The 57,671-nt window shown below is 65.6% G+C and carries 52 protein-coding genes (1 of these 52 running past the window's edge); 45 read left to right on the forward strand and 7 right to left on the reverse strand.

The window, feature by feature from the left end:
* Positions 1–905: 905 nt before the first annotated feature.
* The 35 genes from SNE34_RS11485 to SNE34_RS11655 all read left to right on the forward strand — a co-directional run bounded on the left by SNE34_RS11485 (position 906) and on the right by SNE34_RS11655 (position 43,170).
* Complete coding sequence (locus tag SNE34_RS11485; protein WP_332617336.1) at positions 906–2,717, forward strand: hypothetical protein; 1,812 nt, start codon at positions 906–908, stop codon at positions 2,715–2,717.
* Between the two features lie 7 nt (positions 2,718–2,724).
* Positions 2,725–3,222 (forward strand): hypothetical protein, encoded by a 498-nt coding sequence (locus tag SNE34_RS11490; RefSeq protein ID WP_332617339.1) that lies wholly within the window; start codon positions 2,725–2,727, stop codon positions 3,220–3,222.
* Positions 3,223–3,290: 68 nt separating this feature from the next.
* Positions 3,291–4,127, forward strand: coding sequence for a putative Ig domain-containing protein (locus SNE34_RS11495; protein WP_332617340.1), 837 nt, complete (start codon positions 3,291–3,293; stop codon positions 4,125–4,127).
* A gap of 92 nt (positions 4,128–4,219) precedes the next feature.
* Positions 4,220–5,734: a hypothetical protein gene (locus tag SNE34_RS11500; RefSeq protein ID WP_332617342.1), complete on the forward strand. Its 1,515-nt coding sequence runs from the start codon at positions 4,220–4,222 to the stop codon at positions 5,732–5,734.
* A gap of 11 nt (positions 5,735–5,745) precedes the next feature.
* Complete coding sequence (locus SNE34_RS11505) at positions 5,746–6,273, forward strand: hypothetical protein (protein WP_332617344.1); 528 nt, start codon at positions 5,746–5,748, stop codon at positions 6,271–6,273.
* 535 nt (positions 6,274–6,808) lie between these two features.
* Positions 6,809–21,151 carry a putative Ig domain-containing protein gene (locus SNE34_RS11510; protein WP_332617346.1) on the forward strand — a complete coding sequence of 4,781 codons (14,343 nt, stop codon included), beginning with the start codon at positions 6,809–6,811 and terminating at the stop codon, positions 21,149–21,151.
* Positions 21,141–21,743, forward strand: coding sequence for a hypothetical protein (locus SNE34_RS11515; RefSeq protein ID WP_332617348.1), 603 nt, complete (start codon positions 21,141–21,143; stop codon positions 21,741–21,743). Before SNE34_RS11510 ends, SNE34_RS11515 begins: the two co-directional genes overlap by 11 nt.
* A gap of 520 nt (positions 21,744–22,263) precedes the next feature.
* Positions 22,264–22,809, forward strand: a complete 546-nt coding sequence (locus SNE34_RS11520) for a hypothetical protein (RefSeq protein WP_332617350.1) — start codon at positions 22,264–22,266, stop codon at positions 22,807–22,809.
* A gap of 5 nt (positions 22,810–22,814) precedes the next feature.
* The gene (locus tag SNE34_RS11525) at positions 22,815–23,195 is read left to right on the forward strand and encodes a hypothetical protein (protein ID WP_332617352.1); all 381 of its coding nucleotides are present in this window, start codon (positions 22,815–22,817) and stop codon (positions 23,193–23,195) included.
* 85 nt (positions 23,196–23,280) lie between these two features.
* Positions 23,281–24,513 (forward strand): tetratricopeptide repeat protein, encoded by a 1,233-nt coding sequence (locus SNE34_RS11530; RefSeq protein ID WP_332617354.1) that lies wholly within the window; start codon positions 23,281–23,283, stop codon positions 24,511–24,513.
* Between the two features lie 12 nt (positions 24,514–24,525).
* Positions 24,526–24,789, forward strand: a complete 264-nt coding sequence (locus SNE34_RS11535) for a flagellar biosynthetic protein FliQ (RefSeq protein WP_332617355.1) — start codon at positions 24,526–24,528, stop codon at positions 24,787–24,789.
* 2 nt (positions 24,790–24,791) lie between these two features.
* A complete protein-coding gene (locus SNE34_RS11540) occupies positions 24,792–25,553 on the forward strand; it encodes a flagellar biosynthetic protein FliR (protein ID WP_332617358.1) in 762 nt (253 codons plus the stop codon).
* Between the two features lies 1 nt (position 25,554).
* Positions 25,555–26,625 carry an EscU/YscU/HrcU family type III secretion system export apparatus switch protein gene (locus tag SNE34_RS11545; protein ID WP_332617360.1) on the forward strand — a complete coding sequence of 357 codons (1,071 nt, stop codon included), beginning with the start codon at positions 25,555–25,557 and terminating at the stop codon, positions 26,623–26,625.
* Entirely contained in the window at positions 26,622–28,670 is a 2,049-nt protein-coding gene (locus SNE34_RS11550; protein WP_332617362.1) for a flagellar biosynthesis protein FlhA, read from the forward strand. The genes SNE34_RS11545 and SNE34_RS11550 overlap by 4 nt, the downstream gene beginning before the upstream one ends.
* Positions 28,671–28,683: 13 nt before the next feature.
* Complete coding sequence (locus tag SNE34_RS11555; RefSeq protein ID WP_332617364.1) at positions 28,684–29,355, forward strand: flagellar hook-basal body protein; 672 nt, start codon at positions 28,684–28,686, stop codon at positions 29,353–29,355.
* A 31-nt stretch (positions 29,356–29,386) separates the two neighbouring features.
* The gene (locus SNE34_RS11560; RefSeq protein WP_332617367.1) at positions 29,387–30,154 is read left to right on the forward strand and encodes a flagellar hook-basal body protein; all 768 of its coding nucleotides are present in this window, start codon (positions 29,387–29,389) and stop codon (positions 30,152–30,154) included.
* 66 nt (positions 30,155–30,220) lie between these two features.
* Positions 30,221–30,856 carry a flagellar basal body P-ring formation chaperone FlgA gene (flgA, locus tag SNE34_RS11565; protein ID WP_332617369.1) on the forward strand — a complete coding sequence of 212 codons (636 nt, stop codon included), beginning with the start codon at positions 30,221–30,223 and terminating at the stop codon, positions 30,854–30,856.
* Complete coding sequence (locus SNE34_RS11570; protein ID WP_332617372.1) at positions 30,849–31,439, forward strand: flagellar basal body L-ring protein FlgH; 591 nt, start codon at positions 30,849–30,851, stop codon at positions 31,437–31,439. Before flgA ends, SNE34_RS11570 begins: the two co-directional genes overlap by 8 nt.
* Positions 31,440–31,441: 2 nt before the next feature.
* A complete protein-coding gene (locus tag SNE34_RS11575; RefSeq protein ID WP_332617375.1) occupies positions 31,442–32,560 on the forward strand; it encodes a flagellar basal body P-ring protein FlgI in 1,119 nt (372 codons plus the stop codon).
* A 19-nt stretch (positions 32,561–32,579) separates the two neighbouring features.
* On the forward strand, positions 32,580–32,951 hold the full coding sequence (locus tag SNE34_RS11580) for a flagellar basal body rod protein FlgB (RefSeq protein WP_332617377.1): 372 nt from the start codon (positions 32,580–32,582) through the stop codon (positions 32,949–32,951).
* A 20-nt stretch (positions 32,952–32,971) separates the two neighbouring features.
* A complete protein-coding gene (locus SNE34_RS11585; protein ID WP_332617379.1) occupies positions 32,972–33,349 on the forward strand; it encodes a flagellar basal body rod protein FlgC in 378 nt (125 codons plus the stop codon).
* Complete coding sequence (gene fliE, locus SNE34_RS11590; protein WP_332617382.1) at positions 33,346–33,642, forward strand: flagellar hook-basal body complex protein FliE; 297 nt, start codon at positions 33,346–33,348, stop codon at positions 33,640–33,642. Before SNE34_RS11585 ends, fliE begins: the two co-directional genes overlap by 4 nt.
* A 15-nt stretch (positions 33,643–33,657) precedes the next feature.
* The gene (gene fliF / locus SNE34_RS11595; RefSeq protein ID WP_332617384.1) at positions 33,658–35,046 is read left to right on the forward strand and encodes a flagellar basal-body MS-ring/collar protein FliF; all 1,389 of its coding nucleotides are present in this window, start codon (positions 33,658–33,660) and stop codon (positions 35,044–35,046) included.
* Positions 35,043–35,495, forward strand: a complete 453-nt coding sequence (locus SNE34_RS11600; protein WP_332617386.1) for a hypothetical protein — start codon at positions 35,043–35,045, stop codon at positions 35,493–35,495. Before fliF ends, SNE34_RS11600 begins: the two co-directional genes overlap by 4 nt.
* Positions 35,495–36,169: a FliH/SctL family protein gene (locus SNE34_RS11605; protein WP_332617388.1), complete on the forward strand. Its 675-nt coding sequence runs from the start codon at positions 35,495–35,497 to the stop codon at positions 36,167–36,169. The genes SNE34_RS11600 and SNE34_RS11605 overlap by 1 nt, the downstream gene beginning before the upstream one ends.
* Entirely contained in the window at positions 36,166–37,494 is a 1,329-nt protein-coding gene (locus SNE34_RS11610) for a FliI/YscN family ATPase (RefSeq protein WP_332617390.1), read from the forward strand. Before SNE34_RS11605 ends, SNE34_RS11610 begins: the two co-directional genes overlap by 4 nt.
* A complete protein-coding gene (locus SNE34_RS11615) occupies positions 37,491–37,937 on the forward strand; it encodes a hypothetical protein (protein ID WP_332617392.1) in 447 nt (148 codons plus the stop codon). Before SNE34_RS11610 ends, SNE34_RS11615 begins: the two co-directional genes overlap by 4 nt.
* On the forward strand, positions 37,934–38,695 hold the full coding sequence (locus tag SNE34_RS11620) for a hypothetical protein (protein WP_332617393.1): 762 nt from the start codon (positions 37,934–37,936) through the stop codon (positions 38,693–38,695). Before SNE34_RS11615 ends, SNE34_RS11620 begins: the two co-directional genes overlap by 4 nt.
* Complete coding sequence (locus tag SNE34_RS11625; protein ID WP_332617395.1) at positions 38,686–39,102, forward strand: flagellar hook assembly protein FlgD; 417 nt, start codon at positions 38,686–38,688, stop codon at positions 39,100–39,102. Before SNE34_RS11620 ends, SNE34_RS11625 begins: the two co-directional genes overlap by 10 nt.
* A gap of 29 nt (positions 39,103–39,131) precedes the next feature.
* Positions 39,132–40,277, forward strand: coding sequence for a flagellar basal-body rod protein FlgF (flgF, locus tag SNE34_RS11630; RefSeq protein ID WP_332617397.1), 1,146 nt, complete (start codon positions 39,132–39,134; stop codon positions 40,275–40,277).
* Between the two features lie 260 nt (positions 40,278–40,537).
* Positions 40,538–41,032, forward strand: coding sequence for a FliM/FliN family flagellar motor C-terminal domain-containing protein (locus tag SNE34_RS11635; RefSeq protein ID WP_332617399.1), 495 nt, complete (start codon positions 40,538–40,540; stop codon positions 41,030–41,032).
* A 13-nt stretch (positions 41,033–41,045) separates the two neighbouring features.
* Positions 41,046–41,342 carry a FliM/FliN family flagellar motor switch protein gene (locus SNE34_RS11640; protein WP_332617401.1) on the forward strand — a complete coding sequence of 99 codons (297 nt, stop codon included), beginning with the start codon at positions 41,046–41,048 and terminating at the stop codon, positions 41,340–41,342.
* 44 nt (positions 41,343–41,386) lie between these two features.
* Positions 41,387–41,722, forward strand: coding sequence for a hypothetical protein (locus SNE34_RS11645; protein ID WP_332617403.1), 336 nt, complete (start codon positions 41,387–41,389; stop codon positions 41,720–41,722).
* Positions 41,715–42,470 carry a flagellar type III secretion system pore protein FliP gene (fliP, locus tag SNE34_RS11650; protein WP_332617405.1) on the forward strand — a complete coding sequence of 252 codons (756 nt, stop codon included), beginning with the start codon at positions 41,715–41,717 and terminating at the stop codon, positions 42,468–42,470. The genes SNE34_RS11645 and fliP overlap by 8 nt, the downstream gene beginning before the upstream one ends.
* Positions 42,471–42,474: 4 nt before the next feature.
* Positions 42,475–43,170, forward strand: coding sequence for a sigma-70 family RNA polymerase sigma factor (locus SNE34_RS11655; RefSeq protein WP_332617407.1), 696 nt, complete (start codon positions 42,475–42,477; stop codon positions 43,168–43,170).
* 221 nt (positions 43,171–43,391) lie between these two features.
* Here SNE34_RS11655 and SNE34_RS14835 read toward each other — a convergent pair whose 3' ends face one another.
* Entirely contained in the window at positions 43,392–43,724 is a 333-nt protein-coding gene (locus SNE34_RS14835; protein ID WP_425604523.1) for a tyrosine-type recombinase/integrase, read from the reverse strand.
* 333 nt (positions 43,725–44,057) lie between these two features.
* Between SNE34_RS14835 and SNE34_RS11660 the strand changes: the two genes are divergently transcribed.
* From SNE34_RS11660 to SNE34_RS11675, 4 genes are all read left to right on the forward strand, one after another.
* Positions 44,058–44,237 (forward strand): hypothetical protein, encoded by a 180-nt coding sequence (locus SNE34_RS11660; protein WP_332617409.1) that lies wholly within the window; start codon positions 44,058–44,060, stop codon positions 44,235–44,237.
* Between the two features lie 373 nt (positions 44,238–44,610).
* A complete protein-coding gene (locus tag SNE34_RS11665) occupies positions 44,611–45,090 on the forward strand; it encodes a hypothetical protein (RefSeq protein ID WP_332617412.1) in 480 nt (159 codons plus the stop codon).
* Entirely contained in the window at positions 45,087–45,485 is a 399-nt protein-coding gene (locus SNE34_RS11670) for a sensory rhodopsin transducer (protein WP_332617413.1), read from the forward strand. Before SNE34_RS11665 ends, SNE34_RS11670 begins: the two co-directional genes overlap by 4 nt.
* Complete coding sequence (locus SNE34_RS11675) at positions 45,475–45,843, forward strand: hypothetical protein (RefSeq protein WP_332617415.1); 369 nt, start codon at positions 45,475–45,477, stop codon at positions 45,841–45,843. The genes SNE34_RS11670 and SNE34_RS11675 overlap by 11 nt, the downstream gene beginning before the upstream one ends.
* 58 nt (positions 45,844–45,901) lie before the next feature.
* Here the strand turns inward: SNE34_RS11675 and SNE34_RS11680 are convergent, their stop codons facing one another.
* Both SNE34_RS11680 and SNE34_RS11685 read right to left on the reverse strand, forming a co-directional pair.
* A complete protein-coding gene (locus SNE34_RS11680) occupies positions 45,902–46,900 on the reverse strand; it encodes a BON domain-containing protein (RefSeq protein WP_332617417.1) in 999 nt (332 codons plus the stop codon).
* Positions 46,901–47,085: 185 nt separating this feature from the next.
* Positions 47,086–48,249 carry a zinc-dependent alcohol dehydrogenase gene (locus tag SNE34_RS11685; RefSeq protein WP_332617420.1) on the reverse strand — a complete coding sequence of 388 codons (1,164 nt, stop codon included), beginning with the start codon at positions 48,247–48,249 and terminating at the stop codon, positions 47,086–47,088.
* Positions 48,250–48,418: 169 nt separating this feature from the next.
* Between SNE34_RS11685 and SNE34_RS11690 the strand changes: the two genes are divergently transcribed.
* Complete coding sequence (locus SNE34_RS11690; protein WP_332617422.1) at positions 48,419–48,802, forward strand: hypothetical protein; 384 nt, start codon at positions 48,419–48,421, stop codon at positions 48,800–48,802.
* A gap of 47 nt (positions 48,803–48,849) precedes the next feature.
* On the opposite strand, the gene SNE34_RS11695 is transcribed toward SNE34_RS11690, so the two are convergent.
* On the reverse strand, positions 48,850–49,176 hold the full coding sequence (locus tag SNE34_RS11695; RefSeq protein WP_332617424.1) for a hypothetical protein: 327 nt from the start codon (positions 49,174–49,176) through the stop codon (positions 48,850–48,852).
* On the opposite strand from SNE34_RS11695, the gene SNE34_RS11700 reads away from it, so the two are divergent.
* Together SNE34_RS11700 and SNE34_RS11705 are read left to right on the forward strand one after the other, a co-directional pair.
* Positions 49,154–49,684 carry a cysteine hydrolase family protein gene (locus SNE34_RS11700; RefSeq protein WP_332617426.1) on the forward strand — a complete coding sequence of 177 codons (531 nt, stop codon included), beginning with the start codon at positions 49,154–49,156 and terminating at the stop codon, positions 49,682–49,684. The genes SNE34_RS11695 and SNE34_RS11700 overlap by 23 nt on opposite strands.
* 62 nt (positions 49,685–49,746) lie before the next feature.
* The gene (locus SNE34_RS11705) at positions 49,747–51,288 is read left to right on the forward strand and encodes an FAD-dependent oxidoreductase (RefSeq protein WP_332617428.1); all 1,542 of its coding nucleotides are present in this window, start codon (positions 49,747–49,749) and stop codon (positions 51,286–51,288) included.
* On the opposite strand, the gene SNE34_RS11710 is transcribed toward SNE34_RS11705, so the two are convergent.
* Positions 51,272–51,823, reverse strand: coding sequence for a hypothetical protein (locus SNE34_RS11710; protein WP_332617429.1), 552 nt, complete (start codon positions 51,821–51,823; stop codon positions 51,272–51,274). The two genes, SNE34_RS11705 and SNE34_RS11710, sit on opposite strands and share 17 nt — an antisense overlap.
* Between SNE34_RS11710 and SNE34_RS11715 the strand changes: the two genes are divergently transcribed.
* Positions 51,779–53,047, forward strand: a complete 1,269-nt coding sequence (locus SNE34_RS11715) for an SDR family oxidoreductase (RefSeq protein WP_332617431.1) — start codon at positions 51,779–51,781, stop codon at positions 53,045–53,047. The genes SNE34_RS11710 and SNE34_RS11715 overlap by 45 nt on opposite strands.
* Positions 53,044–53,523: a DUF2269 family protein gene (locus tag SNE34_RS11720; protein ID WP_332617433.1), complete on the forward strand. Its 480-nt coding sequence runs from the start codon at positions 53,044–53,046 to the stop codon at positions 53,521–53,523. Before SNE34_RS11715 ends, SNE34_RS11720 begins: the two co-directional genes overlap by 4 nt.
* Before the next feature lie 10 nt (positions 53,524–53,533).
* Here SNE34_RS11720 and SNE34_RS11725 read toward each other — a convergent pair whose 3' ends face one another.
* Together SNE34_RS11725 and SNE34_RS11730 are read right to left on the reverse strand one after the other, a co-directional pair.
* Positions 53,534–54,607, reverse strand: a complete 1,074-nt coding sequence (locus SNE34_RS11725; RefSeq protein WP_332617434.1) for a DNA topoisomerase IB — start codon at positions 54,605–54,607, stop codon at positions 53,534–53,536.
* 39 nt (positions 54,608–54,646) lie between these two features.
* A complete protein-coding gene (locus SNE34_RS11730) occupies positions 54,647–55,219 on the reverse strand; it encodes a COG4315 family predicted lipoprotein (RefSeq protein ID WP_332617436.1) in 573 nt (190 codons plus the stop codon).
* Positions 55,220–55,368: 149 nt separating this feature from the next.
* On the opposite strand from SNE34_RS11730, the gene SNE34_RS11735 reads away from it, so the two are divergent.
* Positions 55,369–57,671, forward strand: the 5' portion of a protein-coding gene (locus tag SNE34_RS11735) for a DEAD/DEAH box helicase (protein ID WP_332617439.1). The gene runs 2,107 nt beyond the window's last position; 2,303 of the gene's 4,410 nt are visible here — the first part of the coding sequence; the start codon lies at positions 55,369–55,371; its stop codon lies beyond the right edge, outside the window.

Below are 57,671 nucleotides of genomic sequence, written 5' to 3' on the forward strand. Positions count from 1 at the left end.
CGCTACTACGCCTACACCGGCGACGGCACGGTGCAGCTGCGCCGCGGCGGCACCATCACCGACGCCGACGGGTTCAAGCAGAACCCGGACGGCACGGGGGTCCGTGACAACACGCTGTTCGTGCACGCCGGCGGCCAGCAGCAGGCGCAATTGCGCGAAGGCGGGCCCGTCCGCTTGGCCAGCGGCTACGCCTACGACAGCCCGCGGCTGCAATCGCTCAACGGCGCGGGGCGCTACCAGGCCGGCGGCGGCAAGATCGCCGTGCAAAGCGGCGATACCCTGCAGAGCCTGGCGCAGCGGGTCTACGGCAACGCCAACCTGTGGTACGTGCTGGCCGACGCCAACGGCCTGAGCAGCCCGGACGACCCGCTGACCGCCGGCACCCAGCTCAATGCCCCGAGCGTGGACGTCAACAGGAACGACGCCGGCACGTTCAAGCCGTACAACCCGAACGAGGCGATCGGCAGCACCACGCCAAGCCTGCCGTATATCCCGCCGCCGCCGAAGGAAAGCTGCAACGCGGTTGCGGTGGTGTNCACCCTGCAGAGCCTGGCGCAGCGGGTCTACGGCAACGCCAACCTGTGGTACGTGCTGGCGGACGCCAACGGCCTGAGCGACCCGGAGCAGGCGCTGACCGCCGGCACCCAGCTCAATGCCCCGAGCGTGGACGTCAGCAAGAACGACGCCGGCACGTTCAAACCGTACAACCCGAACGAGGCGATTGGCAGCACCACGCCGAGCCTGCCGTACATCCCGCCGCCGCCGAAGGAAAGCTGCAACGCGGTTGCGGTGGTGTTAATGGTGGTCATCGCAGTGGTGGTGACGTACTTCACTGCGGGCGCAGCCACGAGCTGGGCGGTTGGCGCACTGGGTCAAACTGCAGGGACAGCGGTTGCTTGGNTGTGGTGACCTATTTCACCGCCGGTGCGGCTGCGAACTATTTCGGTCCGATGTTCAGCAGCATGGCTACTGCGGGCACAATCAGTGTGACGACAGCAGGTGTGGCAACTGCGGCAACCGCTGGCTTTGTTGGTGGTGTCGCGGGCAGTGTTGCCAGTCAAGCGGTGGGCAGTGCAATGGGCGTCACCAGCTTCAGCTGGCGACAAGTTGCAGCCGACGGCATCACCAACGCGATCACCGCTGGTGCGGGCCAAGCTTTGGCGGGCACCAGTGCTTTTGGCAAGGCTGCCGCAGATGGCACCCGCGCGTTGAACACGGCGGGAGGTGTCGCCCAAGGCGTGGCGAGCTATGGCGGCAGCGTGGTGAGCAATGCCATCGTCGGGCGCGACACCAACTTCAGCTGGAATGCGGTGGCGGCATCGGCGGTGGGCTCGTTCCTGTCAGCCAACACCGGTGGGCGGCTTCCCTTGAGTCAAGGGGGAAGCAGCACGGGCAACTTCTTCGGTGACTTCGCCGGTGGATTTGTCAATGGTGCGGCGAACGCCACAGCACGTCGCATGTTCGGCTTTGGCAAGCAAGACTGGGGGCAGATTGCGGTCGATGCGTTCGGCAATGCATTGGGGAATGCGGCAGTTGCCGGCGTTCGAACTTGGCAGATCAACCACGCCGCCGAACGTGCTGCGGTCCAAAGCGGGATGCCGACCATGTTCGATCCGGGTTACAAGCCAGAGTGGTTGTATGCCGATAAGGCAGGATTGCCGGCGATGGGTGGTGTGGACTCGACTTCGTCGGTGACGAGTGGGCTGATTACCGGCTTTGCGAATGGCGATGTGCGGCGGGGCAATACGATTGATCCTGAGCTGTTGCAACGTGGAGCGGCGGCACTTGGTCTAACTCGTGAACAACGCATTGCGCGGCTCAATGCGCAGTATGAAAGCGGCACGCCATTTGACAACAGCATCAGCGATCAAGACCTGGCGAGCTTGGAAGCGGCGTTTGATGGCCATGACATCGCCGATGCTCCAACGCTGGCGACAGTCGAAGTGATTGGCTATGGCGATGCATCCCAGAGCCTTGCCAGCGCAATCAGAGGGAGCATCTACAACTCGGACCCATTTGGCTTGTATCGCTACATTGATCAGCCGCGGAGTGCTTCCGGCAATGGGAGTGGCGCCAGTGGAAAGAATGCGTACGAGAAGTATGTATCGCTGCCATTGATGCCCTCTGCATACGGGCGCTACGATGAGTTGACCGCTGCCCAAATGGCTCAGATGGAAGGGGAGTATCAGGCCATGCGCCCTTATCTAAATGAAGTTCGAGGGAATTCGGTTCGATCAGTTGCCGATAAGTTTGCCAAAATGGGCTTGCCCTTTACTCGAAGGTGGGGGTATGAAATCGGGGCCAACATCGTTCCAAGTTTAGTGGGCGGCTTTGAAATTACCGACGTTACGCTGGGCCACTCTTATGTTGATATAGATGGAAATCCCCAAGCTGGCGTAAACATTCCGCTGAACAAATATTCGGTAGCAGACGTTCACTTTCATCCGATTGACGTGTTTCCGCTGGAAGAGAGTGTATTTAGCGGTGCGGCGATATATGATATAAGCGAGGGCGGCTTAAAGGGTTATACGGGCGACCTGTGGAACAACTATGATCAAAACATAGACGGCTATGTCTATCGCGCTGGAGAAAATGAAGTGATGAGCGGTGCGTGGCGCTTTGATCAAGCCCGCTTTCGCAGCGACTTAAAGACAGCCGAGATCAGTGGGGCTTATCTTGATTCCCGGTCTGAAGAATATGTAATTCCCTTGGATTGAAATTGACATGATAAAATATTTGCTGCTTGCCTCTTCTTTTCTTGTTGTCTCGTGCTCTAGCCCCGAAGGCCCTTCGGCTGAGATCGATTGTGGAAGCGCGCATGTATGCGAAGTTCCGTTTCAATTGATCTATTCGGGGAAAGACGAGTTAATCGGTAAGACAGTTAAACTAAGTGGATATCTGGTCGTCGGTAGTGAACCTGAGTCTGGCGGAAGAGGGCAGGTGGCATTGCTTTTTTCCTCGAGAGCGCAGGCCAAACTCTGCGTAGCCAAAGAAGCGGTGAAGTTAAAGTCTCGGTCAAAAGCTGTGGCGGAAGCGCTTCAAAAAGCGGCTGGTGATCTGGTGTCGGTGAACGGGCGAATTCTGAAGGGAAGCGCAAGAACAGGAGATGATCGTTTTTGGTTGACAATGGAACTGACTGACGAACCGACGCTGATTGCCAATGAGGCGGAAGGCATAGTTTCCTGCTTCCAGCAGCCGCCGCCATTGCAAGAGACTAGGTGACCTGTCTCCCTATTGAGCCGTAACGATCGGGTGTCGCCAAGGACCCCAGCGGCGCCGCGGTCGAGGGTGTGTTCTCCTGCGCGATCAACACCCCGCCGACCCCGCCGACGATCCATACCCAGTACGTCAAGGAAGAACTGAGCTTCACCAAGACCCTGCCGGCCTTCGGCGATATCAACGGCCACGCGCTCAGCTACAGCCTGTCGGGCCTGCCCGGTGGGGTGGTGTTCACCGCCTCCACCCGCGTGATCAGCGGCAACCCGACGGTGCCGGGAAACTTCACCCTGACCTATACCGCCAACGACGGCTACGGCGGCGTGACCGCCAAGACGTTCACCCTGGTGGTGCAGGCCAACACCCGCCCGACCGCACCGGCCATTCCGAACCACTCCATCACCAACGGCCAGGCCTGGAGCTACTACGTCCCGGCTTTCAGTGACCCCAACAACGACCCGCTGACCTACACCGCCACCGGCCTGCCGCCCGGGCTGGGCTTCACCGCCAGCAACCGGCGCATCAGCGGCACCCCGAGCCAGACCGGCACCTGGACGGTGACGGTCACCGCCAACGACGGTCGCGGCGGCGTGACCTCCAAGGGCTTCACGATCACGGTCAAGGCCGCGCCCATCCCCAACCGGGCCCCGGTGCTCAGCTACCCGCTGCCCGACCGGGCGGTCAACGGCGGCAACCTGCTCGATTACACGTTCAGCATCAACAGCTTCACCGACCCGGACGGCAATGCGCTGACGTACACGGCCAAACTGTCCAACGGCGCGGCCTTGCCGTCGTGGTTGAGCTTCAATGCCAGCCAGCGGCGATTCACCGGTGTCCCCCCGAACCCCTCTGTCGACTACGCGATCGACATCCGCGTGACGGCCACCGACCCCAAGGGGCTGNGGTGGTGACGTACTTCACTGCGGGCGCAGCCACGAGCTGGGCGGTTGGCGCACTGGGTCAAACTGCAGGGACAGCGGTTGCTTGGGGAATCGGAGGAGCGGTGGGAAGCGTCGCCAGTCAGGCGGTGGGCAGCGCCATGGGTGCGACCAGCTTCAGCTGGCGCCAAGTTGCGGTCGACGGAATTACCAGCGCCGTTACTGCGGGCTTCGGGCAGTGGGCGAAGGGAACCAAAGCGTTGTCGAATGGCGCAGGCGCACTGAACACCGCGGGCCGCGTAGCGCAGGGCGTCGTGAGCTATGGCGGTAGTGTTGTGAGCAACGCCGCGGTCGGACGCGATACGAACTTTAACTGGAATGCCGTGGCGGCATCGGCGGTGGGCGCGTTCGTGTCCGCCAAGGTCGGCGGCCGACTGCCAGTGACACAAGGCGGCACTAGTACGGGTGATTTCTTCAATGACTTCACCGGTAACTTCGTCAACGGAGCAGCGAATGCCACCGCTCGTCGTGTGTTCGGACTCGGCAAGCAGGACTGGGGGCAGATTGCGGCGGACGCTTTTGGCAATGCGTTGGGGAATGCGGCGGTCGGTGGCATCCAGGCGTGGCGGGACCGGGCGCGCATGAATCAGCAGGCGCACGACACCGTGTGGGCGGATGGCAATCCGTTTAATGACGGCGTGCCGGCAAATGAGATACAGGCGATGGGCGGTGTAGACTCGACTTCGTCGGTGACGAGCGGGCTGATTACTGCGCGTGCGAATGGTGATGTGCGGCGAAGTGATGCGATTGATCCTGAGCTGTTGCAGCGCGGTGCGGCAGTAGTTGGCCTAACTCGAGAGCAGCGAATTGAACGGCTCAATGCGCAATACGACAGCGGCACGCCGATCGACAGCAGCATCAGCGACCAGGATCTCGCCACCCTGGAAGCGGCATTCGATAACTCCTACAGTACCGATGCGACAACGCTAGCGACTATGAGTGTGGTTGGCACCCGCCTTCCCGACCCGATCGAAAACCTGTCGCGCGGTATCGGATGGGGTGTTTACAACAGCCAGATTATTGCTAACGGGGGTGTGACGCATGCATCTTCGAACTCAAGCGACGTAGACAGGATTGCGCAAACTGCGCTAGCGGGAGCGGGACTGTATTTGCAGACTATTGAGCATATAGCCAAAAGCGCCGCTGCTGATCTGAGTGGCTATGACTTCCGGCTTTCCGACGACATCATGACGGTGGGCAGTTGGAAAGGATTGGCTGCTGGCGCGAAGGCTTCCGGTTTCGGCTTGGGTGTCATCGGACTGTGGTTCGAATCTGCAACCATGGACACGTCGAGTGCGGCAGATCAAGGACATTTAGCGGTAAACTTTCTTATGACTGGAGCCGGGATTTTTAGTAGATATAGCCCCGTCGGCATAGCATGGACTGTCGCAGATACGGGGATCGGTTTCATTGACTACACTCCAATTTACGGCTCCGGCGCTGGTGAGCAAGTATCAGGCTGGACCGCCATCTGGAGGTCGACTCTCGACCATAGTGAATCCGAGACTCGCGTACTAATGGACAAATACGATATGACACGTGAAGAGGCGCAGCTGTATAAAATGAAGACATTTAAATAAGCGGAGTGAGCATGCGTCACCCAATTTTTTCGCTGGGCCTTCAGTACTTGGCTTACAGGGTTTTTCTGGACAATAAGCATGAAGGAGTGCTGTACGCTAGAATTGTATCAACCATCTATTTCATCGCGGTTGTTGGATTTTATCTGCAAGCTGCTTTGTTCGCTTCTGTTTCGTTCGGAATTGATTTTCAGTTGTATTTTTCATCGATATGGAATCATCTGGAGTTGCCGGTCGGGAGACGGGTCAATCGAAGTTCGGCATTCGTGCTTTTGTTTGTTGCACCGACATCCATTTTTTTGGGGTGGTGGTGCTGGGGTAGATCGAAGGCGTTCGGTCAAAAGCAGGCTCTATTTGTTGATTGCACCGAAAATAAGTCCCCAATTTCGAGCCTAGCTCTATTTTGCGCAGCAGGAGGCTCAGTTTTTGCCGCTCGGGTTCAACCGATTGTCGGAATGGCAGTAGTGTTCCTGGCTATAGCCGCGTCATCGTTATTCGCTTTTTATGTGACAAAAAAAAATCCGAAGAGGCGGTCTGATTAGCTGTCGCACCCAACGAAATCACAGCTAGAGACGCCGGAGTGAAGTGAATACCGCTTCGCTGTATGCGCGTAGCGCGCTAGGTCGGCCATGGTGTTCGATGGCGGTCAGCAGTACCCGCACAGCGTGATGGACGACTTGTCGCGCAGGGCTTCGAAGGACAGCAAAACGCGTCTGCCATGGTCAAGCAAGCCGACATCGGTTGCGGTTTGGCCGGGTCGAGTCGATGTTCGGTGATGTCCAGCGCCCAGACGGCACGGATCGGGCAGGTAGCGCTGACGTCCGGCCAATGCGCCAACGCGACCACATCGCGCGATAGCGATGCTGCTTCAGCCTATCGGCGACGTAGGTCTTGCCGACCTCGATGCCGTGTTCCGCGTACTGACGATCGGACGCAGCCGTCAACGTGCGGCAGGCGTTTGGCGGAGTGGAAAGTGATCGCCATCACGATCCCTAAACCTTTCGCCCCGCGGCTGGATAGAGCAATGAGAGGGGGCCATCAGGCCGATGTCATCTGCACTGTTCAGGGGAAGTACGCATGGTTGCGGTATTCACGGGCAATGGTCTGGGGTTGTTCCACACGTCACTGTCGCAAATCGGCTTGGGGCTGGGCGGGCGATCCGCGCTGGGACAGAGTCGCGAGTCCCAGTACGTCAACGTGGCCACCGGCAACCTGCTGCTGCAGGGGCAGGACGAGCAACTGTTCGGGCAGGGCTTCGGTACCGGGCTGGCGCGTACCTACAACAGCCTCGGGCAGGTTGGCGGCCAGATCGGCAATGATGTCTGGCTGACTGGATTCGAGCGCCGGGTCAACCTGACTCGCGGCAACCTGGGCAAATCCGGCAGCGAGATGACCCTGTGGACCGGCGACGGCGACATCGTCACTTTCCACTTCACCGGACGCGTCGACGGCCAGCTCCAGTACCAGAGCACGGACGGCAGCGGCGCCCACGATGTCCTGCGCTGGGACGATCGCAGCAACACCTGGACCCACATCGAGGGCAGCACCCGGCGCGAGCAGGTGTTTGCCGATCACGCGTCCAAGGCCCATCTCAACGGTCGTCTGGAGGTAATTCGTGACGGCCGCACCGGCGCCGAGTTCACCGTCCACTACCAAGGCAAGGGCACCAAGGCCCAGGTCGCCGAGGTCCGCGCCGCCAATGGCGATGCGATGGTGTTCGGCTATGACGACAAGGGCCGGCTGACCGAGGTCGCGACCCGCGAGAACGGGGTGTTGCTGGGTCAAGTCAGCTACGCCTACGACGAGACCGGCCGGCTGTCGCGGGTCACCACCGACCTGACCCCGGAGGACGGCAGCGACGCGGCGGTGTTCTGGACCCAGTACAGCTATGTCGACGATTCGCGCATGCGCATCGCCAAGGTTGAGCAGAGCGACGGCCTGGTCACCAGCTACACCTGGTACGACGACGGCCGCATCCATACGGCGACCTTGGGCGATACCAACACCGACGATACCGACGACGCCGGGCAGACCCAGACGTTCGTTTACGGGGTCGGCTCGACCGACGTAACCGACAGCGCCGGGAGGACCTGGACCTATGAGTTCGACGGCGAAGGCCAGGTGACCCGCGTGTTGTCGCCAGCGGTCAGCGGCCAGCGCCTGGTCAGCAGCTACGGCTACGACACCGACGGCAACCTGAGCTGGAGTCGCGATGCCGACGGCCGCCTGACCTCGATGACCTACGACGAGCACGGCAACCTGCTGCGGCAGGTCAATAATGCCGGCGACGTCGTGACCCGCACCTACAGCGACAGCAACCAGGTGCTGACGGAGGCCACCTATCCAGCCGGCACCGAATCGGCGCTGGTAACCCGCCGCGCGTACGACAGTGACGATCGACTGCGCTACACGGTGAATGCGCTGGGCGAGGTCACCGAGCATGTGTACGCGCCGACTGCTACTGGCGAGATGCAGCTGAGCCATTCGCGCGCCTACCTCGATGCGCGGTTTGACCTGTCGGACCTCGACGCGGAGCAGGGGCTGAGTGCGCAGGTGCTCGACCAGTGGGCCTCCGCGCAGGATCCGGCCCGTACCAGCCGGGTGGACTTCACCTACGACCTGCGCGGGCAGTTGTCCGAGCGCCGCAGTTGGGCCAGTGTCGATGCCCAGGGCCATGGCGTCCTGGATGCGGCCGCCGAAGTTATCCGCTACAGCTACGACGCCCAGGGCCTGCTGCGACAGCAGATCGTCCTGCGCGGCGCGCAGCGCGACCAGGGTGATCTGACCTCATGGACCTACGACGGCATGGGCCGCCTGCTGGGTTCGACCGATGCGCTGGGTCACGCGACGACGCGCGTGTACGACGACGCCGGCCAACGGCTCGTGGTCACCATGGCCAACGGACTGGTCCAGACCCAGGTCCGCGATCGCGCCGGGCAAACCGTCGCGGTCACCGAATCCGCCATCGGCGTGGCGCAATCGCGGACCTCGCAGTTCTTCTATGACGCCCAAGGCCGACTGCGCGCTTCGCAGGATGCCTCGGGTGCCCGCAACTACCGGTTCTATGACGATGCCGGCCGTCTGGTCGGCGAGGTCGACGCGACCGGGGCAGTGACCGCCTACACGCACAACGGTGCGGGTCAGGTGACCGGTGGCACCGCCTACGCCACGCTGGTCGACACCACCGCGTGGCTGGTCGACGGTGCCGTCGTCCCGCAGCAACTGGCCGCGATTGTTCCGGCCGCCCACGCCGACGATCGCAGCACCCAGATCCACTTTGACGATGCCGGCCGCCTGTCGGCCGAAATCGACGCCGCCGGCACCACGACCAGCTACCACTACGACGGCGCCTCGCGCCTGCTGCGGATCGAGGTGCGCGGGGCCGACGGCACCGACGCGCCGCGGATCACCCGCCACCTTTACGACGATGCCGGCCGCCGTGTCGCCACCCTCGATGCCGAGGGCTATCTGACTGAACTGGAATACGATTCCGCCGGCCGCCCGACCGATTCGATCCGCTACGCCACCGCAACCCCGGTCGCCCAGCGTGCCGACGGTAGCCTGGCCGATCTGCGGCCCGCCGCGTCCGCAGCCGACATCCGCACCCGCAACTTCTACAACGGTCGCGGCCAGGCGGTGGCGACCGTCGATGCCGAAGGCTACCTGACCGAAACCATCTTCGACGAGGCCGGGCATGCCCGCGCCGAACGTCGGTACGCCGACAAGGTCGTGGTGCAGGCCGGCGACCGCCTGGATGATCTGCGCAGCCGCGCCGGTGTGGCTCGCGAGACCCGCACCAGCTTCGATGCCCGCGGCCAGGCCGTGTTGCAGGTCAACGCCGAGGGCACCGTCACCCGGTTCACCCATGACGCGATGGGCCGCCTGGTGGCGACCGAGACCGCCGCCGGCACCAGCGAGGTGCGTGAGAACAACGCGCGCTTTGACGTGTTCGGCAACCTCATCGGCGAGCTCGGCGGTGAAGGCTCCATCCACCTGATGGATGGCATGAGCGAGGCCGAGCTGGATGCGATCTACGCGCAGTACGGCGTGCGCCACAGCTACGACGCGCTCGGCCGGCGCACCGAGTCGGTGGACGCCGACGGCAACCGCAGCTGGTACTTCTACGACAGCGCTGGGCGCCTGACCCAGACCGTGCGCGGCGTGGCCGACACCTCGGGGGCGCGCAACGCCGCCGGCGAGGTCACCGAGACCCGCTACAACACCTTTGGCCAGGCCAGCGAGACCATCGCCTACACCGGCCGCATCGCGATTGCCGCGCCGTTCGAGCGTGCCCAGGTGGCCGATGCGATCCGCGTCCTGCAATTCGTGGCCGGCCAGGACAGCAGCACGGTCACCAGCTTCGATCGCCGCGGCCTGGTGGCCGCGCGCACCGACGCCGAAGGCTACCTGACCCGCTACGCCTACAACGCGTTCGGCGAACTGAGCAGCGATAGCCGCGGCATCGATGCGAACAACGACGTCGTCACCACCTACGCCTACGACCGCCTCGGTCGCCTGCAGCGGACCACGCAGGACGCCGATGGCATCGCGCGCGAGCTCAGCCAGCGTTGGGATGCCTTTGGCCGGCTCGTCAGCTCGACCGACGGCCGCGGTGCGGTCACCTCGTACGACTACGACCGCCTCGGTCGCCAGGTTTCGCAGCGCCAGACGGTGTCGGGCCGGATCGAGCAGGTGCAGACCCGTTACGACGCCTGGAGCCGGATCACCGCCCAGACCGATGCACTGGGCCACACCACCACCTACAGTTTTGATGACGCCGCCCGCAGCGTTACCGTGACCACCCCGGAACAGGTGGTCATGCGCACCTGGCACAACCGCCACGGCGAGTCGGTGCTGGTGCGCGACGGGCTCGGCCACGAGACCGCCTACGAGTACGACCACGACGGTCGGCTGCTGCGCAGCATCGCCCCCGATGGCGCGGTGTCGGAGCGCGAGTACGACACCCGCGGCCTGCTCACCCGCACCGCCGATGCCAGCGGCCGCGCGGTCGAATACCGCTTCGACGCCGCCGGCCGCACCCTGGCCCGGATCACTGATCCCGACGGCCTGGCCCTGACCACTGCCTATGCCTACGACGGGCAGGGCCGCCAGGTCAGCGTCACCGATCCCGCCGGCGCGGTCACGCGCATGGAGTACGACAGCAACGGCCGTCTCGAAGCCACTGTTCGCGATGCCGACGGCCTGGCGCTGCGTACCGAGTACGTCTGGGACGGGCTGGGTCGCCAGCTGTCGGTCACCGAAGGCGCCGGCACCACCGCGGCGCGCACCACCGCCTACGCCTATGACGATCTGGGCCGCCGCACCAGCGAAACCGTCGACCCGGCCGGGCTCGCCCTGGTCACCCGCTACACCTATGACGGCAACGACAACGTGGTGCGCCGCGTCGACGGCGCCGGCCGCGTCACCCGCTTCGTGTACGACCAGGCCAACCGCCTGACGCTGTCGCTCGATGGCGCCGGCGGCGTGACCCGCATGCATTACGACGCCACCGGCCGGCTGGTCGCGACGCGCCGCTACGCGGATGCAATCGCCACCACCGGCCTGCCGGAGGTGGTCTCGGCCGCGCAGATCGAGTCGCGCCTGGCCGCCGACAACGCCCACGATGTGCAGGATTACCGCGTCTTCGATGCCGACGGTCGCTTGCGCTTCACAATCGACGGCGCCGGTGCTGTGGTCCGGATGGACCATGACGACGGCAACCGCCTGACCCAGACCCGTCGCTATGCCACCGCCATCGCGCTCGGTGCCGGTCTGCGCAACCAGATCACCGCCGGCACCCTGACCGCGGATGCGCTGGCCGCACGCGTGTCGGCCGATGCCGCGCACGACCAAGTCCAGTCGCAGGTCTTCGACGCGGCCGGACGCCTGCGCTTCAGCGTCGACGCCCGTGGCGCGGTGGCTGAAAGCCGCTTCGACGCCAGCGGCCGCCTGATCGAGAGCCGCGGCTACGCCAACCCCATCGCGGTATCGCCGGCATTTCTGGCCCAGTTGCAGTCGGGGCAGGTCAGCGAGGCCGACCTGGCGGCGCGCGTCGCCGGTCTCGGCGAACATGGCCGCGCGCAGTCGTTTGTCTACGACGGCGCCGGTCGCCAGACCCACAGCATCACCCGCGCGACCGTCGGCGCCGCCCACGGCGTGGGCGTGGTCACCGCGTCGAACTACGATGCCGCCGGCCGCGTGCTGAGCGAAGTCAGTTATGGCGTTGCATTGCCGTCCTACGCGGTGTTCGCCGACGCGGCGGCAGTGGAAGCGGCCTTGCGGTCGGCCGGCGCCACCGATGCCAACCAGCAACGCGCCACGCATTACCGCCACGACACCGCCGGCCGCCTGCGTTTCACCATCGACAACAGCGGCGCGGTCACCGAACAGCGCTTCGATGCGGTGGGCATGGTGGTTCAATCGCGCAGCTATGGCGTGCGCCTGGGTAACGTGCCGGCCAGCGAGCTCGCCACCGCCGCGGCACTGGCGGGCGTCAGCGACGTTCGCGTCACCGGCTACGCCTATGACGACGCGGGTCGCCTGATCCGGACCACCGATGCGCTGGGTCATGCCGAGCGGTTCGCCTTCGACGGCGCCGGCCTGCGCACCAGCTACACCAACCGCGACGGCCACACCTGGACCTACCAGTACGACGCCGCCGGCCGCCAGGTCGCCGAACACAGCCCGCGCGTCGCGGTGGCCGGGTTCGATGGCAGCGGTAATGTGGTCGTCCAGACCCGGACGATCACCACCCGCATCGCCTACGACGGCCTGGGCAACGTGATTGCCCGCACCGAGGACGCCGGCACCTCCAGCGCCCGTACCACCCGTTACGACTACGACAACCGCGGCCGGCAGATCCGCACCACCTTCCCGGATGCCGGCCGCTGGGATGCCGCCAGCAACGGCATCGTCCGCACCGGTCAGACTCCGACCACCGAGATCACCTACGACGCGCTCGACCGCGCGATCGTGCAGAAGGACGTGCGTGGGTTCTACGAATACCGCGTGTACGACGCCGCCGGGCAACTGCGTTACGAGGTCGACCAGCAGGGCTTCGTCACCGCCTACACCTACAACGCCTTTGGCGAGCAGGCGTCGCTGACCCGGTTCGCCCTGGCGATCGACACCCCCGACGGCCAGCCGGTCTCGGTTGAGGACGTCGAGACCAAGCTGCAGGCACGGCCGCAGTCCGACCGCACCCTGACCACCGAGTACGACCTACGCGGCCAGAAACTGCAGGTCCAGCAGAGCGCGGTCGAGTACTACGACAGCACCGGCGCAGCGCATCAGCAGCGGCCGACCACGCGTTTCAGCTTCGATGCCTACGGCCAGCTCGTGCGCGAGTCGGTCCTGCTCGAAGGCCATCCGGATTCGACGGCGGCGCGCTGGGCGCACTCCACCCGCTACTACGACAGCGTCGGCCGGCAGACCCTGGCTGTCGATGCCGAAGGCTACGCCAGCGCGTTCACCTACAGCGCCCACGGAGAGTTGACCGCTCAGACAGAGTACGCGCGGGCGCTGACCGGCAGCATCAATCCGGCCCACCGTCCGGGGACTCCCGCAGCCGGCGATGCGGTCGCCGGCTTCGATCGCACCACTGCGTTCGAGTACGACGCGCTCGGCCGCAAGGTCGGCGAGACCACCAGGCGTCACTGGCAGGACAGCAACGGCGTGGCGCGCCAACGCGACGTGTCCACCCGGATCGGCTACGACAACGAAGGCCACGCCCTCACCACCACCGTTGATGGCGTGACCACCACCAGCGCCTACGACGCCCTCGGGCGCGCGACTTCGGTGCTGGAGGCCGAGCGCGACGTGCTGCGTGACGATGCCTCGGCACAACTGGTGGCCAGCGATGCCGCCGGGCTGGACGACGCCAGCCTGTACCAGCGCAGCTCGCCCTACAGCACCATGGCGTACGACGCGTTCGGCAACGTGGTGCAGGTCCACCGCTTCGCCCGCGGCTGGCGCGACGGCGAAGCCGCGCCGCGTGCGAGTGCGGCCGACCAGCTCCACACCACCCGCTACGACCTGCAGGGGCGCTCGGTCTGGGAACGCGATGCAACCGGCACCATCCACGTCCGCCGCTTCGACGCAGCTGACAACCTGATCGAGTCGCGCTATCGCCTCGACGGCAGCGACGGTCGCTGGGCCGAGGTGGTCACCACCGCCCGCTACGATCGCCTCGGCCGCCAGACCACCTCCTCGGTCGTGCGCGAGCAGTACGTCGGCGACACCCGCCTGACCCGCAATGGCGTGGCGGTCAGCAGCCCGGACGCACAGAGCACCGTGCGCTACAACGCCTTCGGCGAGATCGTCGCCAAGGACGACCGCATCGCCGGCGCGTTCACCGCCGGCCGGCCGCACGCGACCTACGCGTACGACGCCGCCGGCCGACTGGTCGCGAGCAACGCCGAAGGTGGCATCGAACGCCACTACGGTTACAACTTGGCCGGCCATCAGGTCCACGAGTCGCACCAGACCCGCGTCGAGTCGACTTCCGGCGCGGTGAGCACGGTCGAGGCCGTCACCCGCAGCCGCACCGACCGGCTCGGGAGGGTGGTCGAGCAGGTCATGCCGGATCATACCGGCGACCTCGGCGCCGAACGCCCCACCGTATCCCAGCGCTTTGATCGCTGGGGCAACTTGCTGGCGATGATCGACCCGCGCGGTGGCGAAACAAGCTACCGCTACAACGAACTCAACCAGGCCGTGCTCGAGGTGCGGCCCGAGGTCGAGGTGCTGCACGCCAATGGCCTTGCCACCAACGAGCGGCCGACCACCGAGTGGTTCTATGACGCTCTGGGCCGGCTGGTCGGCACCCGCGACGCCAACGGCCACACCCAGCGCAGTCGCTATGACGCCAGCGGCCGCCTGGTCGGCAGCGAGGATGCCTACGGCAACCGTACCCATCTCGCCTACGATGCCCTCGGCCAGCAGAGCCTGACCCAGGACCCGCTTGGCTACGTGACCTTCCGCAGCTTCGACCGTGCGGGCCGTATCATCGCCCAGGGCGACTACCTGACCGACATCACCGGCACGACACGCGAACGGCATGTCCGCGAGCGCTACCAGCTCAACCAGAACGGCGACCGCCTGACCGTCACCGACGCGTTGAACAACAGTGCCAGCTACGACTACGACAGCCGCGGCCTGGTGCTGCGCAGCCGCACCGCCGGCGGCGTGGTGATGGACTACGGCTACGACAGCCAGGGCCGCAAGGTCCGCGAGACCAATGCGCTGTCTGACCCGTCACTGTTGACCGGTTCGCAGCCGGACTACCGCGGTGGCATGGTCGACGCACACGTTGCCATCGCCGGCAAGGCGTTCGCCTACACGGTTCCGGAAAGTGCTTTCACCATTCCCAGTGGCGAAACGCCGACGCTGATTGCGCAGATCACGGTCTGGGACGCGACCGCGCGCGAGTGGGTCGCCACCCAGGCGCTCTCGTTCGATACCGATAGTCGCACCCTGTTCGGCACGCCGGCTGCCGGCACGTATCGGGTCACCCTGGTCGCCAGCAGTGCCAGCGGCGCGACCACCGAGGCCGGTACCAGCGTCCGCGTGGTCAGCCAGGCGACCTTCGACGCCGAGTACGCCGGCGACCCGGTGGTCGAGAATGGGCTTCCACACCAGTCCGCCACCGCCGGCGCGCATTTCGCCTATCGCATCCCGGCCGGCACCTTCAGCGATCCGCAAGGCCAGGGGCTGACGTACAGCGCGATGGTGTACGGCTACCGCACCGAGTACGACTGGGAAACCCGCACCACCCGTCGCTGGCCGGCCTGGATCGAGCTCGAACGCACCGCCACCAACGATCAATGGCTGACGTTCGACCCGGCCACCCGTATCCTGTCGGGTACCGCCCGCGGCGGTCTCAAGTCGGTGCGGATCGTCGCCCGCGACGCCAACGGCAACACGGTCGCCCAGTCGATCAAGATCGACATCGGGTTCGGTGCCGACGACCGCCGCACCGTGTCCGACGATGAAGGCGAGACCCTGTTCCTCGACGAGCAGAGTTGGGACTACGACTACTTCGGCCGCATCCAGGACCACAACGACCTCAGCGGCGCCGATTACGACTACGCCTACGACCCGGCGACCGGTCAGCTGCTGGAGCAGAGCAGCGACTGGACCGAGGCTGGGCGCAGCTACTCCACGCCGCTGGACGACTACCTCGACCGCCACCGCCTGCCCTGGTGGAAGGATGTCCCCGGCGACATCTACATCGAGCCCGAGCCGCGGTTCGATCTCGGCTTGCCCGAGCGGGTCCTGACCAACGACCCCAAGCGCAGCCTGTCGTACTACGCCAACGGCCAGCTCCGCGAGATCCGCGAAGGCAGCAGCTGGACCCGCTACGCCTACGACGCCTCCGGCAACCGCACGGTGGAGGACACCCTCACCCACGACGCCGATGACGCCGTGATCCACCTGCGCACCGAGATCAGCTACGACGCGCACAACCGCATCACCAAAGTCACCCAGGACGAGCTTCGCGCGAGCGACAACTCCGAGCGGCGCCTGCTGGAACTGCGCTACTCCTACGACGCCGTGGGCAACCGCCGCCGGGTGCTGGCGCGCAACGCCTATGACGTCAACGCCCCGGTAATCGGCCAGAACAACCAGCCACCGGTGGTCGCCAATGCGGTGCCGCCGCAGCACGTGCTGCTGGGCGAGACCTGGGCGTTCCGGGTGCCGGCCACAACCTTCCGGGACCCCGAGCGCGGCGCGCTGCAGATGAACGCATCGCTGGCCGATGGCGGCGACCTGCCGGACTGGCTGACGTTCGATCGCACCACCCAGACCTTCCATGGCACCCCGCCTGGCGACACCGAACTGACGATCAAGCTGACCGCCACCGACCTGGACGGCGCCAGCGTCAGCACCAGCTTCGTGCTGACCGCCAGCGAGAACCGTCCGCCGGTGGTGAGCGGCACCATTGCCGATCAGGTCATCGCCGAGCACGAGCCGTGGCAACTGGCGGCCGGCGCGCGGTTCAGCGATCCGGAAGGCCGGCCGCTGACCTTCACCGGCGAGTACACCAGTGACCGGATCCGGTTGCCGGATTGGCTGCACCTGGATGCGCAGACCGGCATGCTGACCGGCACCCCGCCGGCCGGTGCGGCCGGCGCCGGCACCCTGGTCCACATCATCGCCACCGACAGCGCGGGCGCCAGCACGCGGCTGACCTTCAACCTGCGCGTGGTCGCCAACCCCAATCCGGAGAACCTCGGGTTCGAGCTGGGCGACGTGGGCTGGGGCAAGGGCACGGGCTGGACTATCAGCACCGGCGATACCTATGCCGGCGGCTGGTCGGCCAAGTTCACCACGGTGGGTATCTCCGGCATCACCCACGCGCGGTTGATGCCGGTGGAGGCGGGCGCCTCGTACACCGCCAGCATGATGGTATCCAGCCGCCACGACTCGGCGGCCGAGGTGATCCTGTCGTGGTACGGCGCTGACGGTCAGTCGTTGGGCTTTGTCCGCGGCAACCTGGTCAAGAGCGGTGCCTGGGCGCGCTCGTCGGTGACCGGCACGCCACCGGCGGGTGCGGTCTACGCCCGCGTCGGTGGCAGCGCCAAGAACGACGGTGGCGAAGGCCCGGTGGTGCTGGACGGCTTCGCGTTCGCCAAGGTCACCGGTGGCGGCGGAGGCGGTGGTGGCGGCGGTGACGATGACGGCCCGCCGGTAGTGATCCAGTCGCTGCCCGGCGACCAGTTGATCCAGCCAAACCTTCTTCCCGACGATCGCGACCCCATCTACTGGCCGGAGGATCCGGACAATCCCGGTCGGCCGCCGCGCGACCCCGGTGACGACTACAACATCCCGGAGGCCTACAAGACCTACTGGTACACCTACGACGCGCAGAACCGCGTCAGCGTCGCCCACGGCCGTTTGGTCGACGGCACCATCGTGCTGGGCAATTTCGGGGTCAGCTACGCGCTGGACTACGACGGGGCCGGCCACGCGACCCGCCGCCGCTTCATGCAGGGCGGTGAGCAGCAGGTCGAGACCACTGCCTACGATCAGCGCGGCCAGCGCATCGCGGTCTTCCAGGCTCACGCCCTCGGCAGTCCGGACCCGGCGGCCTGGCAGCAGACCTATCAGTACGATGACGTCGGCCACCTGGTGCAGCGCCGTGAGTACTTCGACGCCGGCACCACCCACGCCAACGGCATCGACATCGGCGGCTGGCTCAAGCACGCCGAGGTCTACGAGTACGACAAAGATGGCCGCGTGCTGAGCCAGCATATCCACGGCCGCAATCTCGACTGGACCGCGCCAACCCCGCCGCCGGCCCCGGAACCGCCGCCCAGCAGCGGCCCGGGCGCGCCGGAGCTGACCAACCGCGGCGGCGGCACCCGGTTCTTCGAAGGCGTGTTCAACTCGTTCACCCTGCCGGCCGATACCTTCATCGACCACGAGGGCGACCCGCTCGGTTACGCGATGACCGACGGCCCGGGCTGGCTCGACTACGAGACCCTGGCCGACGGCCGTCACCGCTTCTACGGCACCCCGCTGGATGCCAACTTTACCGATGTGATCAGTGAGCCGGTAACGCTGACCGCGACCGATTCGCACGGCAACTGGACCCGGCTGGAGTTCTACGTCAACGTTTGGTACGAGGGCGACGGCACCACCGTGCCGCGAGCGGTTGGCGACAGCGTGCCGCTGCTGCTGCCCGAGGACGGTGGTGGCATCCCGGGCGATGACTACCCATACCCGGGCGACGGCGGCGATACCGGCGGCACCCCCGGCAGCGGCGGTGACGGCAGCACCGGTGGCAACACCGGCAACGGCGACTGGGACCGGCGCCAGATCACCGAGCTGGGCGTGCTCAACCAACTGGCGACGGTCGACTACGGCAGCTTCGGCTTCGACGCCGCCGGCCGCCTGCGCGGTTACCAGTTCCGCCACCAGCAGCACGAGTACAAGTCCGGCGCCCAAGGCGATGACCCCAAGGGCTACACCCACACCTACACCTACCAGTACGAGGGCCGCGACAGCTACCTGGAGAAGCAGGTCTACGGCCGCAGCAGCGAGACCAACTTCCGCGCCACCTCCAGCGTCAGCGAGTACGACGCCTGGGGCCGCCGCACCGCGGTGCGCGAGCAGACCCCGCTGCCCAGCGACCTGGGCACGCTGGAAGACCGCATCCGCTACTTCAGCTATGACGGCGAAGGCCACATCCTGCGCCGCCGCGACGGCACCCTGAGCGACGCCGGTGCGTTCGAGCAGACCACCGCCCAGGCCAAGCAGACCCAGCTGTACGCCTACGTCGGCGGCCAGCAGGTCGCCGCGGGCAAGCGCAACGGCCAGTTGGACGTGATCGGCAACCTCACCGCCTACGACAGCAGCGAGGTCGGCAGCACCCGGATCACCGTGCAGGCCGGCGACACGCTCAGGAGCATCGCCCAGCGGGTCTACGGCAACGCCAACCTGTGGTACGTGCTGGCCGAGGCCAACGCCACCACCGACGCCGAACTGACCGCCGGCACCACGTTGGCGGTGCCCGAGGTCAAGGTCACCGCCAACGACGCGAGCACGTTCAAGCCGTACAACCCGAGCGACATCGTTGGGAATACGGCGCCGAGCTTGCCGTATATCCAGCCGCCGCCGAAGGAAAGTTGCAACGCGTTTGCAATGGTGTTGATGATCATTGTTGCAGTGGTGGTGACGTACTTCACTGCTGGTGCGGCGGCTGGAGCCTTCTACGGAACAACAGTGGCCGGCCTGTCTACAGGCCAAGCCGTTGTGGTCGGCGCGGTTGCGGGTGCAGCCGGTTCTACGGCCAGTCAAGCAGTGGGAAGCGCAATGGGTGCCACCAGCTTTAGCTGGCGCCAAGTCGCAGCCGACGGCATAACCAATGCGATAACCGCCGGTTTCGGGCAGTGGGCGAGCGGAGTAGATGCGCTTAGCGACACTGTGGATGGTGTCGTAAAGCTCAACACCGCCGGGCGCGTCGCTCAAGGCGTTGTGAGCTACGGTGGCAGCGTGGTGAGCAACGCCGCTGTCGGACGGGACACCAACTTCAGTTGGAATGCAGTAGCTGCGTCCGCCGTGGGTGCATTTGTGTCTGCGAAGGTGGGTGGCAAGGTGCCTTATCTGCAAGGGGGTGGGGTAAACGGTACCTTCGGGCAGAACCTTGTGGGTGGTCTGGCCCATGGCGCTGTCAATGCGTCTGCGCGCCGCCTGATGGGGTTGGGTAAGCAAGACTGGGGGCAGATTGCGGCCGACGCATTTGGCAACGCACTTGGTAACGCTGCGGTGCAAGGCATAGGAACTCTTGCGTTGCGTAGACAGACAAGCCGCATGCTGGAGCAGATGTCGCCGGAAGAGCGTCAGAAGCTGCTGACGATGTACTTGACCGACCCAGAAGTCGCGGGCGGTCGACTGGAGATTCAGGAGGGGGTGTCGTCGGATGACGAGCAGCGCGCAGTGCTGCAAGCGCAGCTAAATTTCCTGAGAGCCGAGGGAGCGCCAGTCGATGATCTACAGCGCAGGCTGGATGAGTTGTTCGCAAATGATCCAACCGCGCCGGTAGTGGGCGAAGGCGGGAGATCAGCACGAATGGCAAAGTTGAACACTCTTTTTGACCAGCCGCTGGATCCAAACATTAGCGACACCGAACTGGCAGAACTGGAAGATCTATACGGCCCTGCCTTGCGTGGGACTACTGACTCACAGGTGCCGACGCTAGCCACGGTTGAAGTGACGGGTCATCATGATCCGTACGGACCGTTCGCAACAGGCTATAGATACGGGCCGAATGCCCGAACTTCGGCTGCTGCGCCTTCACCTGGCCCCCGTGTGTATGAGGCGCTATCACAAGGCGCTTCTACGGCTCAGTCGATTGCGGTTGTTCTGGATGGCGCGATAGACGCCGGAGGTAAGACTGCTGGCGCGCTCGCGTTGTTGCCCGGTCGTGCGCTGCAGGAGCAACGACTAGTGAATTTGATGAGCGCGGCAGATTTCGAGGCGGCGCGGCTCACCATCAAGGGGTCTACGGCAAAGAGTGCGCTGGCAATGACGGAGTTCGCACTTCGTCATGAAGGCGCTATTAAGAAACTCCCTTATCTCGGAAAGGCCATAACATTGGCGGAGGAAAGTGATCGATTTGATCGCGCGCAGGGAATTGAAGAAAAGTCTGCCGTCGTTGGGGCGGGCGTAGCGAACTATCTTGGCGATGGGTTCGCGACCACTTCAGGCATGTGGGGTGGAGCTAAGGTAGGAGCGCTCGCCGGCGCGGCGTTCGGCTCGTTTGTGCCGATAGTAGGTACTGGTGCTGGTGCGATCGTGGGGGGGGTAATTGGTGGTATCGGCGGCGCGTTTGTCGGGCATGAATTCTATGACAACCATGTCGCGCCCGAAGTTAGAGACATTGTAATTGGAGAGGATTTCCGGGATGACGATTAATAGTATATTGCGCCCTCTTCCTTGGCGGGTTGTTGGCATAACGTGTGTCGCGTTTGCGATGGCGTTATGGATACTTCCGGTATTACTGATACCGTTTGTAAAGATCCTGCCGTATCTCCAATCAAGTTCGGATGTGGCCAGATATCTGTGGTCCGGACTATTTTACTTGGTTGCGATTGCGGGTGCACGGTTGTCTATGACGTCAAGCCAGTGGCAGTCCGTGAAAGCGGTGGCTATGAAGAACTGGAGGGATCAGGCTGCCGTGGCTCTAGGCGTTCTGATGGTTGTGTATGCTGCAGCGGCGTTCAGCGCTAACACTTTTGGTTCTTTGGTGAAGTTAATGCCGGGCAACGCTTATGCGGATGCATATACAATCGTTTCAATAAGGGAGTACGGTTCAAGAAGTAGAGCTGTAGAGCTTGGGCTGCGTTCCGAGGGTGGAGGTAGCAGTAACTATTCAATTACCTTTTCGCAGCGCTTGTTTGACTATGCATTGACTGAATTTGAAATCGGGGATGAGATATTGCTTAGTGGGAAACAGGGAGTCTTTGGGATTTACATAGATCGCTTCGAGCTTCGAGCTGACGATTAAGGATGGCTGAAGGTGATTTTTATTTCCCCGAGGTGTCCGGCGTTTGCCGGCCATCTGCTTACTGACCGGAGGGCTGCTTCAACCCCTTGGTCAACGGCATCGTCGTGCTGACCAGCGACGAGGGCGGCGATGCTTGCGCTGTGCAACGTGGGAGTTGTGACGTGCCAGCAGGTCTGCCACGTCGTGCTGTCGGTCACCTGCTGCTGCGTCGGCACCACCCACTGCACATCGGCGGCTGACTCAAGCACGCCGAGGTCTACACCTATGATGCGGACGGCCGGTGCTGAAACAGCAGATCCAAGGCCGCAACCTGGACTGGTCCGAACTCGCCGGAACCGCCGCCCAGCAGCGGTCCGGATCGCTGGCTGAGGGATAAACATCGCCGCCCCATGCCGGATAAGGGAAGTGTGGCCCGGGACACCCGTCGCATCCCCGTTCCACGCGGCGTCGTTTGGTCTCCCGAGGCGTCCCGGGCCACAATCCACCCTCACACTGCGGCCGGAGCGGCACCCATTTGCCTATGAACTACGACAAGCTCGACAACGAAGAACTGCTGCGTCTGTCGCTGGATGCCATCAACAACGGCCGCGATGCGGATGCGGTGGTGATGTTGAAGACCCTGTTGGAGCGCGAGCCGCAGCACGTCCATGCGCAGTACTTGCTTGCCGCGCAGCATGCCCAGTTGGGCATGCACGATCGCGCCGAGGCGGGCTTTCGCGCGGTGGTGGCGGGTGCGCCGGAACTGGCGATCGCCCGTTTCCAGCTGGGCCAGTTGCTGCTGATGAAGGGCGAGGGCGCGGAGGCCAAGCAGACCCTGCAACCGCTCGCGGACCAGCGGGACTCGTTGGGGGCGTATGCCCGGGCGATGACGGCGGCGGCGGATGAGGACATCGCCAACGCGCTGGTCCATCTGCAGTCTGGCCTGGCCTTGCCACAGGAGATCCCCGCGTTGACGGCGGACATGCAGCGGCTCCATGAGCAACTGCAGCAGGGCACGGCGGCGGTGGCGACTGACGCTCCGGCGGCGGCGCCAATGTTCCTCACCGGTTACGGTCGCGGTGAATAGTTTTCGTGAGCATTGATCGGCTTTCGGCGACCTCGGGACTGATCGCCGCGCTGCGTGCGGAGATCAGCCAAAAGTCCGAACGAAGCGAACGCAAGACCCCGGCGGAAGTCGCCGCGCCCAAGCGTGCATCCGGGCAGAAGCGTGACGTCAATGTGTTGCGGCGTGAACTCGCCGCGATCCTGGCCGGCGTCGATGAAGCCGACCAGGAGGCCATGGATGCCGCCCGGCCCCGCGTGGTCCGCGCAGTGCTGTTATGGGAGTTCGGCAGCGATCTGCGCGAGCACTCACAGTGGCAGCCGATGCTCGACAGCATCGCGCAGACGTTGGCTTCGGATGACCAGCATCGCGACGAATTCGCCAGGATGATTCGCGAACTGCGACGCTAGCCTCGTTGCGGATGCGCGTTCACGCCGCGTTGACATTGCGCCAACCCTCAACGTAAGGTACGCCCCGCAGCGGCCACGGAGGTAAGTGGCCGCCGCACTCAGGGGGCGGTGCGCGGGCATGGGGATGACCGCGCGCCGGTGGCATCAGGACGTTCGGGAGACAACGTCGATGGAACGCACGGAGACGCGAATCGCGCGCTTGCGCGATTTTTTTGCGGCTGATCGCTCAAACGTGGACTTGGGATGCGAGCTCGCCGATGCGCAGTTCGATGCCGGTCGTAGCGCCGATGCCCAGGCCACGCTCGAATCACTGCCTGCAGAAGCCCATGCCGCACCCGGCGTGCGGTTTCGGCTGGGCCGTATCGCCTTGGCGCAAGGTCGCTACGTGGAAGCCGAGGCGGCCTACCGCGCACTGCTCGACGCCGGCCACGAAAGCGTGGCGGTGTTGCACGACCTGGCTTTCAGCCAGTTGTGCCAACGTCAGGTCGATGCTGCGTCATCCACGCTGCAACAAGCCGCTTCGCGCTTCGGCAACGATGTATCGCTTTCGGTCCTCGCTGCGCGCATTGCCCTGATGCAGGGCAAGTATGACAATGCCCTGTCCGCCCTCGATGAGGCACTGGCGAGGACGCCGGACGATGTCACCGCGCGCGGAGTGCACGCCTTGGCATTGCTGGATGTCGGACGCCTCGACGACGCGGCCGAAGCCGCGCGCGCCTGCCTGGAGATCCATCCCGCACAGCACGAGGCATTGCTGGTGGCGGGCACCTTGGCGCTGTGGCAGCAGGACACCCCGTCCGCCCAGGTGCTGTTCGAACGTGCGCTGCAAACCCATCCCAACTCGGGGCGGGCGCTGTCCGGCTACGGCCAGCTGCTGATGCTGCGCGACGAGTTGCCGCGGGCGCGCGAGGTCCTGGAACACGCCGTGGTCGCGATGCCCGACCACATCGGTACCTGGCACGCGCTGGCCTGGACGCAGTTGCTGCTCGGCGATATCGACGCGGCCGAGGCAAGCTACCGCAGTGCCTACGCGCTCGACCACAACTTCGGCGACAGTCATGGCGGCTTGGCGCTGGTCGCGGTGCTGCGCGGTGACCTGGATGCTGCGGGGCAGGGCATCAAGCGCGCCCTGCGCCTTGACCCGCAGGCGATGACCGCACGCTATGCGAAAACCCTGCTGCTTGAAGCGCAGGGCGACCAGTCGGGATCGGAAGCGCTGATGCACGAGTTGCTCGGTGCCGGTGGCCAGGCCACCGCGCTGCCCGTGGCCGAGTTCGCCGCCCGGTTGAAAGGCCGGTTCCATGGCAAGCGACTCTAGGGATCATCAGGAATGGATTCCGACTTCGCCATCCGACTCCTCACCGAGACCCTGCTTGCGGCGGTGAAGATGTCGGCGCCGATCCTGCTCGCCACGCTGATCGTCGGCTTGCTGGTCTCGATCGTGCAGGTCGTCACCCAGGTGCAGGAAATGACCCTGACCTTCGTGCCGAAGCTGGCCACCGTGGTGATCGTGTGCTTGATGCTGGGCAGCTGGATGCTCACGGTTGCGGTCGAGCTGGCCAAGCACATGTTCGAGACGGCGGCCGGCCTGTGACGATGGACATGATCGAACGGTTCGCCGGGCTGCTGGCGCTGGCGTTCCTGCGCTATCTGCCGGTGGTTGTCTTGCCGGCGTTGACACCGATGCGATGGGCGCCGCCACTGGTGCGGATCGTGTTGGCGCTGGGGCTGGCATGGCTCACGGTGCTGGCGATGCCGGCGCAGATGTACACCGCGCAAGCACCGATCAACTGGGGCATGGCAGTCTTTGGCGAACTGACCATCGGCTTGGTGTTCGGCCTCGTGGTAATGGTTCCCTACGCGGCCCTGCATGTGGCCGGTTGGGTGGTCGATGTCCAGGCGGGCCTGAGCGCGGGGATGCTGTTCAATCCCGGTGCCCAGGGAGACATGCAGTCGCTGCTCGGCGCCGGCCTGGCGCTGCTGGCCACGGTGCTGTTCTTCACCCTGGACCTGCACCTCGCGCTCTACCGCGCGCTGGTCGCCAGCACCCAGGTGTTGCCAGTCGGCCGTGGTGGCGTGGGGTTGGACCTCGATGCATTCCTCGGCCTGCTTGGCAGCAGCTTTCTGTTGGGCCTGATGGTGGTCGCGCCGGTCATGCTCGGGCTGCTGGTGGTGGACGTCGGCGTGGCGTATGCCACCCGGTCCATGCCGCAGGCCAATGTGTACTTTCTGATGCTGCCGCTGAAGATCGTCGTCGCGCTGTTGCTGATGGTGGCTACGCTGCCGTTCGTGCCGGCGCTGTTGAACCGCCTGTTCCGCGACGCGTTCTCGCGCGCGCCGGCCTTGCTGGGGCTCTGACATGTCGCAGCCGGACCAGGACAAGACCGAGCAGCCCACCCCGTACCGCTTGCAGGAGGCGCGCAAGCGGGGCGAGGTCGCCAAGAGCATGGATGTCACCGGCAGCGTGGTGATGGTGGCGTTCGCGGCGGTACTGGCGCTGACCGGCGCCGGGGTCGCGGCCGCGCTGGCGCTGGCGACCCGGCGGATGATCGGAATTTCCGGCAATGCGCCGTCGTTGAATGGTGCCTTCACCGACTGGGTGGCGCAGGTCTACGCGCCGGTCGGCCAGGCATTGATGCCGTTGGTGTTGGCACTGCTGATCGCGGCGGTGCTGGGCAACGTGGTCCAGACCGGACCGATGTTCACGACCCACCCGTTGAAGCCGGACCTCAAGCGGATGAATCCGGCGCAGGCATTCAAGCGCGTCTTCTCGATGCGGACGCTGTGGGAGCTTGGCAAGCTGCTCGCCAAGAGCCTGCTGCTGGTCGGGATCTGCGCGTTGTTCGTGTGGAAGGCGCGGGCCTTGGCCGAGTCGGTGGCGATGACGTTGCCGCAACGCCTCGGCCAGCTCGCGCTCGACGCCTTCGTGAAAGCGTCGGTCTACGTGCTGCTGGTGCTGGTGCTGGTGGCGGTCGTCGACCTGCTGTTCAGCCGCCGCGAGTTCCTGAAGCGCATGCGCATGAGCCGGCGCGAGCTACGCGACGAAATTAAGCGCAAGGACGGCGATCCGGCGGTCAAGTCCAAGCAGAAGCAGCAGATCCGCGAGTTGCTGAAGAAGACCCGGGCGCTGGCCCGGGTGCAGGACGCGGACGTGGTGCTGACAAACCCGACCCACGTCGCGGTGGCCCTGCAGTACCGGCCGGGCAAGATGCTTGCGCCGGTGGTGCTGGCCAAGGGCGCAGGCATGTTGAGTCGTCAGATTCGCACCTTGGCCGCACGTCATCGGGTGCCGATGGTCCGCGTGCCGCCCTTGGCGCGGGCGTTGTATCGCGAGTGCGAGATCGACGGTGCCATACCGGAGGCGCGTTACGCCGAGCTGGCGCCGATCTATCGCAAGTTGTGGGCAAGCCAAGAGACGATGAACGCATGAAGGCGCTGCTTGCCCATCTGTGGAGCGGCAAACGCGACCTGGCGCTGATCGCGCTGGTGATCGGCGTGCTGGTGGTCCTGTTCGTGCCGATCCCGGCACCGCTGCTGGATTTCCTGCTGGTCATCAACATCAGCATCGCGTTGCTGATCCTGCTGGTGACCTTCTTCACCGAGACGCCGCTGCAGTTCTCGACGTTCCCCACCATCCTGCTGCTGTCGACGATGCTGCGGCTGTCGCTGAACGTCTCGGCCACGCGACTGATCCTGGAGGGCGAGGACGCCGGGCGGGTGATCAACGCGATTGGCGAATTTGTCATCGGCGGCAACTACATCGTCGGCATCGTGGTGTTCCTGATCCTGGTGATCGTGCAGTACGTGGTGGTGACCAGCGGCGCCCAGCGCGTGGCCGAGGTCGCCGCGCGCTTCACCCTCGACAGCATGCCCGGCAAGCAGATGAGCATCGACGCCGACATGAACATGGGGCTGATCGACGAGCACGAAGCGCGGCACCGGCGAGCGCAGGTCGAGAAGGAGGCGAGCTTCTACGGAGCGATGGACGGCGCGACCAAGTTCGTCAAGGGCGATGCCATCGCCGGCATCATCATCATCCTGGTCAACATCGTTGGCGGACTGGCGATCGGCATCGCCCAGCTGGGCATGCCGTGGGGCGAGGCTGTCCAGCACTTCACCCTGCTGACCATTGGCGACGGCATCGTCACCCAGATCCCCTCGCTGGTGATCGCGGTCGCGACCGGCATCATCATCACCCGGGCCGCCGCCGATGCGCAGCTGGGCTCCGAGATCCCGAAGCAGGTGCTTGCCAATCCCAAGGCGCTGGTGATCGTGGGCCTGGCATTGCTGGCGATCATGCTGCTGCCGGGCTTCCCCATGTTGCCGGTGCTGGCCGTGCTGGCGCTGCTGGGCGGGTTGGTCTACATGTCCACGCGTGCATCCAAGGCACCGGACGAGGATGCAGCAGGGGACGAACCGACCGCTGGCAAGGCATCCGATGATGTCCAGCAGTGGATGCGTATCGAGCCGGTTGAAGTGCGCCTGGGCAGCACCTTGGCCAAGGTGTTCATCGGCGCCGACAACGACCTTTCACAGCGCATCTCCAACCTGCGCAAGCAGTTCGCGCAGGATCTCGGCTTCGTGCTTCCCAAGGTGCAGACCAGCCAGCGCGCGGATCTTTCGCCGTCGGCCTACGAGATCCATTTCCATGGCTGCCGGGTCGGACAGGGCGAGCTCGACACCGAGCGTGTGCTGGCCATCAATCCCGGGGGCTCGCGGCCGACGCTGGAGGGGCCGGAGACGCGGGATCCGGCCTATGGATTGCCGGCCCAGTGGATCGCCAAGGACGCCCGCCAATTTGCGCGCGGTGCCGGCTACACCCTGGTCGACCCGGATACCGTGCTGATGACGCACATGAGCGAACTGGTCAAGCGACAGGCCGCCGATCTGCTGAGCCGTTCCGATATCGAGCGAATGCTGCATCGCCTGCGCGAGCAGCACGGCTCGCTGATCGACGAACTGGTGCCGGCGGTCATGAGCTATTCCGAGATCCAGAAGGTGCTGCAGCTGCTGCTGCGCGAGCAAGTCAGCATCCGGCACCTGGAAGCCATCCTTGAAGTCCTAGTCGACGCGGGGAAAACCGTCAAGTCCGCAGAGGACCTGGCCGAGCGCGTTCGCGAGCGGCTGGGCGCGGCGATCTGCCAGGGCCTGCGCGACCCGCAAGGCGACCTGCACGTGTTGACCCTCGCGCCCGAGATGGAGCGGGCGCTGCTGGCCAACGCGCGGCCCGGGGAACACAAGGCCACCCTGTTTGGCGAGATCGCCCAGTTCGATGGCTTCATGAAGAACCTGGGCAAACAGGCCGAATCGATGATGGGCCGCAACCTGGTGCCGGTGCTGCTGTGCCCATCGCCGGTGCGGCGTCCCCTGCGGGGTTTGTTGCAACGCTCGATGCCGTACGTCGCGGTGCTTGGCCTCAACGAAATTCCACCCGCGCTCCCGGTCCGCTCGTTCGCGGCCGTCCATGCCTCCTGACCGCCTGAATGCCATGTCCGACACTTTGCTAGCCATCAGCCGCAGCCTCAGCGCGGATGTCCAGACCCTGGCGACGATCAGTCACAACGTCGCCAACATGAACACGCCCGGCTACCGGGGCACTCGCGCGATTCCGGAGTTCGGGGACCAGTTGCGCGTGCGCTCGGCCCTTGACCAGGGCGACGGCGGACTCAAGCAGACCGATCGCTCGCTTGATCTGGCATTGCGCGGCCCCGGCTTTTTCGTGGTCGAGCGCGACGGAGTGCCGCTGCTGACCCGGGCGGGCGAATTCCGCGTCGACGGCGAAGGGCTGCTGGTCACCAGTGGAGGCGACCGCGTCCTCGGGACATCCGGCCCGATCGCAATGCCGCCAGGCGAGGTGCGCATCGATACGCAGGGCGAGATCTGGAGCGGATCGCAGGCGGTCGACCGCGTGTATGTCGTGTCCGCGACCGACGCCAGCCGCCTGCGACCGATGGGCGGTGGCGCCTACGCCTACGACGGCCAACTCGAAGCCTGGTCCGGCAGCGTGATGCAGGGCGCGCTCGAGCGCTCCAACGTCGATCCGGCCGAGCAGACCGTTCGCCTGATGGAAACCACGCGCCATGCCGAGTCGGTGCAGCGCGCGATCTCCATCTATGACAAGGCGATGGGCACCGGCATCAACAGTCTCGGCGAGAACTGAGGCGGCAACAGCTTCGCAACAGGGGAACAGCATGATCGACGCACTCTACATCTCGGCCAGCGGTTTGCGTGGCGAGCAGAAACAGATCGACGTGATCTCGAACAACGTCGCCAACATGCAGACGCCGGGTTTCAAGCGCAGCCGGGTGCACTTCGTGGACGTCGCTGCGGCAACGGTTGCCGCAAGTGGGTCGCCGAATGGGACGGAGTTCGCCGGCAACGGCACCCGTGTCGACCTCACCACCACCGTGTTCGCCCAGGGCGACATGCGCATGACGCGCAACCCGTTGGACATAGCGATCGACGGCGTTGGGTTCTTCGAGTTGCAGGCCAGCGACGGAACCCTGGTCTACACCCGCGACGGCCAGTTCCGGGTGGATGACGAGGGCTACCTCAGTACCGTCCACGGCCTGCGCCTGTCGCAGGGTTTCCCGATTCCGCGCGACTCCAGCGACATCCGGGTGGATGGCAACGGCGAGGTCTCGGTGCTGCTGGCCGGGGACACCGAGCGGACCGTGCTCGGCATCATCGAGCTCGCGGCATTCGCGGCGCCGGACGTACTCAAGTCCATCGGCGACAACAGCTACGCAGCCACCGACGAGGCGGGCGCGGCGTCGTACGGGCGTGCCGGCGACCCCGGTTTTGGCCGGCTGCAGCAGGGCTACGTCGAGATGGCCAACGTCGAGATGATCGAGGAGATGTCGGCCCTGGTGATGGCGCAGCGCGCCTACCAGCTCAACGCCCGGGTGTTGCAGGCGTCCGATCAGATCCTCGAGACGATCAACAACCTGCGGCGCTGACCGGTCATGGTTCTTTCATTCCTGCTGGCTGCGACGCTGGCGACCGCGGTCGATTCACCGGAGCAGTTGCTCGCGCCGGCGCAGATCAGCTCGGCGGTGGCGAACGGCATTCGCGCGCGCCTGGCGGCAGAAGGCAGCACCGCGAAGGTCGAGGTGGTCGGGCGAATCCGGACCCAGCGCCTGCCCGTCGGCGAGGTGAAGCTGGAGCTCGGGGAGATCGGTGGACGCTGGCCGCGCGAGCGCGTCGGGATCCCGGTGCAGCTGCGGGTCGACGGCCAATCCGTGCGCTCGATGACCGTCTGGGTCGAACTGCACGATGAACGCGAGGTACCGACCTACGCCGTCTCGTATCCGGCGCATACCGCCGGCAGCGACATCCAGGTCGAGCCTGCGGTGGTGGACATGATCTGCTGCTCAGGCTTGACGGTCGCGTCGGCATCCGACCTGGAAGGGCGGCGCATCGAACGACCGGTGCGGGCCGGCACGCCGGTCATGGTGAGCGACCTTGAAGCCGTCCCCGACGTGTTGGCGCAGAGCGAGGTCGCGATCGTGGTGCGTCGCGGGCCGGTGCGGATCATGACCAGCGGTGTGGCGCTGGGCGATGGCGCGATAGGCGAGGTGATTTCCGTGCGCCCGGAGCATTCCCGGGTGGCGATCCGGTCGCGTGTGGTGGCCGATCAGAAGGTGGTGGTGGATGAATAGAACAAGAAGTTTCGTGTTGGCGTCGGGCCTGTTGCTGCTGGCGTCGGCGCTGTCACCGGCGGTCGCCCAGCAGAGCCTGATCGATCCGGCCAGCTATCGCAGCCTGGCGGCGGATCACCGTGCGTTCCGGGTGGGCGACGTGATCACCGTCTATGTGCTTGAAGCGACCCGCGCCAGCTCACAGGCGGCCACCGACGCCGCCAGCGAGTTGGACATGCAGGTCGGGCTGAGTTCGCCGTCGACGGCCTACAACGCCAGCCTCGGTCTGGCCGGCAGCAACTCCGCCGGCGCGCGGACGACGCGGGTGGGTGAGCTGCGGACGCAGATCTCGGCGCAGGTGATGGCGGTCGAGCCCGACGGCGATCTCCATATCGAGGGCGTGCAAACCCTGACCGTCAACGGCGAGCGCCAGAAGATCAGGGTCAGCGGCCTGGTCCGGCCGCAGGATATTTCCGCCGACAACACGGTGTGGTCGCATCGCATCGCCAATGCCGACCTGGAGCTGGTCGGGGTCGGGGTGGTCAGTGAATCGCAGCGACAGAGCATCTTCTATCGCCTGTTCAAATGGTTGAGGTTGCTGTGAGCGTGAAACGAACCGTCCGGGTGCTGCTGTCAATCGCGTTGCTGGCGGCGACGTCGGCGGTGTGGGCCAACGAGGTCCGGATCAAGCAGATCGCCCGGGTTGCGGGTGTACGCGAGAATCCGTTGACCGGTTATGGCCTTGTGTTCGGTCTGTCGGGCTCGGGCGACTCCATGCGCAACCGGGCGACGCTGCAGTCGGTCGCCAATACCCTGCGCAATTTTGGCGTCAATGTGACCGAGGACGAGCTGGCCAGTCGCAACGTGGCCGCCGTCATCGTCACCGCCAAACTGCCCGCGTTCGCCGAGCCCGGCCAGCTTCTCGACGTGCAGGTGTCTTCGGCGGGCGATGCGCGCAGCCTCACCGGCGGCACCCTGATGCTGACCCCGCTGTACGGACCCGATGACCGCTTGTATGCGATCGCGCAGGGCGCGATCTCGGTCGGCGGTTACCAGTTTGAAGGCCTGACCGCCTCCGTGCAGAAGAACCACCCCACCGTCGGCTGGATCCCCTCGGGCGCAACGGTCGAGCAGGGCTCGCCGCTGGGGGTTGCCGGTGACGGGCGTTCGCTCAGCATTCTTCTCAATCATCCCGATTTCACCAACGCCACTCGCGTTGCAAATGCCATCCGCGCCGGAATTCCGAACGTTGAAGTGCGCGCGGAACACGCAGGCAAGGTGACGGTGTCGTATCCGGTGCAGCCCATCAGTCTGGTGGCCGAGATCGCGCGACTGGAGAACCTGACCATCCAGCAGCAGCGCATGGCGCGCGTGGTGGTCAACGAGCGTACGGGCACCGTGGTCGCCGGCGGAGATGTGCGGCTTGGGCCGGTCAGCATTTCGCACGGTGACCTCAAGGTCGAGATCAGTACCGAGTTCGCGGTGTCGCAGCCCAATGGCGTCCTGCTCCGCCCGAGTCCGAACATCGCCTCGGTGGTGGTTCCGAGCACGAGGATAGGGGTCGAGGAAGAACAGGCACCACTGGTCAGCGTCAAGGAAGGCGCGACGGTGGCCGAGTTGATCACGGCGCTTCGCGCCATTCACCTGAGCACCCGCGATGTGATCGCGGTGCTGCAGTCGATCAAGGCCGCTGGCGCCTTGGACGGCGAATTGGTGATCCAGTAATCAAGAGGGGGAGACTGCGATGAGCAGCGAAATCACGATCGACGCGGTGCGCCTGGCGCTGGGCATGCAGGAGATGCAGGCCCGGGTGGCCAGCACCAACATCGCCAACGCCAACCGGCCGGGCGCGCAGGCGCTGCGGGTGAACTTCTCGGCGCTGCAGCAATCATTGGGCGACATCGCCAGTGGTTCCGGCAGCGGAGACATGGCCAGCGAACTGCTGGACGCCGAAGCGGCGCTCCAGTCGGCCGGTCCGATCGTCTCGGGGTTGCCAATCAATCTCGACCAGGAAGTCGGCAGCATGGTGATCGCAGGCACGCGATACCAAGCCTTGGGCGAGGCACTCAGCCGGCAATTCGGTTTGATGCGCCTGGCCATCAGCGGCAGGAGCTGATCGTGCCTATCGAATCGATCATGAGCGCCGCTCGCGAAGGCTTGAACTACGAGCGCATGCGCATGGACGCCGCCAGCCGCAACATCGCCGCGGCGAATGTTCCGGTACCCGTCGGCCAGACCGCCACCCAATGGAAAGTGGACCTGCAGGCCGGCGACTTTGGGCAACTGGTGGGCAGCGGTACGGCCGCCCACGAAACGCCGACCGGATCCCGGTCGGTGCACGACCCGGCGCACCCCATGGCCGACAGCGACGGAATGGTCCGCTACCCGGATACCGACCTGGTCCACGAGATGACCACCCTGATGACGGCCAGTCGTGGCTACGAAGCCAACGTCCGTTCGTTCAACCTGCTCCGCAACATGACGTTGCGAGCGCTGGAGATTGGAGCCAAATGATGTCGATCGAAGCAATCGGCGCCGCGTTCGCCGACCTGCCGGCTACCGGTGCAATCAAGCCGCAGGGATCGGGCGCCGACTTCCTGTCGATGATCGGCGATGGCATCGCGCGCGTCGACGAAAGCCTGAAAACGGCGGACTCCCATTTGCGAGCGCTTGCCGCGGGCGAGGACATCCCGGTGCATGAACTGATGATCTCGATGGAACGCGCGCGTACCGACCTGATGCTGATGGCCGAGGTGAGGAACCGGGTCATCGAGGGGTATCAGGAACTCACGCGCATGCAACTCTGACCCGGCACGACACCCATGAAATCTCCCAAGAACTTCTGGTCTTCGCTGACGGCTCCCTCGCGTATTGGACTCATGCTCGGCGTGGGCTTCATCGTGCTGCTGACCGTGGCGTTGCTGTGGTGGGTGTTCTCGCCGCGCGAGCAGCTGTTGTTCGGCAACCTGCGTGAAGCCGACGCTGCGGAAATCGTGCAATCGCTCAACGAGTGGAAGGTGCCGCATACCATCGTGGACGGCGGCACCGGCATCACCGTGCCCGACGACCTCGTCTACCAGACCCGCATGCGGCTGGTGTCTGCCAATGTTCCGCGTGGCGGACACGTTGGGTTCGAGTTGTTCGATGACGCCGATTTCGGAGTGACGGAGTTCGCCCAGCGGGTCAACTACCAACGGGCGCTGCAGGGCGAGATCGAGCGCACCATCGCCGCCTTGCCGGGCGTGGAGACCGCCCGGGTCCACCTGACCATCCAGCGTCCTGGCTTGTTCGTGAGCAATAGCGAAAGCTCGAAAGCCTCGGTGGCGCTCACGCTGTTGCCGGGCGGGGCGCTCGACCGCCAGCAGATCAATGGCATTCGCTCGCTTGTCGCCGCGGCGGTCGAGGGATTGGCGGTGGATGCGGTGTCGGTGCTGGGGTCGGATGGCACGTTGCTGGCCGCCCCCGGTCAAATCCGCGGCGGGCTCGGTTCGTTTGGTCGAACCGAGGAAGAGGTGCAACTGGAGAACCAGATCGAGCTGCAGGTGGTCGAGCTGCTCGGGCGCTTCTTCAGCAAGGAGGAGTTCCAGGTCTCGGTGGATGCGAGGCTCAACTTCGACACGGTGCATGAGGTGAACGAGCGCCCGGTCGCGCCGCTCAGCGGTGCGGTGATGCTGAGCAAGCGCGTGGGCCCTGCAGGTTCCGGTGAAGATGACACGGCCGGCAGCCGGGAGGAGATCAAATACGCGCACGGCACTGTCCGCCAGGAGATATCGCGCGCACCGGGGCGCATCGAAAGGTTGTCGGTGGCGGTGGTTCTGCCGCAGAGCCTGGATGAACTGAAGGTGGAACGGATCCAGTCTCTGGTAGCGGCTGCCGCCGGGATCGATCCGGATCGCGGCGACCGCCTGGAGGTCCTCAGGTTCGGGCGCGACGGCTCCCTGGATGCTTCGATCCCCCCTTCCGGACAGATGTCCACGCCGCCGATGCAGGCAGAGACGCGGATCGTTGGCGAACCCGCCGAAGTCGCGTCCAATCGCCGGAGCCGCCTGCCTTGGTTGAAATGGCTCCTGGTGGGTGCCGTCGGGTTGCTGGTGGGCGTCATCATCGCGATTGCGATCCAGCGCCGGCCACGATCGCTGGAGCCGCGGGAGCGCGAAGCCGTGCTGGCCAAGCTGCGGGGCTGGCTGGCAGAGGGGAGCCTGGAGTCGTGAGCACCCCGGGCGAACGCAAGTGCGCGTTGCTGTTGGTTTCACTGCGCAAGCGGGACCGGCGCAAACTGCTGTCGCAACTTCCGGCGGCTTCGGCACGGGCGGTGGGCGCGCTGATCCGCCAGCTGGAAGCGCTGCCCTTTCCGGTGGAAGCGCTGGCTGACGACCTGCTGGCCGACGAGGTGCGTGGGCTGACTGCACGGACCTCGCTGGAACTGGAGCAGCTGGTGGACCTGTCACGTCGGGTTCCGGCCGCCTGGTTTGCTCGCATTCTCTCGGTGTGGGCCGGCATGGACCGCAACTTCTGCCTTGCTGTGCTCGATGCGAAGGTGGGAACCGACGTACGCCGCGAGTTGGCGGTCATGCCGGAGTTGCCATCCAGGTTGGTAGAAGCGATCAAGGCCGAAGCCGTGGCGATGGCGACGGCCTCGACGACGAGGAAAGCGGCGTGATGACCCGCACACCTGGCGCGGGTGCCAAGGTCATGGGATTGGCTGCGCTGTTGGCGCAACCGAAGCCGGCCGTGATCGAAGCACCGGTCGATGCGATCGATCCGGGCGAGCAATTCGAGCAGCAGCGTTGCAGTGCCCTCCAAGCGGCGCGACATGATGGCTATGCCGAAGGCATGTCCCGTGCCGAGAAGGAGATCGAGGCCGCCGCTGAGCAGGCGCGGCAAACGATCGAGCAGGCGCAGTCCGCCGAATCCAAACGCCTGGAAACGGCCAATCGACGAATGGAGGAACTCCTGCTGGGCGTGTCGCAGGCAGCGGCAGACGCAGACGCCACTACCGCCATGTGGGTGGCGGAGATTGCTTATGCCGCGCTGATTCGATTCCTCGGTGAAAGCGGCGCAGACGGCGCTCTGCTGAAGCGGGTTTGCCGGCAGGCGCTGGAGGAATACCGGCAGCGCCCGGTCGTCTTGCGCGTACCGGTGGACGATGTGCCGGTGCTGCAAGAGCTGTCGACGGACGCATCGATATCGATCGAGGGCGATGCTCGACTCATGCCCGGGCAGTGCCGGCTGCAAACGCGGAAAGGCGATTACGACACCGGTCTGGAAGTGCGACTGGATGCCATCAAGCAGGCGTTCCTGCGCAGCGTCGAATCGGGCGGGGCGGCGGCATGAATGCGCTCACGGCCAGGTTTTCCAGTGAACTGCAAGCCGTGCCGATGGGGCAGCGCCTCGGGCGGGTCGTCTCCTTCAATGGACTCGTACTCGAAGCGCTGGGGCCGGATGCGCGGCTTGGCGAATTGTGCGAGATCGAACCACGCGATGGCGCGACCTGCGTTCTCGCAGAGGTGGTGGGCTTTCGCGAGGAACGCGTTCAGTTGATGCCGTTCGGGCATCTGGAAGGCATCTCCACCGACAGTCGCATCCGCGCGTCCGGTCGACCGGTGACGATCCCGGTGGGGCCTGCATTGCTGGGCCGCGTGGTCGACGCGTTCGGTGACCCGCTGGATGACGATGGTCCGGTCGAGTGCGCCGCCAGCTACCCGCTGTATCGCACGCCGATCAATCCGATGGCCCGCGCCCCGATCGAGGACGTCCTGGAGACCGGCGTCCGCGCCATCGACACCTTGTTGACTCTGGGCGTCGGCCAGCGCGTGGGCGTGTTTGCGGGCAGTGGTGTCGGCAAGAGCACCTTGCTCGGGATGTTGGCGCGGCAGGTCAAGGCCGACGTTACGGTGCTTGCGCTCATTGGTGAACGCGGTCGTGAAGTCGGGGAGTTCCTGACCCATTCCCTGGGGGAAGACGGTCGCAAGCGCGCGGTGGTGATTGCCGCGACCGCCGATGAGTCGGCCTTGGTGCGGGTACATGCGGCGCATGCGGCCCATGCGGTTGCCGAGTACTTCCGCGATCAGGGCCAGTCGGTCCTGCTGATGGTCGATTCGATGACGCGTTTTGCCATGGCCCAACGCGAGATCGGATTGGCAATCGGTGAGCCGCCGACCTTTCGCGGCTACACACCGTCCGTGTTCAGCCAGTTGCCGAAACTGCTGGAGCGCTGCGGGCGACTGCGCAGTGGCGGTGCGATCTCGGGCGTCTACAGCGTACTGGTCGAAGGCGATGACATGAACGAACCGGTGACCGACCACATGCGCGCGATCCTCGATGGCCACATCGTGCTGACACGGGATCTCGCCGCGCGTGGGCACCATCCGGCCATCGACGTATTGCACAGCAGCAGCCGATTGATGCACCAGGTGGCAAGCGAAGACGAGTCGGCGCTAGCCACGGCCGCCAAGCGTCATCTCGCCATCCATGAGGCGTCCCGTGACCTGATCGAACTGGGCGCGCACCAACGCGGTGCCAACCCGGCGCTGGACCGGGCCGTCGACTTGAAGCCGGCGCTGGACCGGCTCATGCAGCAGACACCCCGCGAATCGACTCCGCGTGCCGAAGCCTGTCGGCAGATGGCATCGGCAGTGGCTACCGAGGTGGTCGCATGAAACGAAACGCCACTGCCGCGATTGCAACGCTGGTCCGATGGCGGGAGTTCGAGGAGTCGCGTGCGTCGGACGTCTATCGCCAAAGGGCCGTAGAGGCCGAGAAGCGTCGGGGCATGCTCGACCAGGCGGAAACCAGCGTTGACGACGTACGGCGCTACCGCCTCGACCTGCTGCAGGCACCGCGTCTGGACATGGCTCGGCTGCATGTCGCCAGCGGGGTCGAGGCGATCGCTCGCCTGAAGGCGGACGAATGCGAAACCGAGCTGAAGACCGCGCGTGAACGCCAGGAAGCGGCCCGAGCGATCCATGTCGCTGCGCGTGCACAAACACGAGTGGCCGAGTCCCGGCGTGCGCGCGTTTCCGCATGCGAGTCCGAGCGCATCGAGAAGACCCTGTTCGACTGGATGGCTGACCTGCGGGTCAGCGGGAGGAGCAAGACATGATCGACCAGCTTCCACCACCCACCGGGCCGGTGCCGAATCGTCCGGGACCCGGCGGCCAGCAGCAGCGCGGGGCGTCGTTTGAGGAATGGCTGGCCGATTCCAGCGCTTCGGCTGGGAGCACTGGCGAAATGCCTGGTGGCGAGGTGGCCACCGGTGCCATCGGCGAGGCACCAGAGCCAACGTTGCGGATGGCGACTCTCCGGATCGAACTGCTGGTCCGTGATGCACACGGTAATACCGAGCTTGTAGCCATGCCCTGGCAGCTTGCCGCGGGCGGGCACCTGGCTCAGGAATCGATCTCCGCCGCCCAACTGCTTGGCGGCGGTGCTGTCCATGTACCTTGTGGCGTACAGGACCCGATGGTTCGAGCAGCAGGTGCTCAGCCATCCGCAGCATCCATGACGGTGCCGCCGGTCTCCTATGCCGAGGACCTGGCTACGACCACGGCATTCCTTTCGCCCGCAGGACAGTCCGTCGCGGCAGTCCATGAAGCCAGTGCGAACTCGAGCACGGCGACGTCCACTGCGGCGGTGGTCCCCCTGGCCGTCCGGCTCATGCGATGGATGGAGCAACACGGCCATGACCCCAGTCTGTGGATTCGTGACTATCGCCTGGACGAGGCCGGCGCCCGCGCGGTTGCGGATGCCATGCGGCAGCTGGCGCAGGAGCAGGGACTGCAGCTGGAGCGAATCGTAGTCAACGCCCGCGAGGTCTGGCGGGCAGCGACACCCGGCAAGGAGAACCTGGCATGCCCGTAGACGCGATCGGCAGTCCGCCTCCGCCGCAGGATGCAGCCATCACCAAGCAGCAGACGATCGACCAGGAGGACTTCATCAAGCTCTTCCTGGCGCAGTTGCAGTTCCAGGATCCACTTGAGCCGGTCGACAACCGCGAGTTTCTCGCCCAGTTGGCCCAGTTCTCGTCGCTGGAGCAGTCGCGCCAGACCAGTGAGAACACCAATGACCTGCTGGTCATGAATGCCGCGTCGCAGGCGCTTGGCCTGCTCGAGCGCCAAGTCGACGTGCAGGGGCTGGGGGCGCCGGTAACCGGCACCGTGATCGCCGTGCAGTTCACCGCCAGTGGGGCGCAACTCAGTGTGCGCAGTGCGGCCGGGGATGTCTCAACCGGCATCCGTCTTTCCCAGATTTCGCTTGTGAAGCCTTAACCCGAAGGGATACAGCCATGTTCCAAGCCTTGTTCAACAGCCTGTCGGGTCTCTTCAGCTTTTCCCGGAGCCTGAACACCGTCAGCAACAATGTGTCCAACATGAACACGCCTGGGTTCCGCGGCAGCGATTCGTTCTTCGCCAACATCAATGGTGGGCGTGGCACCCGGATCGCCGGTGAAGGTATGCGCACTGCCGCGGGCGACATCCGCCAGACCGGCAATCCCACCGATCTCGCGGTCGATGGCGAAGGCTACTTCGTCCTGCGCGATCCCGACGGCAACCTCTATTACACCCGTGCAGGCCAGTTCCGTTTCAACGAGGAAGGCATGCTGGTCGACAGCGTGAATGGCTACGAGGTCATGGGGCTGGACGAGAGCGGCAACCTCGTCTCGATCGATTTCGATGATTACCGGACGATCGCGGCGGAAGCCACGACGGCAGTCAACTTCGAAGGCAATCTGGCGCCGGGTTCGACCTCCACCACGATCAACTCGATCAGCGTGTTCGACTCCGCCGGCACCGCGCACGCGCTCTCGGCCACGTTCGTCAACAACAGCAGTGCCACCCCAGGCAGCTTCCTCGTTACGGTCAAGGACGAGACCGGGGCGACCGTCGGCAGCGGCGAGATCCGCTTTGGCACCGACGGCACGCTGCTGGCCGGCTTCAACCAGATGGGTATCACCCTGACTCAAGGCGGTGTGACCCAGGCGGTTGCCATCAACTTCGGCACCCCGGGGACATTGAGCGGAATGACCTCGTTGACGGGCATGGCGACCAACTTGTCGGCCAAGGTCGAGGACGGCCACGGGGTATTGGGGGTGACCGATCTGTCCTTCGACGAGAACGGCGTCCTGCGGTTGGTCTATTCGCAAAGCGAGAAGCGCGAGGGCCCGCAGGTAGCGTTGGCCGCGTTTCCCAACGAAAGTGCGCTGGAGCTGTCAGGAGGTCGCCTGGTCTCGGGAGCGACGGTGGACGAGCGCGAACTTGGCCGGCCCGGCGAAGGCCGCTTCGGCCGGATCTCGGGTGGAAGCCTGGAAATGTCGAACGTCGACCTCACCCAGGAGTTCGCCGACATGATCATCATCCAGCGCGGCTACCAGGCCAGCTCGCGAGTGATGACCGTGAGCAACGAGATGCTGGAACAGCTCTACAACAGCACGCGGGGCGGCTGATGGCGATCCTCCCGCTCCGTTGGCAGGGCGTCACACACAGTGAACGGGTGCGTTCGGAAATCGAGTCTCGATCCAGGGCTTGGTTGAAGGAGTGGTCTGCTTCCGACGCCGAATGTCAGGTGGCTCGACCTTCTTCGCCACCTATGCACGATGCTCCTTCCGCGACCTGGCTGCGTGCCAGCGGAAACAGCGGCGGATTGTGCGTGCGCCTGACTACCGCCACGTACGGAGAAATCGGATGTCGGTTGGTTGACCTTCCCATGAGCGAGGGCTGCGATATGGGGATCGGTATCGGACGCCGCGCGCTGACTGATCTCGCCGCACAGCTGGTGGGCGCCGGAGCGAATGTCGAAACGCTCGCTGCCGGCGAAAGTCCGACACCCGCCGCCACCGAACCCAGATGCGGGGTGGTCGAGCTGGCCTGGTCGTTGGCTGGCTGCGTCGCCGAGATCTACGTCGATGCGGCATTGTGCGATGCAATTGCGTCCAGAGCCACGGATGTCGCCGAGGCGCTGGTTCCCCGAGAAAAGGCCGTTCTTCCGGCCGATATCACGCTGGAAGCGGTGTTGGACCTGGGGTGCGTGGCGCTGGTCGACACCGTCGCGCTGAGGCCAGGCGAAGTCATCAAGACCGACATTCCCCTGGACGCACATATCGAAGTACGCGGCACGGCAGGCAAGACGATATTCACCGGTGCCCTCGTGGCAGCCGACGGACACCGGGCGCTGCAATGCGCGTCCATCACACACGGATAAAGGGGGCAGGGAAATGAAGGGGAATCTGTTGCGGGACGTAACGGCGAACGAGCCCGATGCGCCGGGTGAGGCCATAACTTCCAAGGACATCAGCTTGATAGGCCATGTGCAGGTGTCGCTGGCGGCTCAGGTCGGTACGGTGACCATGTCCATCGACCGCCTGTTCGGTCTGAAGGAAGGCGAGGTGGTAAGCATGAACGAGTTGCTGGAGGCACCGATGACGCTGATGCTCAACGGGCGCGCAGTGGCCCGCGGCGAACTGCTGGCTGTTGACGATCACTTCGGCGTGCGGATCCTGGAGCTCGCGTGATCGCAGTGGATGAGGCGACGCCGTCACACGGGACTCGGCCTGCCATGGCCACTCCAGGGACGGCCATTCCATTTCGTCCCGAGACCGAAGGCGTGACCGGTCAGCTGGTTGACGTGCTGCTGGTACTGGCACTGCTGCTCAGTGCCTGTCTAGGAGCGGTCTGGTTTGCCAAGAAGCGCGGATGGCTGGACAAGTGGATCGGCGCCGCGGCGACGGGGCGGCCATCACAGGCGTCGCTGCGTGTGGAACAAGTACTGCGTCTCAGCCCGAGAACCACGCTCTATCAGGTGAAGGACGCGGATCGCGGATACCTGATCGTGGAATCCACCGCCACAGCGCGAATCATTCCGCTAGATGCCGTGGACGACGGAGATGAGTAAGTTCCACCGCAGGAGTAAGGCCAAGGCTTTCGTGCTGGTCGCGATCGGTGCGCTCGCATTGGGTGGTTCGGCTTACGCAGCGGGCCCCGCGGATGTGGTCGGCAGCGTGCTCAAGCAGGATTACTCGCCGGCGCTTCGAAACTTCGTCGTGCTGTCGCTGCTGTCGCTGTTGCCGGTACTGCTGATCGGGATGACTGCCTTCACCCGCATCGTGATCGTGTTGTCGCTGCTTCGCCATGCCTTGGGCCTGCCGCAGACTCCACCCAACAGCGTCATCATCACGTTGGCGATCGCCCTGACCTATTTCGCGATGGCGCCGGTGATCCATAGCGTGAACGAGCTCGCGCTGAGCCCGTACTTGGCCGAGGAAATCAGCTCCTCGGAGGCGTTGGAGCGTGGGGCTGGGCCGATGCGACGATTCATGGTCGGCCAGACGCGGGAGTCGGATCTTCTGGCAGTCATGGAGATGGCCAATGCACCGCCGCCGAAGAGTGTTGATGACATTGCATTCAGTCACCTGTTGCCGGCATTCCTGCTCAGCGAACTCAAGACGGCATTCCAGATCGGATTTGTGATCTTTCTGCCATTTTTGCTCCTTGACCTGGTGGTCGGCGCGGTGCTGATGGCCTTGGGAATGATCATGGTGCCGCCGGCAACCGTCAGTCTGCCACTCAAGATCCTGCTGTTCGTCCTGATCGACGGGTGGGTGCTGGTGTCTAGGGCGTTGCTGAGCAGCTACTGGGCCTAGCGCCATGATCGCGTCGGTGGCGATGGAGGCTGAGTTGTGGTGTCGATACTCCCGCGATCGCGACACCGACGCGTGGAACCAGCTTGCAACCCTCTATGGGCCATGGGCTGCCTCCGTGGCGCGAAGTGTCCATCGCCGGGTTTGGGCGTATCCGGTCGACCTTGAGGACTTTGTCCAAAATGCGAGGGTGGGATTGCTGGAGGCCATGTCGCGCTATGACCCGGACCGTGGCATCGCTTTTCAGGCATATGCAAAGCCACGGATTCGCGGTGCTGTGTTCAATGGATTAAAGGCGGTGCTTGGAGACCGGCCGACGCCTCGGGACGAGGCCCGACTGAAGGCGCGACTGCATAGCCTGCAGCGTAGTCATGATGGCGAATCGGATGCATTCGATACCGTAGTGAACACTATTGCAGAGCTGGGGCTTGGACTCCTGTTGGACGAAGTGGTCCAGAGTCAAGCTGCTTCAGGCACCGGTGAAGGGTATGCCTATGCCCGTGCCAGCGAGGTCGAAGCCCGCTTGGCGGCGGCGGTAGAGCGCTTGCCCCAACGCTTGGCGCTCATAATCCGGGCTCACTACTATGAGCATCTCCAGTTTCAAGAGCTTGCTGCGACCTTGGGGGTCACGAAGGGTAGGGTTTCACAACTCCACAGGGCGGGGTTGGAGCGTTTGCGTATGCTGGTGCAAGATCTGCCCTAATCTTATGGTTGCAGTCAGGTTCTGGTCCTAACCGTGCCTGGAGGCGGACAGTCTCACGAAACGGACTTGGGATTCAGCGGGGTCTGCCGCCCGGGGAACGAGGGCCGGTTCGTTTTTCCTCGAGGAAGTGCTGGTCAGGAGTCGTCGATTCTACCGACCTCAGCCGGGTATCGCATAAGCCGCAGCAGATTCACCGATTCAGCGCATCCATCGAACCGACTTCAATGACCATTGTGAAGTGAGTGGTCCACTCGCGACCCAACGATCATGCGGGTGCTGCTCTCCGACGACATATGCCGAAATCGGGCGCCGGCGCCCTCGCCGGGATTCCGCCGGGCCTCGCGCTGGAGTTGTGCGCGTGATTCCGACTGCCCGTGGATGCTACGCCGCCGCCTCCCGCAACTGCCCGAGGTCGGTGCCAAGTAGTACGGCGTCGTCTCTACGCTTGCGTGCCCCAGCACGTAGGCCAGCGCCATTAAATTGCAGCCGTTGCGGTGCAGCTCGGTAGCGACGGCCGTGCGCAGCAGGTGAGGGTAGTGGAGTGGCCCTGCCACGGCCGCGCGACCGCGTACTTTCCAACCGGGTGAACCCGCACGACAGCCCCAGCGCCCGCTGGGCGTAGCGATTCACGATCACCCAGATGGAACGTCCGTCGCGCAGTGGCCGGCCCTGCGTGAGGAACAGCGCGGACTTCTTCACGGGTCTCAGCGCGGCCGCTGGTTGACGTACGCGCCCACCAGCCCTAACCATCCGGTCGCCGAACGGCACCAGCCGGTACTTGCCGTCTTTGCCGTGGACCACCAGCAGGCCGTCGGGCCGGATGTTCCCCAGTTCCCATTCTGGCCACTTCGCTGGCCCTGAGTCCGGTACAACGTGACCATGATCACGTGGTCGCGCAGGCCGACGAACGTCTTCAGATCCGGCGCCGCCATCGGTGCCGCGGCAACTGCACCGGCTTCCAGCTCTCGGGCGCGGCCAGCTCCATCCAGCCATGCCAGGCCCGCAGCGCGCTCAGCTCGATGTTGATCGACGCCTGGCACACCGAGGCCCGCCGCGTGGCGATGTAGCGCCGGGCGGCATCCTAAGTGAGCTCGTATGACCCAGACACCTTCGCGTACCGCCTGACCGCCGCGACGGTAAGGGCGCTCGGTCGCCGGCGAGCGGCCCATGGCCCGTAGGAACACCCGGAACCGATCCACCAGCACCGACGATTCAACATAACCACGTATTAGCGTCACAACGGAAATTCCAGCCTTCAACTAAGGACCGGTGATCCGCTGCTACAGCAGGGCTATACGAGCTACCGCTAGAGTAAGATCGGAAATATTACATAATATTCATTATGCGAAATTACAGACAACCAACCAAGCACTCACACAAGCCATCCCCCCGGTCTTTTCATCCCCTCAAAACAAGAGTTGGTGCACCGTAGGCCCTGCCATGACCCGTGCAACCCAGATCGGCATCTCCGCTCTCGTGACCGGCACCGTCGCAAGTATCGTGTCGGCAGCGGTGTTGGCGCTGCTCGCCAAGACTGACGGTAAAGGTGCCCTGCAACCCGTCAACGCGACCAGCCACTGGCTGCACGGCCCTGATGCGGCCGCGCACCGGGAATTCGATGCGTCGCACACATTGGTCGGCTACACGACGCACCACGCGTCGGCCGTGTTCTGGGCGGTGCCGTTCGAAGCCTGGCTGGCAGCCCGTCCGCCGCGTTCTGCGGGGACGCTCCTGCGGGACGCCTGCGCAATGTCGGCGATTGCCGCAGCGGTCGACTACGGCCTCACGCCCAAGCGGTTCACACCGGGCTGGGAACTCGTGCTTTCCAGAAGGTCCCTCGTCGCAACGTATGGCGCCCTGGCGCTCGGCCTCGCTGCAGGTTCAATGCTTGCGCGGGCGTGGGTGAGTCCGCAGCCATGAATACCGTCGGCTACAAACGCTGGGCGATCGCCGAGGGCTACATCCCCGGCCAGAGCCACGGGCCGGAACCCGAACTGGAAAGCCACGAGACCTGCTGCATTCTCAACGCCGGCGACAGCCAGGCACGGATCGCCATCACGATCTATTTCGAGGATCGCGAACCGGTCGGGCCCTACACGGCGGTGGTGGACGCCCGACGGACCCTGCACCTGCGGTTCAATTCGCCTGCGAGTAGCCCGTGGCGGACACTTGGCGCAACTGGTCGGGAAGTGTGGCCTCGCCCTGCTCAACTACGGCGACGTCGCCACCCCGACCATCGGCGGCGCGATCGGCAGCAACAGAACCTGTCGCAAATGATGGTGAGCGCGCGGATAGTGCTCGCCGATGGCGGGTAACGCAGCTTCGATTTCTAGTTTCTACGGGTACCCGCGACGCGACGACATCAAGTTGCGGCTGGTGAACGCGGTCGGTGGAGGAACCCGGCGCCTGCCCTACGCGCGCGAGGTGACGCACCAGGAAGGCTACGGCCACAAGATCATCCCGGCCCACAGCGGCATTCCGCACCGCTTCGAGGAGTGCGAGTACGCCTGCCCGCCGCCGCCGGCCCGGCCTGCTTCCGCGAGGTTCGGCAGCGCATCATCCGGTGCTGGCGCCATGATGTCGCGGTGGTCGTGCAATGCGCGACAGGACACCGGGCGGCTGCTCGGTGCCGGGGCGATGACCATCGCGTGGCCGCAGCGCGGTCGGGCCTGACTCTGCTGACGCGAAACATGTCGAGGGCCCCATGACGCGGCCCTCGACCAGCGCGATGTCAATGCGCGGTGGTACCGCCGGACTCGTCGGTCTTGCCCGGGAAGCTGCCGGTGGAGCTCCCCTGCATGGAGCCGGAACCCGACTGCACCTTGATCCGGTTGTCGACGTTGCGCACGCCGGAACACCCGTCCGCGAGATCCTCGGCGCGGTGTTTCATCCAGCGCTGCGGCACGCTTCCCTGCAAGGTCGCGGTGCCCTGCACCACCTTGACGTCCAGCTCGCTGGCATCGATGTCGGGATCCTGGGTCAACCGCTCGCACAGGTCCTCGGTCAGGCGCTCGTCGGAACGGGTGTAGTTCTTCGGGCCTACACCGCGATACCCCATGCTGCTGTATCCGGTGCGGCCGTAACCCATGCCGCCTCGACCCGTCCCGGCATGGCTCTGCTGGGTGTCGGCGGGTGATACGAACGATGTCCCGCGATAGCCGCCGTCGTCGCTGTAGCGGTCGTTGTCGGGATTGCCGTAGCCGGAGCTGCGGCCGTAACCCTCGCCCGCCTGGCGACCGGTGTCGCCACCGTAACCCTGCGACTCGTCGCGATACCCGCCGTAGCCCTGGTAGCTGCCCTGCCCACGCATGCTGTCCTGCCGCGATTGGCCGTAGCGCGACGACTCGGCGCGCTGCCAGCCGCTACCCCAATCGGATTGGCCGCGGGATCCCTCGTCGTGGCCGCGCTCGAACGAACGTCCGTATTCGCGTTCCAGTCCGCCCTGCCCGTACGCCTGTGCGCGACCGTAGTCCTGTCCCGCGTACTCTTCGGCCGAGTACTGGCGGCCGGCCTGGTGGCTGGCTTGACCTGCCTGCTGCCACGGCTGGCGTTGGCCGTAGTCGTCCTGCTGGTAGCGCCCCTGCTGATAGGCGGATTGCCGGTAGCCCGACTGCGAGCCCTGCTGGCGATCGCGCGATTGCGTGCCCTGGGTCCGTGACTGCGGGCTGGTCGAACGATTGGCATCCTGGTTCTGGTTGTCGGTGCGGTACTCGTCATTGCGATCGATCATGTCGTTTCTCCTGTCGCTAAGCCACGCGCGACCCGCTTGCACGCATCGCGCACCCATCTGCAGGACGTCTTGCGCCACTGCCTTCAGATCGTTTCCCACGTCGTTGTTGTTTCGCATCGCTGGTCCTCCTCCTGCTTCGTTTGTCGGTCCAAATGGAGAGGCACAATCCGCATGCCAATGCCGGCTCAAGGCGTCAGTACCACCTTGCGACAATCCTCCTGTTTCTCCTCGAATATCTCGTAGCCGCGCGGCGCATCCGCCAGCTTCATGCGGTGGCTGATGATCGCGTCCGGAACGAGCCGTCCGTCCTCGATGAACTGCAGCAACTCGACCATGTAACGCTGGACGTGGGTCTGGCCCATCCGGAACGTCAGCCCCTTGTCGAACGCATCGCCGAACATGAAGGCGTGGATGAAGCCGGCATACACGCCGGCAACGCTGACCATGCCGCCGCGGCGGGTCGCGGCGATGCACTGTCGCAGGGCCTTGCCGCTGCTGCCCTCGAGCTTCGCCGCGGTCAGTACGGTCTCGGTAACGCTGCCCTTGGCCTCGAAGCCGACGGCTTCTATGGACGCGTCGACGCCGCGATACCCGGTGCGCTCGATAATGAGTTCGGCGGGGTCGTCGCACTCCTCGAAGTTGATCTCTTCCACCCCGTACGCCTGCACCGCAAAGTCCAGTCGGTAGCGGTACTGGTCGACCATCAATATCCGCTCCGCGCCGAGCATCCGGCAGCACGCGGCGGCCATCATGCCGACCGGGCCGGCGCCGAAAATCGCAACGGTCGACCCTTCGCCGACTTCCGCATTGAGTGCCGCCTGGTAGCCGGTCGGGAGGATGTCGGACAGGAACAGCACCTGCTCGTCCCCCAGGCTGCCCGGCACCACCAGCGGCCCCACGTTGGCCTTCGGCACGCGCACCAGTTCCGCCTGTCCGCCCGGCACGCCGCCATACAGGCCGCTGTAACCGAACAGCGCGGCCGGCGGGGTGATGGCCTTGCGGTTGAGGATCGCGCCGCGCCCGTCGTTGGTGGTCTCGCAACAGGCGTACTGCTGCAGCCGGCAGAAGAAGCATTCGCCGCAGGAGATGGTGAAAGGAACGACCACCCGGTCGCCCTTGCGAATGTCGCGGACCCCTGCCCCAACCTCTTCCACCACGCCCATGAACTCGTGCCCGAGGACGTCGCCGTCATCCACCATCGGGATCTTGCCGCGGTAGATGTGCAAGTCCGAACCGCAGATGGCGGTGGCGGTAACGCGCAACACGATGTCGTCGGGTTGCTCGATGACGGGATCGGGCACGGTGTCGATCCGCAGGTCCTTAGCGCCGTGATAGGTCAAGGCTCGCATGGGGGCTCCCGGTGTCCGTGGCAGAGGACACATCCGAAGGTGTTGCCCCCGATTAGGCCTGTGCCGCCGTTATCCGGACATGACCGGCGCGCGATTTTCACGTCGCTTTAGCCGGTTGCACCGCACGATGCACCCATCCTAGGAAATGCGTGTGCGAGGCGGTAGCCACATGACTGTCACCGATCTGAACCTGATGCGCGGTGCGCCGGCGTCCATCGATGTCGATGCTGAAATCGACTTCTGGCGACGCGCGTATCGCGACCATCCCGCATTCAGCCCGCGCCGGGATTTCGCCGACTATGAACTCGCGATCCGGATCGGAATCGAGGCTTTCGCCGAGGATTCCGAACGCACGTTCGAGGACTGCCGGGACACGCTCGAGGACGCCTACAACACGCGCGCAGGATCGCGTCGGCTGCACTGGTACGAAGCGGGTTCCGCCGCCGCCGCGGCGTGGCACCGGCTGGTTCGCCACCATCGCCTGCGTCCGGCCCCGGTGGATGGCCACGGCCCGACCACTCGCGACCCAACCGACACCGCACTCGCCAGCTGACATCGCGAGCCGGCCCGCGCCGATCCGGAATCGCGGTACCGCGACTACTACATCTGGTCCGACCAGCCGGTCAAGACGGATATCGAACCGATATCCCCATCGTCGAGAACGATGTGTGGACCTGGGACGAACAGGCCGTGGTACCCGATGGTCGGCTGCGTCATGCCGGTCTCCTGCGTGGCGAACGCGCGGGCCGGAACCAAAGGTAGAACCTCGAGGTTGCGGGCACGTGAACCCCACTCGCGGCACCCGCTCACGTGTCCTTGGCGCCGCATCCGGTATTCCGACGGGGTGACTCCACCAGGAGCAATGATGGTCCGCCACCGCAGCCGCAGGTCCGAAGGCGGCGCAATGGCGCTGGTCATCGTCGACATGATCAATCCGCTCGATTTCCGCGGCGGCGCTGCGGTCCTGCCCCGCGCCTTGGCCGCAGCCCGCCGGATCGATCGCTTGAAGCAGCGCCTGAAGGCCGGCGGTAACCCGGTGGTCTACGCCAACGACAACTTCACCAAATGGCGGATGGGCTTCAACGAGATCGTCGCGATCTGCGCCAATGGCAGCCGCGGTGCCGACATCGCCCGGTTGCTTGCGCCCGAACCGGATGACCACTTCGTGCTCAAGCCCAAGCACTCGGCGTTCTTCGAGGCGCCGCTGGAAACACTGCTGGCAAAACTGAAGACCCGTCGCCTGGTCATCACCGGCCTGGCCACCGATGGCTGCGTGCTGGCGACCGCCATGGACGCGCACATGCGCGAGTACGAGGTGCATGTGCCACGCGATTGCGTAGCCGCCGCGAGCGACGCCCGGACCACCCGCGCACTGGAACTGATGAAAACGGCGATGGATGTCGACGTGCGCGCATCGCGCTACGTCCAGCCCTGACCCGTCCCTGCGCCACGCCATCGTGACATCCCCTATTCCCCCATCGTGATAACAGAAGACCCATGAGCACTGCACGGACACTGCCGGTCTGGTCGCCCCGGATGGAATTCAACACGAGGTTCCTTACGTCGCCGCCCTCGACCGAGGAGGATGTCATCGTCATCGGCGCCGGCATCGCCGGACTGGTGACGGCGCTGTGCGTCGCCCGCGAAGGGCTCAAGGTGCTGGTCGTCGACCGACAGGGCATCGGCGAGGGCGAGTCGTTGCGTACCACCGTGCACCTGGCCTCGGCGCTGGACGACCGCTACTACAACCTCGCGCATTGGCACGGCGCCGACGGAGCCCGCCTTGCCGCGGCGAGCCATGCCGCGGCGATCGACTGGATCCAGCACGAGGTGGCCGATGTCGACGGCGGCTGCGGTTTCCGACGGGTGCCCGGCTACCTGTTCTCGCACGACGGCGACACCAGCCGCTTGCGCAAGGAGGTCGAGGCTGCGATCGATGCCGGACTGGATGCGGTCTATCTCGAAAGCGGCATCCCCGGCCTGCCCGGGTTCGGCCCGGCGCTCCGGTTCGAGCGACAGGCACGCGTCGACATGGATGCCTTGCTGGAGGCGCTCGCCGGCAAGTGCGATGCGCTCGGGGTGCGTTTCCTCAAGGCCGATGTCGACGAGGTCGAAGGCGCCCCGCGGCCGCGGATCACGCTGGCGAACGGCGCTGTCGTCCGCGGCTCGGCGGTGGTGGTCGCGACCAATGTGCCGTTCCACGAGCGGATTCCGGTGCATACCAAGGTCGCGCCCTATCGCAGCTACGTGGTCGCCGGCCCCGTCCGCGACGGTGCGTTGCCCGACGCCCTGATCTGGGACGACGGCGACCCGTACCACTATGTCCGGCTGGTCGATGCCCGCGACGGCTCGGGCCGCCTGGTACTGGTCGGCGGCGAGGACCACAAGACCGGCCAGGACGACGACACCACCGCGTTCGTGCGCCTGCAGGCCTGGGCCCGCGAACACCTGCCCGGCATCGAGTCGTTCACCCACGGCTGGTCCGGCCAGATCATCGAACCGGCCGATGGCCTGGCCTTCATCGGTGCCGATCCCGGCGGCGAGGAGAACGTCTACATCCACACCGGCGACTCCGGCAACGGCGTGACCCATGGCACGCTAGGTGGACTGCTGCTGACCGACCTGATCCTGGGACGCGCCAATCCGTGGGCCGCTCTTTACGACCCCGTGCGCAAGATGGTCAAGTCGCCCGGCGGCTGGTTGCACGAGAACGCCAACGTCGCACTGCAATACCGCGACTGGGTCGGCGGCGGCGATATCGACGACCCCGAAACGCTGGCTCCCGGCGAAGGCGCGGTGATCCGGCACGGCATCCACCGGGTCGCCGCCTATCGCGCCGGCGACAACGAGCTGCGGACCTTCTCCGCCCGCTGCCCGCACCTGGGCTGCGCGGTGCGCTGGAGCCCGCAGGAGAAATCCTGGGATTGCCCATGCCATGGCTCGCGCTTCGACGGCCAGACCGGCGCGGTCCTGAACGGACCGGCCCACACGCCGCTGCAACCGATGCCGTGGCCACCGGGTGCTAACGGTGGCGCGTGATACGCACCCAGCCGACGACGCCGAGGCCCACGGCGAACGCGGCATAGGCGGCGACCATCGCCCCGCCGGACAACCGGCTGTCGAAGCCGGGAGTCAAACGACGCGGCACCACGTGGTAGTCGACCACGTACGCCGTGGTCGCGGTGACCGCGGCGGCCGCGACCACGGTCGAGGGATGGCGTGCGCGGCGGATCGCGTACTCGTGGAACGCGGCCCAGAAGATCGAACTCGCGTGGTGGATGCCATAGCCGACCGCGGTATGCCGCAGCGACGGACGGTCCTCGCGCTTGGCCCGGTCGCCCCAGAACCAGTGGCTGGTGGCGTTGGTGCCGCCGACCGCCGACCCCGATTGCCAGTGGCTGCAGCAGGACACGGCGAACGTCGACAACACGCTGGCCACCGATCCCGACACCAGCGTGTTGCGCGCCAACGCACGCCAGTCGGTGCGGGGGGATGAGCCATGCGGGTGCTGCTCGCCGGAGCGACCGGGATGATCGGGCAGGCCCTGCTGGGTAAGCTGGCTGCGGCGGGTCATGAGGTCGTCCTGGGTGTGCGGGATGTCGAACGGACGCGTCGGCAGTGGCCGGGGTCGAGGGTCGTCCATCTGGACTACGCCGAGCTTGGCCAGGAACCTCCGGGCCACGCACGTCAGTGGCAGACCCAACTCGCGCAGATCGAGGCCGTCATCAACGCGGTCGGCATCTTCCGCGAACAGGGTAGCCAGACGTTCGATGCACTCCACGTGAAAGGTCCCGGCGCGCTGTTCGAGGCGGCCGCGGCGGCCGGCGTCAGCCGCATCGTCCAGATCTCCGCGCTGGGCGCAGAACCCCGCAGCCAAGCCGGATACCTGGCTTCGAAAGGCCTAGCCGACGAGGCGTTGTTGCGGCTGGACGTCGCGGCCACGGTGGTCCAGCCGTCACTCGTGTTCGCATCCGAGGGACCGAGCACGCGATGGTTCGCGCTGCTGGCGGCGTTGCCGGTGACGCCGCTTCCCGGCGGCGGAAAGCAGTGCATCCAGCCGGTGCACCTGGACGATCTCGGCGACGCCGTGGTGCGCCTGCTGGGCAGCCATGCGCCACCGCGGCGGCTGCACGCCGTGGGCGCGAGGCCGCTGACACTGCGGGGGTACCTCGCGTGCCTCAAGCAGGGGCTCGGGTTCTCCGGTTGGTTCCTGCCGGTACCGCTGGGCCTGACACGGGCCATGTCACGGTTGCTGGCGCTGCGGCCCGGCAGCCTCGTAACGCCCGAGGCATTGCGCATGCTGGAGGCGGGCAATGTCGGCGATCCCGGCGGGTTTGCCGCCGTGCTCGGCCGGTCGCCGAAAGACGCCGGCGACTTCGTCGCCGAACCCCACCGCGCGACGATGCGCCGCACCGCCCAGTTGGACTGGCTGGTGCCGCTGCTGCGATATGCGGTGGCGATCATGTGGATCGCGACCGGGATCGTCTCGGCCTTCGTGTTCCCGGTCGAGTCGAGTCTCGACCTGCTCGCCCGCACCGGGCTGGTCGGCCTGCCGGCGCTGGTCGCGCTGTACGGCGCCGCGGCGCTCGACGTGCTGCTGGGCATCGCGCCGCTGGTGTCCACGCGACGGCGCTGGATCTACCGGCTGCAGCTGCTTCTGATCGCTTTCTATACCGCGGTCATCACGCTGTGCCTGCCCGAATTCTGGGCGCATCCGTACGGACCGGTGCTGAAGAACATGCCGCTGCTGGTCGCGATTGCCGCGCTGCACGAACTCGATGACGGCGAGGGACGATGAGCATGGAAATCATCATCGTCAAGACCCTGCACATCCTGTCCTCGACGCTGCTGTTCGGGACCGGCATCGGCACCGCGTTCTACCTGCTGGTCAGCAGCTGGAGCCGCGATGCGCACGTGGTCGCCAGCGTCGCCCGTTACGTGGTGATCGCCGACTGGATATTCACCGCCACCACCATCGTGTTCCAGCCGCTCAGCGGGATCTACCTCGCGCGCCTGATGGGCTTGTCCTTGCTGACCCCATGGCTGTACTGGTCGATCGTGCTGTACCTGATCGCGGCGCTGTGCTGGTTGCCGGTGGTGTGGCTGCAGATCCGGTTGCGCGACATCGCCATCGACGCCGCGGCGCGCGGCGTGGAATTGCCGCGGAGCTACGCCAGCCACCTGGGCTGCTGGGCCGCGCTGGGGGTCCCTGCGTTGTTCTCGTTCCTCGCGATCTTCTACCTGATGGTGGCCAAGCCGGCGTTGCAGGGTTGATGGCCAGCGCTCAGCGGCGCTGTGCCGTGTCGTGCCGGTGCGCGGCTTTCAGGAACTTCAGCAGCGCCTTCTCCCACTGCCGGGCACCACGCGCGTTGGCCGACGCGCGCGCGATTCTGCCGTCGAGCCATCCGTCGAACACGACCGGATCGATATAGGCCTTGCGACACACCGCCGGGGTGTTGCACAGCGTCGCTGCAACCGCTTTCACCACCCCGTTGCGCCGCGATGGAACCGACGCCGCATCGGGATCGTCGGGCGGCCCGGCGGCCGCGAACTCCCGGAACGCCGCGAGCGTCCCGCCCCAGGTGCGGAAGTCCTTGGCAGTAAACGCTTCGCCCATGACCTCGTGCAGGTAGGCGTTGACCTGGTCCGAATCGACGGGGCGCACGGCCCCCTCATCGTCGCGGTACTGGAACAACCGCTGCCCCGGCAACTGCTGGCAACGCCGGACGAGCCGCGACAGGCGCGCGTCGTCCACGGTGATTTCCTGTGCGGTGCCACCCTTGCCGCGAAAGCTGATCCGCGCGCGGCCACCACGCAGGAACGCGATGTGGCGATTGCGCAGGGTGGTCAGCCCGTAAGAGCGGTTGTCGCGCGCATAGCTGCCATTGCCGACGCGGGCCAGGGAATCGGCCAGCAACGCGACCACGATCGCGGCCACCTTCTGCTGCGGAAAGCCCGGCAGCGCCAGGTCCCGTCGCAACCTCCGACGCAACCGCGGCAGGTGGGTGCCGAACGCGACGATGCGATCGAACTTGCCCTCGCCGCGCACCTTCGCCCACTCCGGGTGGTAGCGGTACTGCTTGCGGCCGCGTGCATCGCGGCCGGTCGCCTGCAGGTGTCCGTTGCGGGTGCGGCATATCCAGACGTCGGTCCATGCGGGCGGCACGGCCAGTTCGCGGATGCGCTGCAGGGTCGCCTCCGAGTCGACGCGCCCGCCCTCGGCATCGAGATAGGAAAACCCCCGCCCTGCCCTGCGCCGGCGGATGCCGGGCTCGTCGTCATGGACGTAGCGCAAGCCGGCCTGGTCGGCCACGACCTGCCCTTCCGACTCCCGCGTCGAGGCGTCGATCGCATCCATTGCCGGAATGTCCGACGGCGCCTCGACTCGCGATCCGCGCTACGGCTGGACCGGCTCCAGTGCATCGCCTCCGGGTCCGATCAGGTACCAATGGCCCCACTGATCCTCGACTCCGTGGCCGGCGGTACGGCCCGCCCCGGTGTCGGCGGCATAGCGGTACAGCGGATGCTGGTTGTAGATCACCTGCACGGAGCCGTCGGCGCGGGTGATCCGGCCCAGCATCCCGGCCTGCAATTCGGGACCGACGGTCGGCGCGACCTCGCCGACGAGCACCGGCGGCCACGCCTGGGTGCACGCATCGACGCAGCCGCTGCCATCGGTGTCGCCCTCCATGAAGTACAGCGCGCTGCCGGCGCTGTTGGCCAGGTACGGCCCCGGGCCGCCGGCGGTGGCGACCTGGAGCTGACCGGCGTCGTCCGGTGCGGTGGCGTCGGCGCCCATCTGGCCGGTGCCCTCGACCCGCGCAGCATGGTTGGTGTCGGGCACCGCGACCGTCGCATCGCCGTCGGCATCACCCGGGGTCTGGTCGTCCGGTGGGCCCGGTTCGCAACCGGTCGCGAGCGCCAGCGTGATGGTCGTGCACAGGGCCAACAAAACGGTGGGGATTCGCATCGCGGTTTCCTCGCTGGATCACAACGGATCGAAGACCCATTGGTACGCGCGCGCCCGTTAATCTCGGGTCCTCTTGGCGTGCACCGGACGTGACGCCGGGCTCCGGCGCGCGTTCATCCCTGCCGCGCCAAGTCGTTGATAATGCGGTGATGTCTCTCCCCGCAACACCCCTGGACGGGTTCCATCCCGCCGTCGCCGGATGGTTCGCCCGGACCTTCCCGGCACCGACCGAGGCGCAGGTACAGGCGTGGCCGTCGATCCGGTCCGGGCGCCACACGCTGGTGGCGGCGCCGACCGGTTCGGGCAAGACCCTGACCGCCTTCATGGCCGCGATCGACGGGCTGGTCCGCGAGGGACTGGCGGCCGGCGGCGAGTTGGCGGACGAGACCACCGTGGTCTACGTGTCGCCGCTGAAGGCGCTGTCCAACGACATCCACCTGAACCTCGAGGCGCCGCTCGAGGGCATCCGCGCCGAACTGGCGCGGCAAGGCCTGCCCGATGTCGCGATCCGCACCGCGGTGCGCACCGGCGACACCTCGCAGGCCGAGCGCAACCGGATCTGGAAACAGCCGCCGCACATCCTGGTGACCACGCCGGAGTCGCTGTACGTGCTGCTCGGTTCGGCGTCGGGCCGACGCATGCTCGCGAGCACCCGGTCGGTGATCGTCGACGAGATCCATGCCGTCGCCGCGTCCAAGCGCGGCAGCCACCTGGCGCTGACGCTGGAACGGCTGGAGTCGCTGTGCGGCCGCCGGCTGACCCGGATCGGTTTGTCGGCGACGCAGAAACCCATCGACGAGGTCGCGCGGTTCCTGGTCGGCGCCGCGGCGGTCGGTGTGGACGGCACGCCCGATTGCGAGATCGTCGACATCGGCTACACCCGCCAACGCGACATTGCGCTGGAGGTGCCACCGGTGCCGTTGCAGGCGGTGATGTCGAACGAACAGTGGGAACTGGTGTACACGCGTCTGGCGCAGATGGTGGAACAGCACCGGACGACGCTGGTGTTCGTCAACACCCGGCGGATGGCCGAGCGCGCGGCCCGGCACCTGGCGGAACGACTCGGCAAGGAAGTCGTGGCCGCGCACCACGGCAGCCTTGCGAAGGAGTTGCGGCTGGACGCCGAGCAGCGACTGAAACGTGGCGAGTTGCGGGTGCTGGTGGCGACCGCGTCGCTGGAGCTCGGTATCGACATCGGCGACGTCGACCTGGTCTGCCAGCTCGGTTCTCCGCGCTCGATCGCGGCGTTCCTGCAGCGTGTCGGTCGCTCCGGTCACCATGTCGGCGGCACCCCGAAAGGCCGGTTGTTCCCACAGTCGCGCGACGACTTGGTCGAGTCGGCCGCCCTGCTCGACTGCGTGCGCCGCGGCGAGCTCGACGCGCTGGAAATCCCGCGGGCGCCGCTGGATGTGCTGGCGCAACAGATCGTCGCCGAGGTCGGCGCGACCGAATGGGAAGAGGGCGCGCTGTTCGACCTGCTGCGCCGCGCGTGGCCGTACGCGCAATTGCCGCGTGGCGAGTTCGACGCGATCGTGCGGATGCTCGCCGAGGGATTCACCACTCGCCGCGGCCCGCGTGCGGGCTACCTGCATCGCGATGCCGTCCACCGTCGTCTGCGCGGCCGCAAGAATGCGCGCATGACCGCGCTGATGTCCGGCGGGACGATTCCCGATACCGGCGACTATGCGGTGGTGCTGGAGCCGCAGGCGATTTCGATCGGCAACGTCAACGAGGACTTCGCGATCGAGAGCCTCGCCGGCGACGTGTTCCAGCTGGGCAATGCGAGCTATCGCATCCTTCGCGTGGAGGCCGGCCGGGTGCGGGTCGAGGATGCCCAGGGCGCGCCGCCGAGCATCCCGTTCTGGCTTGGCGAGGCGCCCGGCCGGACCGACGAACTGTCGGTCGGTGTGTCGCGCCTGCGCGAGGAAATCGCGACCCGTCTCGCCCCCGGCGATGGCTCACAGGCGGATGTCCCGCTGGAGTCGCGCCACCCCGTCGCGATGCAATGGCTGCTGGATGAGCTCAAGCTCGACCAGAACGCCGCGGCACAGTTGCTCGGCTACCTCGCCTACCAGCACGCCACGCTGGGCGTGCTGCCAACCCGGCAGCTGATCGCGATCGAGCGGTTCTTCGACGAGTCCGGCGGCACCCAACTGGTCATCCATTCGCCATACGGCAGCCGGCTCAACCGCGCCTGGGGCCTGGCGCTGCGCAAGCGCTTCTGCCGCAAGTTCAACTTCGAACTGCAGGCGGCGGCGACCGAAGACGCGATCGTGCTGTCGCTGTCGACCAGCCACAGCTTTCCGCTGATCGACGTGTCGCATTACCTGCATTCCAGTTCGGCCCGCGAGGTGCTGGTACAGGCCTTGCTCGACGCACCGCTGTTCACCGCGCGCTGGCGCTGGAACGCCACCAACGCACTCGCCCTGCCGCGTTTCAGTGGTGGCAAGCG

Source organism: Novilysobacter erysipheiresistens (assembly GCF_036663935.1).
GTDB classification, from domain to species: Bacteria; Pseudomonadota; Gammaproteobacteria; order Xanthomonadales; family Xanthomonadaceae; genus Novilysobacter; species Novilysobacter erysipheiresistens.

Coding starts and splice junctions, on each gene's coding strand:
- SNE34_RS11490 (WP_332617339.1), top strand. CDS start 2,725: ATGATAAAATATTTGCTGCTTGCCTCTTCTTTTCTTGTTGTCTCGTGC.
- SNE34_RS11505 (WP_332617344.1), top strand. CDS start 5,746: ATGCGTCACCCAATTTTTTCGCTGGGCCTTCAGTACTTGGCTTACAGG.
- SNE34_RS11510 (WP_332617346.1), top strand. CDS start 6,809: ATGGTTGCGGTATTCACGGGCAATGGTCTGGGGTTGTTCCACACGTCA.
- SNE34_RS11515 (WP_332617348.1), top strand. CDS start 21,141: ATGACGATTAATAGTATATTGCGCCCTCTTCCTTGGCGGGTTGTTGGC.
- SNE34_RS11520 (WP_332617350.1), top strand. CDS start 22,264: ATGAACTACGACAAGCTCGACAACGAAGAACTGCTGCGTCTGTCGCTG.
- SNE34_RS11535 (WP_332617355.1), top strand. CDS start 24,526: ATGGATTCCGACTTCGCCATCCGACTCCTCACCGAGACCCTGCTTGCG.
- SNE34_RS11540 (WP_332617358.1), top strand. CDS start 24,792: ATGGACATGATCGAACGGTTCGCCGGGCTGCTGGCGCTGGCGTTCCTG.
- SNE34_RS11545 (WP_332617360.1), top strand. CDS start 25,555: ATGTCGCAGCCGGACCAGGACAAGACCGAGCAGCCCACCCCGTACCGC.
- SNE34_RS11550 (WP_332617362.1), top strand. CDS start 26,622: ATGAAGGCGCTGCTTGCCCATCTGTGGAGCGGCAAACGCGACCTGGCG.
- SNE34_RS11555 (WP_332617364.1), top strand. CDS start 28,684: ATGTCCGACACTTTGCTAGCCATCAGCCGCAGCCTCAGCGCGGATGTC.
- SNE34_RS11560 (WP_332617367.1), top strand. CDS start 29,387: ATGATCGACGCACTCTACATCTCGGCCAGCGGTTTGCGTGGCGAGCAG.
- SNE34_RS11570 (WP_332617372.1), top strand. CDS start 30,849: ATGAATAGAACAAGAAGTTTCGTGTTGGCGTCGGGCCTGTTGCTGCTG.
- SNE34_RS11580 (WP_332617377.1), top strand. CDS start 32,580: ATGAGCAGCGAAATCACGATCGACGCGGTGCGCCTGGCGCTGGGCATG.
- SNE34_RS11585 (WP_332617379.1), top strand. CDS start 32,972: ATGAGCGCCGCTCGCGAAGGCTTGAACTACGAGCGCATGCGCATGGAC.
- fliE (WP_332617382.1), top strand. CDS start 33,346: ATGATGTCGATCGAAGCAATCGGCGCCGCGTTCGCCGACCTGCCGGCT.
- fliF (WP_332617384.1), top strand. CDS start 33,658: ATGAAATCTCCCAAGAACTTCTGGTCTTCGCTGACGGCTCCCTCGCGT.
- SNE34_RS11605 (WP_332617388.1), top strand. CDS start 35,495: ATGACCCGCACACCTGGCGCGGGTGCCAAGGTCATGGGATTGGCTGCG.
- SNE34_RS11610 (WP_332617390.1), top strand. CDS start 36,166: ATGAATGCGCTCACGGCCAGGTTTTCCAGTGAACTGCAAGCCGTGCCG.
- SNE34_RS11615 (WP_332617392.1), top strand. CDS start 37,491: ATGAAACGAAACGCCACTGCCGCGATTGCAACGCTGGTCCGATGGCGG.
- SNE34_RS11620 (WP_332617393.1), top strand. CDS start 37,934: ATGATCGACCAGCTTCCACCACCCACCGGGCCGGTGCCGAATCGTCCG.
- SNE34_RS11625 (WP_332617395.1), top strand. CDS start 38,686: ATGCCCGTAGACGCGATCGGCAGTCCGCCTCCGCCGCAGGATGCAGCC.
- SNE34_RS11635 (WP_332617399.1), top strand. CDS start 40,538: ATGAGCGAGGGCTGCGATATGGGGATCGGTATCGGACGCCGCGCGCTG.
- SNE34_RS11640 (WP_332617401.1), top strand. CDS start 41,046: ATGAAGGGGAATCTGTTGCGGGACGTAACGGCGAACGAGCCCGATGCG.
- SNE34_RS11645 (WP_332617403.1), top strand. CDS start 41,387: ATGGCCACTCCAGGGACGGCCATTCCATTTCGTCCCGAGACCGAAGGC.
- fliP (WP_332617405.1), top strand. CDS start 41,715: ATGAGTAAGTTCCACCGCAGGAGTAAGGCCAAGGCTTTCGTGCTGGTC.
- SNE34_RS11655 (WP_332617407.1), top strand. CDS start 42,475: ATGATCGCGTCGGTGGCGATGGAGGCTGAGTTGTGGTGTCGATACTCC.
- SNE34_RS11665 (WP_332617412.1), top strand. CDS start 44,611: ATGACCCGTGCAACCCAGATCGGCATCTCCGCTCTCGTGACCGGCACC.
- SNE34_RS11670 (WP_332617413.1), top strand. CDS start 45,087: ATGAATACCGTCGGCTACAAACGCTGGGCGATCGCCGAGGGCTACATC.
- SNE34_RS11675 (WP_332617415.1), top strand. CDS start 45,475: ATGGCGGGTAACGCAGCTTCGATTTCTAGTTTCTACGGGTACCCGCGA.
- SNE34_RS11680 (WP_332617417.1), bottom strand. CDS start 46,900: ATGATCGATCGCAATGACGAGTACCGCACCGACAACCAGAACCAGGAT.
- SNE34_RS11685 (WP_332617420.1), bottom strand. CDS start 48,249: ATGCGAGCCTTGACCTATCACGGCGCTAAGGACCTGCGGATCGACACC.
- SNE34_RS11690 (WP_332617422.1), top strand. CDS start 48,419: ATGACTGTCACCGATCTGAACCTGATGCGCGGTGCGCCGGCGTCCATC.
- SNE34_RS11700 (WP_332617426.1), top strand. CDS start 49,154: ATGGCGCTGGTCATCGTCGACATGATCAATCCGCTCGATTTCCGCGGC.
- SNE34_RS11695 (WP_332617424.1), bottom strand. CDS start 49,176: ATGTCGACGATGACCAGCGCCATTGCGCCGCCTTCGGACCTGCGGCTG.
- SNE34_RS11705 (WP_332617428.1), top strand. CDS start 49,747: ATGAGCACTGCACGGACACTGCCGGTCTGGTCGCCCCGGATGGAATTC.
- SNE34_RS11715 (WP_332617431.1), top strand. CDS start 51,779: ATGATCGGGCAGGCCCTGCTGGGTAAGCTGGCTGCGGCGGGTCATGAG.
- SNE34_RS11710 (WP_332617429.1), bottom strand. CDS start 51,823: ATGACCCGCCGCAGCCAGCTTACCCAGCAGGGCCTGCCCGATCATCCC.
- SNE34_RS11720 (WP_332617433.1), top strand. CDS start 53,044: ATGAGCATGGAAATCATCATCGTCAAGACCCTGCACATCCTGTCCTCG.
- SNE34_RS11725 (WP_332617434.1), bottom strand. CDS start 54,607: ATGGATGCGATCGACGCCTCGACGCGGGAGTCGGAAGGGCAGGTCGTG.
- SNE34_RS11730 (WP_332617436.1), bottom strand. CDS start 55,219: ATGCGAATCCCCACCGTTTTGTTGGCCCTGTGCACGACCATCACGCTG.